The following is a 57,671-nucleotide window of genomic DNA, read 5'->3' as shown; positions in this document are numbered from 1 at the left end:
TAATAGTGAAACATTGGAACCGTTGTATAAATTAATGATTGGAACATCAGGAGAGAGTAATGCTCTATGGATTTCTAAGAAAATGAATATACGTGAAACAGTATTACAAAGAGCTAAAGGCTATATTGACAGTAAGGATTATCATTTAAAACGAGTAAGTGATAGTAAAATACGAAAGCCGAAGATTGAAAATGTGAGAACAACAGTAAAGTATGAATTTAAAAAGGGAGATCGAGTAAAGCTGTTAGATCATGATGACGCTGGAATCGTATATGAAGAAATGGATAATTTCTTTAATGTTGTTGTGTTCAATGAGGGAGAGTTCATAAAGGTAAATGTTAAACGCTTGGCATTAGAACTACCAGCAACAGAATTATACCCAGAAGGATATGATTTAGAGACATTGTTTGTGGACTATAAAGATCGAAAGCTTCAGCATGATATAGAGCGCGGTTCGAAAAAAGCCCTTCGCAAAATACAGAAGGAAATTAGAAATAATAAATTGAACTAAAATAAGGGATTGCACATATGTCAAAGTGCAATCCCTAAATATTCATTGAAGCGAATTTATTTGTGCTTTAATTGAATAATAAGTTTCTTCAATTTTTTGCTTATAAGGTAGATCGATTAAATCTTGAGAATCCGTATAGGCCATTTTTGCAATTTCGTAGGCAGTTGTTAACTCACCGAAATGTGCATAGCAAAGCGCTTTATAGGAAAAGCATTCATTTAAGCTTAATATGTCAAATGGGTGTAAGATGAATGGGGGAATGTTTGTAAAATGTTCAAATGCTTCCTTAGCTTCTTCATATTGACCCAGCAAATACAAGGATTTCCCTTTTTCTGAATAGTAAAAATTTTTATCTAATTTTATCGAGTCCTCATGCACAAGCGTTCCAAAACGTTCTATTTCCTCTAATGCCTGCTTATAATCGAGAGTGTAGCTGTTATAGTAATGCGCACGTAAGCCGAAGATAAAAGCGTCGACATCCACTTGTTCTACAAAAATCCGATACTGCTCAAGCTTCTTCAACATATGCTCTACTTGCTCGAAATCATAGTCAATCATGGCACAAAACGCCCCAATTCGATACATATCATCTATATAAGAGTAAAATTGATTTTTATGTGCATTGGTAATGGTTTCATTAATGAGCTGTCTACCTGCTTCAAGTTCGCCAATCGCTACTTGAAGAACACTAATATAATAAGCCATTTTCACAGTATCTCGCGAATCTAATTGGTAATTTTCCTGCTCAGCCTCTTCTTTCGCCTGCAAAATACAAGAATAAGCCTTTTTGTAGTTTCTTTCTTCCGATAATATGCCCAACTCTAAAATATAAGTTTCAAACCAATGACTTAGTAAATTAATTTCTTTAAACATAATGCGTGCCTGTTGAAGCGGTGACTCCCATGTCGTTAATCTCGCATGATGTTGTGCTGCTGCATATATATACAGTAAACGCCCTGCCTCATAACTAAGCGAAAGATCTTCTATATAAGGCTTAATCATCTCTACGATTTGCTGTACATGATCTGTATTACCGAGTTTTAATTCAGCAAATAAAATTTCTACTTGCTCTAAAAGCTGACGTATGGAAGAGGGGGTTACTTGTTCAAGCAATTCACTTGCTTTGACGCCTAAACGTTCCGCTATATAATCTAGACTTTCCATCGAAGGCTTGGCCTTATCATTTTCAATTTGGCTTAACATTCCTTTTGTTAGACGATCACCGGCAAGTGCCTCTAATGTTAACTTTTGTTCTTTCCTTAATTTACGAATTCGCGTGCCTAATGAGTTCACTGCCTCGCCTCCTTTTCATTAAAAGTGAATAATATCACTTTGTTTAATTATATTAAACTTTTTCTTGATTGAAAAGGGGGAGGTGTGTTATATTTTGTTTAATTACATTAAACTTTTTAAATTGATTAAAAATTTGGAGGGGTTTTTTTATGAATGAAGCGCAAAAATATAAGAAGGCGACATATCATTTATGGACATTTACAGCCAGTAAGATGATCTCGCAATTAGGGTCTCATGTTTTATCATTTGGGATAGGTTTATATATTTTGGCACTGACAGGGTCAGCGATGAGTTTTGCGACAACAATGATCTGTTCCATTTTACCTCGTGCATTGGTGGCGCCTCTTGCTGGTTATGTAGCTGATAATTATTCTAAGAAACGCATAATTTTAGTAGCGCAGGCAGGTACAATATTGACCGTTGTTGGGTTACTACTTTATACAGAAATGGTCGGCTTATCGGTGTATGCTATTTATATTGCAACAGTTTTAAATACAATATGCGCTGCCTTTTCGGGTGTAACATTTTCTTCCTCAATCGCAACACTAGTAGATCCAGAACGCCTACAAAAAGCAATGTCATTTAATCAAATGTCAGTGTCCATCGCAATGATTGGAGGACCAGTAATCGGTGGAATGATGTATGGATTTTTCTCCATGGAAGCATTTTTACTTGTACATATGGTGGCCTATGTGATTACGTTTTGCCTAGAAGCCACAATGAATTTTACTCTTTATAGTACAAGAGTAAAAATGGCAGATAAGGAAAAGATGTGGGCTGGACTTACTAGTGGCTTTCGTTATATTAAGCAACGAAGAGTAATAAAAACCATTATGTGGGTTTCGTTATGGATTAATTTGTTTTTCTCTGCCATCGTTGTAGGGGGGACTTACATTATTATTGAATTATTAAAAGTAAAAGCAATTCATTTTGGTTTTGTAGAGGCCTCAGGTGCAGTTGGTATGCTTGTTGCTTCCGTCTATTTCGCAACACGTGCAGAGGTAAAGGCGCCACTGCGTTTTGCTAAATTCAGCCTAATACTGTTGGCTAGCAGTTTAGGGTTGGCGATTGTTCCATTAATAACGAATTTATCGTATTTAACGATGGTTATCTTTTATATTGTCATCTACTTTATTTTCGCTATTTTTGAGATGGGAATAAACATGCCGATTATGGTTTATATGCAAAAGCTAATTTCGGAAGAATACCGCGGACGTGTATTAGGATTAATGGAAACAATGGCAATGTCAATGATGCCAATCGGTATGGTTGTTTACGGCATCTTATACGATACATTCCCAGCAACGGTTATTTTACTGGTCACAAGTATAATTATCGTAACGATATCATTAGTTATGCTACGAACATCTGTCTTAAAAGAAGCACATCCAGAGTTTTATGAACAAAAAGTAGTAACTAAAAGCGTAACAAATTAATGTATCGCTTTGCATATACCATTAGATAATAAAACCAGGCATCTCTTCAAAATGTGAAGTATGCCTGGTTTTCTTTATTCAACAAGATTTACTGATCCTCAATCACAATATAAGTAGCTTTCATGGGTCCATGTACACCAACAATAAGAATCATTTCGATATCTGCTGAATTACTTGGTCCTGTTATAAAGTTAATACAGGAGGCAATTTGCTCGCCAGTTCTGACTTTTTCACTAATTAGGCGGGCTGCTTGCGTCATCCGTGGAACAATCGTACTTTTCGGAATTAAAATAATAGAGTTCTCGGGTAAAAAGCTGACAGATCTACCTTTATCCTTACTACTAAAAAGTACAGCAGTCCCTGATTCTGCTAATGTTATTTCACTAATCGTAATGCCGATAGTAGCTTTTTCAGCCTGTCGAATATTTTCCTTTGGTTGCTCCGAATCCCATTCGTACAGCTGAATGTTTGCTTGAGGCCATTGCTCGGTCATTAGTGATGATAGGCCAAAGCTCTGAAAACGCGTGTCTTTCCATGTTATAACAGATTGACCTCCATAATTTTCAACTACTTTTTGTAAGTCTACTGGAAGATTTGCTGTATTTGTAAGGACAATATCCGTATGAATATTTTTGCATTGTTCAACTAAAACCTCAACTAACTCATCTTTTGTCGCTTCTTTTAGGACACGATCTTGAGGTTGATATTGCCATGTCGGTCGCTCCATTTCTATTTTTGGCACACGTCCAAGCTGGTTTGCAATTTTTGATACAAATACATCTCTATTTTCAATAGTACCTGCCATCATTCATCGCCTCCTTTTTGGCGGTGTTTAAACCAGTCACGGAAATTATCTTTATTTGGTGCTGGAAAATCCCTTGCTTCCGTCCATGCTTTTAGTGGGCCTGGACCATTTGAGATTTTTTGATCTTTAGTAAAAGGTGCCATTGCTGGTGAAGCCATTTTTGTCGCCATTTTATATAAGGTAGGGGAGGAAGCACCTAAACCAAAGGCCTTCATTAATAGCTTTTCTGATACAGGCGCTTTACCTTCGTTTTCAACAATTACTTGTCGATGTCTATGAATAAGCTGATGTAACGGTATTTTAACAGGACAAGCATCAGTGCAGGCCCCACATAATGTGGATGCATATGGTAACTCTTTAAAATCTTCATAGCCACCTAATAATGGCGAAAGAACGACACCTACTGGCCCAGAATAGATAGAACCATAAGAATGCCCACCAACATGACGATAAACAGGACAAGCATTCACACAGGCTGCACAGCGAATACATTGTAAAATAGGCTGGAACTCACTGCCTAAAATGTTAGAACGCCCATTATCAACGATGACTAAATGGAATTCCTCTGGTCCATCTGTATCACCTTCATCTTTGATCCCTGTTAATGTTGTAATATAGCTTGTTAACTTTTGCCCAACTGCACTTCTTGTTAATAAGCTTACTAGCACTTCCATCTCTTCAAACGTAGGAACAATTCTCTCCATCCCCATTACTGTAATTTGCGTTTTGGGCAAAGCTGTCACTAAATCTGCATTCCCTTCATTCGTCACGAGTGTAATCGATCCGCTCTCTGCAATAGCAAAGTTACAGCCTGTAATGCCTATATCTGCTGTTAAATATTCATTCCTTAATTTTTCACGTACATATAAAGCTATTTCCTCAGGCTTTTCACTTTTCGCATAGCCTTGTTTTTCTTTGAAAATATCACGGATTTGTTCCTTATTTTTATGCAAAGCTGGGGCAACGATGTGAGAGGGTGGCTCGTGATCATCTACTTGCAAAATGTATTCTCCAAGATCTGTCTCAATGACCTCACATCCGAGCTCTTCTAAAGCGGCGTTTAAATCAATTTCCTCCGTCACCATAGATTTTGATTTCACAATCTTAGCAGCTTTGTTCTTTTTAGCGATACTTTGAATATAGTTCGTCGCTTCTTTTGCTGTTTGCGCAAAGTAAACATGTCCACCTCTTTTTGAGACATTTTCACTTAGTTGATACAAGTAGTAATCCAAATTCGCAAGTACATGCTTTCGAATTTCTTCTCCGTGAGAGCGCCATTCCTCCCAATGTCCGAGCTCATCAGCTTGTTTTAGCCGACGTGTTTGAAAGCGTTCCTGTGCGCTTGACACTGCTCCACGCATAAAAGTATTTTCTAATTCTTTCGATACTCGATGATTAAAGCGATCATCACTTGTTTTCATGGACATTTCTTTTACCCCCTCCTAGCGGCAATTCAATACTTCCGCAATATGCATAACTTTAATGGGCTTACCTTGTCGATTAATTCGACCACCTATATTGATTAAACAACCAGCATCAGCACCGATTAAAATATCTGCCTCTGTTTCTTCAACATTCTGTACTTTCTCATTGACCATTGCTCCTGAAATATTGCCCATTTTTACTGAAAATGTACCGCCAAATCCACAGCATCGATCTTTACCTGGGAGTTCGACATACTGTAAACCTTTCACACGATTTAATAATTTAAACGGTGCTTCTGTAACACCGAGCAAACGTGTCATATGACAGGAAGTATGATAAGTAGCCTTGCCCTTTAATTGTGCGCCTACATCCTCGACCTTTAATACATCTACTATAAACTCTGTAAATTCATATGTTTTATTTGCCAATGCTTGCGCTTTTGGTTCCCAAACAGGATCCCCCTTAAACACTTCTGGGTATTCCTTAAACATATAAGCACAAGAACCAGAAGGGGAGACGACGTATTCGGCATGTTCAAATGCTGTGATCATTTTTCTCATAGCATTTTTAGATTCTTTTACATAGCCGCTATTATAGGCAGGCTGCCCACAGCAAATTTGATTTTCAGGGAAGTCTAGATCACAGCCAAGCCTTTCCAGAACTTCGACAACAGCTTTTCCTACTTCACCTTGAAACATATCAACTAAACAAGTCGCAAAAAGTGTAACTTTCATATTAATCGCTCCTTTATGTCTCTCTTACCCTTTGAACAACTAATCAGCAGGTCATCTGATGACTTAATGTGTTGTTTTTATAATACTACAACTTTTCAGATGAATGAAAGGTGTTTATTTTAAATTTTCGGAAAAATAAAGAACTGCCTATTATAAAAACTAGGCAGCTTCTGTTATTTTTTAGTTTCTGTTGTTTCAAAATATTGCAGTAAAACTTCTTCCACATTACTTAAATGTGAAGCCATAGCATGTTTTGCAAGTTCTTCATTTTGCTGTTTTATTGCGAGGAAAATTTGCATATGTTCATCATATAACTTTTCACTTGTTATTTTTTTTGAGTACAACCAAATTCGTCGTGTCTCTTTCATCGTTTCAATCATTAAACATGAAACTTGATCTAATAAAGTTGCAAGTAGGGGATTTTGGGATGCTGCAGAAATGGCCGCGTGAAATCGAAAATCTGCTTTTTCACCTAGCTCACCATTTCCTTGTCCATGTTTCATTTCATCTAAAATTTGCATCATTGACTGTAGGTCTTCCTCTGTTCGATGAATGGCTGCGCTAGCCGCTGTGCCTACTTCAATAATTTTGCGTACTTCTAACAAATGTGAGATATCTTTCTTATTTGTTAAAATGGCAGTTGATAAGGGGAAATCGAGTCGATTGGATTGATTACTTTTAACAAAAGTACCTGAGCCTTGTTTAATTTCAATAAGCCCCATTGCTTTTAAAGCGGAAAGAGCTTCTCGGATGGCAGATCTACTTACTTGTAATTGTTCTGCAAGTTGTTCTACTGAATCAAGTCGGTCACCAGGCTTTAGTTCGCCAGCTCTAATTTTTTCATAGAGGATTTCGGATACTTCCTCATATATTTTTTTCGGTTTAATTTTTCTTAATTCCAAGGACTACACCTCATTTATTTCTATCAATGGCTCTATTATTTTTATTATACATGAAGAAAAGAAATTTTCTCACTATGTAACAGTAAAGATATTGTACAGTCTGCAATAAAAGCTGTGCACCTGCATGAAAGCTCTGTACTAGTGCCTTTTGAATAGGCGTAGAATGCAATAACTTGGAATGCAGAAAAATGATAAATTTTGTTGACAGATAATATAAGGAGAGCGCATAATGCAAAAGTATATGAACTATATCACGTTGATGTAATAAAGTTCGAATAATAAATTTGTATACTAGTATAATAGAACTTCACCTTTTCAACACCTTTTTGCCATGAAACGTTCACAAACAGGAAGGGCGCAATTTACAGTGTTTTTTGGTACGATGGAGGCAGTAACTGTAAGGAGCGAGTGAGAAAATATGGAAACTGATATTAACTTATTTTTAGCTTTAGGTGCAGGTTTTTTAAGCTTTATTTCACCATGTACTCTACCGTTATATCCCGCATTTTTATCATACATAACGGGGATGACATTAGATGAGCTAAAAGCGGAACGAGGTATGATGCAAAAACGTGCTATTTTGCACACCCTCTTCTTTTTACTAGGATTTTCAATTATCTTTATTATAATTGGGCTAGGGACATCGTTAGCGGCGGAGTTCTTCCTTAATTATCAAACATTATTACGTCAGGTTGGTGCTATCTTAATCGTAGTATTTGGTTTAATGATTGTGGGATTACTACAAATTGACTTTTTAATGAAGGATCGAAAATTCCAATTTAAAAACCGCCCATCTGGCTATTTGGGATCAGTATTTATCGGAATAGCCTTTGCGGCTGGGTGGACGCCGTGTACTGGCCCAATTTTAGCATCGATTATTGCATTAGCTGGTGCAAATCCAAGCTCAGGTTTTAGCTATATGTTAGCTTATTTCTTAGGCTTTGCGATTCCATTCTTCTTGTTATCTTTCTTTATAGCGCGGATGACTTGGATTCGTACACACAGCCAAAAAATTGTGAAAATCGGTGGCTATATTATGATTGCCGTTGGTATCGTGTTATTCTTTGATGGATTAACGTATATAACACGCATTTTAGAGCCTATTTTCGGTGGATTTACAGGCTTCTAATCTGCTAAACTAAAGTGGCATACCATACCTTAACGTGGAGGGAGATGAACATGTGCCTACAGTTTTAGTAGTGGATGATACGCTCTTTATGCGTGTTGCAATAAGTAATATGTTTACTGAATGGGGTTATGAGGTAGTCGGTAAGGCGGCAAATGGCAAGGAAGCTGTGGCTATGTATCGTGAGTTACAACCAGATCTTGTAACGATGGATGTAACAATGCCCGTTATGACAGGTATTGCAGCGGTAAAAGAAATCATCCCTGAATTTCCAGATGCAAAAATAATTATGATTACAGCTTTAGGGCAACAAAAGTTAATTGTGGAAGCAATTGAAAGTGGAGCAAAGGATTTTATGACAAAGCCTTTCGAGCCAGAAAGATTAAAAGCTGTAGTTGATCAATTACTTGGACAAAATTGTTAATGTCATTAGAGGAGGATTTTTTATGTTTAGCAATATCCCTTCTCACTATTATGTAATAGGTTCGACCATAATGGCCATTTTTATGGGTACCTTTGTCATGGTTATACGTATGCGAGCGTCTAAGAAACCGACAAATGAGAAGAAAATTATCATTCCACCTATAGCGATGTCTACAGGTGCGTTAATGTTTTTATTCGAACAATTTCGAGTGCCACCCATGCAAATTCTTGAAGCGGTAGCAGTCGGCATGGTATTCTCGACAATCTTAATTGCCACTTCTAAATTTGAAGTAAAAGGCCAAGATATATATTTAAAACGTTCAAAGGCATTCGTTTTTATACTAATCGGGCTGTTAGTGTTCCGTATAGTTGCAAAAGTAATATTAAGTAACTCCATTGACGTTGGTGAATTAGCAGGAATGTTTTGGATTCTAGCGTTCGCGATGTTACTCCCTTGGCGAATCGCAATGCTTATCCAGTTTATAAAAATCAAAAAAACAATTCCGCTGAAGAATTATTAATGAAAGAACTACACTAGAGATTTTATCTAGTGTAGTTTTTTTTATGCATTTTGGCTGATGGATAAGAAGGATAGAGTAGTTCGAGCGACGAATCGAATTGCCGGAGTGACGGAAAGAAAGGCAAAAGCGACGGATAGAATCTTCAAGTGATGGAGAAAGGCGAAAGCTATGGATAGAATCGTCAAAGTGATGGAAAGAGTCGTCCGAGCGATGGAAAGAAAGGCGAGAGTGGCGGATAAAAGAGCTAAGGTGACGAATAGAAAACAGAACGACGGAAAGAAATGCCGAAGTGACGGAAAGAGTCGTCAGAGCGACGGAAAGAAAGGCAAAAGCGACGGAAGAAAGAGTCAAAGTGAAGGATAGAAAGCAGAGCGACGGATTGAATTGCCGAACCGACGGAAAGAGTCGTCCAAATGACGGAAAGAAAGGAAGTAAAAACGCTGCACAACAATTCTGTGCAGCGTAACATCAATCAAATAGATGTTCATATGGAGAAATGTCAATTTGCATTTCATCTAATTTCTTACGTAAAAATTTATGGTCGCGCTTAGGCGTTGCTTGAATATAGCCACGTATAATTAAATCATGGTTAATAGCAGATGCCTTCTCTTCAATTGCAAGTTCTCCAATTTTTCCTGCGATTTTTTCCTTTGCTACTTGTCTAAATAGCTCAGGTACAGGGCTTACAAGTTCATATAAAAGCTCTTTTTCAGGTTGTCCCCATAAATGAATGGTTTTATCTAAATAATACTCTTGCCAATCTAAATCAGATTTACCGTCCTGCTTCGGTAATGCTTTTAAAAATTTGCGGAACATGAAAAATCCGCCAATCGCCATAAAGGAAATAAGTACAACTACCCAAAATAAGATAAACCATAAAAACCAACCACTTAACAAATCGTTCACCTCTTTGCCTTCTCTCACTCTATTATAAAAGCTTACATGAAAAAATTCATCCTAAATGTCCCTTTTTTAGCAATAAGCCTGTATATATTGTGAAAGAAAGGAGGTGACCTCCATGGTAAAAGTCAATTTCGTAGGTGCTACACTGCGTTTAAAGTATGTCGATGGACACGATGCCCAAAACGAGCCTATGTTCACAACAAAAACGTACCGCAATTTGAACAGTTCGCATACGGCAGACGATTTAGTAGCTGTTGCAAAAGCCATTGCAAGTCTATCTTCTCACGCACTAGACAGCATTGTAAAACAAGAAACAACAGATTTATCCTAAGGAGGGAACGCTATGACACAAGTTTTAGAGTTGCAATTTGAAACAGCAGCAGGGAAAACGGCAACATTTGCGATTGATGCACCGAAGCCAAAGGTTACAGCGGAAGAAATTCAAAAGGTTATGCAAACGATCATCGCTAAAAATGTTTTTGAAGGACAAGCCGGCGCTCTGGTTACAATGACTGGGGCTCGCATCGTTGATCGTCAAGTAACAGAATTTGATTTAGAAATCGAATAACTAAGAAATGGTCTTTGCAGCATGTACTGCAAGGACCATTTTCAGCAATATTAGTCTTATTCATCTAGGAGCGAAGGAGGGACTAACATGGAACAATGGTTAAACATGATATCGGATATCGGTTTTCCTATTTTAGTGTCGTTTTATTTACTGCGCCGAGTAGAAGTGAAATTAGATGCCATTCATGATGCGCTTGTTTCGTTAAAGTGAAATCGATTTCACAAAGATGTACGAAAGCTGTCACTTGAGTGTCCTTGTCAATAGTTACATCGTACGATAGGATGAGGATAGTGTAAGTGGGGAGCGTGTTAAAGATGAGAAATAAAATCATTCGGCTTGTTTTGCTTTTTGCATTAGCAACTGTGCTGAGTGCTTGTGGAAATTCAAAGTTTAAAGCAGATTATAGTTTGGAATTACCAGATTTTGAACATGTCAATCAACGCGGAGAAAAAGTTTCTTTAGAGAGTTTAAAAGGGAAACCTTGGATAGGTATGTATATTTTCACGAATTGTACTTCAATTTGTCCACCAATGTCTTTTAATATGACGCAAGTTCAAGAGAAGCTGAAGAAAAAAGGTGTGGAAGATTATAATATTGTTGCGTTTTCAGTTGACCCTGACGTTGATAAACCAGAAGTATTAGCTGATTATTTGAAAAAATATAATGTTCCAGATCAATCAAAATGGAATCTCCTTACTGGTTATTCACAAAAGTATATCGAGCAGTTCGCTGTAAAATCAACAAAAATAATCGTCAGAAATGATCCTAACAGCGACCAAGTCGTCCATGGGAATCAATTTTTCTTAGTTGATAAAGATGGCGTAATCGTAAAAATGTTTTCAGGGTTTGCAGAGAATCCAGAGGATGTCCCTATTGACACGATTGCATCAGATATAGAAACATATATTGATGAAAATTTATAATGGATCGAAGGAAACCGTCTCATTTAATGAAGAGACGGTTTTTTTCGGTTTAAATTTAATCTTTTATACCTGTAGCCTCGTTTATAGTGTAGAAGGAGGGGAAGATTTTGACTGATACAGAATATTTAGAGCAACTAATGGAACTACATACAGCGCATTTATTTCGTATCGCATACTACTATACGAAAGATCTACAAATAGCAGAGGATATCATTCAAGATGTGTTTATTAAATTTTATCATCATCAAAAATATTATGAAGAAAGAGGAGAGATGAGGGCGTACTTAGCACGCATGACCATTAATAAATGTAAGGATTATTTAAAGAGTTGGGCATATCGGAAAATTTCAGTTCAACATAAGCTTTTCTCAAAGCAAAAATCCGTTTTACAAGATACGCTTATTCAACAGGATGAACAAACAATTTTAGATGAAGCCATTTTGAAATTACCATTAAAGCTACGGGAACCTATTGTATATTTTTATTTAGAGGATATGACGATAAAAGAAATTGCTAAGCTACTTGAAATCCCTGAAGGTACAGTTAAATCACGTTTGAAAAAAGGGAAGGAATTATTAAAAATTGATCTTCATGATATTGAATGGGAGGTGCTTCTCCATGGATAAGCATACAATGCATGTATTGAAGGATGTCTCAGCACATAAAGAAGCAATCATTCAAAAGGTTCAACAACAAATTCAGCAAGATTCGTACCCAACAAAACAACTTTGGCCGTATCGTGCACTGGCCGTCATGATGACATGCTCTATCTTACTATTTATTGCATGGCAAGCTTCAAAACCGATCGACCATTTAACGACAGAAATACTTCATGAAGAAGAAAAACAATCATTCACCGATTTATTTCAAACAGAAGTAGAAGGAACAGAGACGACGTTTAGTCAGTATTTTCAAATAGCAGATCAATTACATCACCGCGAAAATATCAAATTTTATGCACCGCTTCAAGGTTTCGAGGCTATGCAAGCAGTAGCGGCTACTATGGGGGATGCTGTCCATCTAATAGACCCTGATAATCTTCCATTTAAATCAAATATAGAGGAGGTCTATGCGGTAACATCCGAGATGCAAGACGGTAGCTTGCAAAAGCAATTTCAATTTAGTTATAAAGAAAAGTCTCACACTGGAGTGGATCGTCAATATATTAATTTTACGGTATCCAATGTGGATCATAATCCTTTAGTATACTATAAATTTACGGATAATCAGGACTTTTCAGAAGAAATCACGAATATAGGTTTGAATTTCATGAATCCTTTATATTTTCGTGCGATGACACCAGATAAAGGTTTCGCGTATATATACTATAATTATGATGCGGCAGGCAAGCGCATTTATCAAATGAGTACAAGAGCCAATGAGTTTTTTACGTATTATAATGGTTATATATATCAAATAGGCTATCAATTAAATGGTGATCAACAGGAAGCACAAGAAAAAATGGTTGCTCTTGCAAGGGAATTTATCCCCCACGTAAATTCAGCGAATGCAAAGAAGTAAGGTGGAAGAAAAACTGCCTGTAAAAGCTCGATTGGTGAAGGCTAGCAATCAGTGGTAATGAAGACCCCCAGAGTAAGTATTGCTTTATTCTTGGCAACAACTTGGCATATCTCATTCAGTCTATATTAAAATAATAGAAATGAGGATGGAGGTTTCAACAATGACGGTAGCGCAAACGTATTTAACTGTTGTCCAAAAAAGATTTAGAAGTGTCAAAGAGCAAGGTGATCAAACACTCTCACAATTAGATAACGAACAACTGCATTGGGCTTTTAACTAAGAATCCAATAGCATTGCCGTTATAGTAAAACACGTTAGCGGAAATATGATATCGAGATGGACTGACTTTCTAACGACAGATGGTGAGAAAGCAACGAGAAATCGTGATGATGAATTTACGGATAGCCTTCAGACAAAAGAAGAGGTTATGAGCGTATGGGAAAAGGGCTGGCGAGTATTTTTAGATGTTTTACAAGGATTAACGGAAGCTGATTTACAAGGGTTTGTAACGATAAGGGGAGAACGGCATTCCGTGATAGATGCGATTGAAAGACAAATGGTCCATTATTCACAGCATGTCGGTCAAATCGTTTACATTGCTAAGCAAGTAAAGGGTTCTGAGTGGCAAACATTAAGTATTCCAAAGGGACAATCTCAGGCTTTTACAGAATCAATGTTAAAAAATCATCAACAATAATAAAAAATCGTAGCATAAGCTACGATTTTTTGCTTCCTTGCCTATATGCAAAATAAAGCTGATACATCGAAGTCTCATCGTCAATAGATTTTGCGATTTCAAAGGCTTCTTGCTGTGTGCACTCATTAGCAATGATTTCATACATAAATCTTATGAGAAACATTAAATTGGCACTACCATCTATGTAATCATCCGGGGCCAAATAGGAGTGGCAACCGCTTTTAAAAAATGCAGTAGCTAGCTGCTTTTCACCTAAAGTACAGCCAGAGGCAATAACTTTCACATCTTTTAATGTACAGTAATTTAAGATCTCTTGTGGACCGAAAAATTTACCCCTTGGTTCATTAAACTCATAAATATCCTCACCTAGCTCTGGCATGCAAAAACGTCCCTCTTCCCCATGGAAGTTTAAAATTAAATAATCTATTCGATCGTCTAAATCTTCCCCTGACAAAACATCAATGAAATCATTTGGTCTTCCAATTAAATGAAGAGTTACTCGTACACCAAATGACTCAAGTACTGAGCGTAATGCAAGCGATTCGATATCACACTCAGAGCCTACTACTAAACTAACGTATAAATCTGGTTTACTCATTTTCTACTATCCCCCTTTATTTTAGTTGTTAACATTTTAATCTAAATATGGTAATGATTCCAACGAACAACGAGAACCCGCAATGTGAAAGCCCGTTCGTAGTATAATTGCTACCGCTATGTTTGCACTACGCTATATTAAATTTACAGAAGTCAAGACATTTGGAGATGTGTTTAAATTTTGTAAAAATTTAGAGTTGGTTTATGAGAAAAGACGCACTTCTTATGGGATAAAAGATATGATTAGGCTATACTCAAGGGAATTAATGTTAATAGTAGAATTGAGGGAGTCGAATGAAATCAACGGTAGAACGAAAACTGCAATTTGCTTTTGGTATAGTGTTAGTATTTCTATTACTTATTACTAGTATTGCCATATACTTTTTAAATGATAATAAACAAACACTTACGGAAATCGAAAAAAATACGGAACTAATGAATTTGTATAATGATATTTCCTTTCAAACAGTTCGTGCAAATGCTGCCATTCGCGGTTATATGTTATATGGTAAAGAAGATATGCTCAACAATCATCAGGAAATACGAAGAACATTACATAAATCTATTCAACGTATTGAAGAACTCGAACATAAAAATACAGACTTTGAACAGTTTTTAAAGCAATTAGAAGCATGGGAAAAGCCTATAGATGAACAAATTGTACCGCTTTTTCAAAGTGGTGAAAAACAGCAAGCTCAGCAGTTGGCATTACCGGTTTTAGGGAAAGGCTCGCTAAAGCTTGTTGAGTTTGGGAAAATGATGGCAACTACTCAGCAGAACGAAATGCAGGCACGTATAGAGGCTACTAAGCAAAAGGGCGACAGAAGTGGCAAAGAGATTGCTATACTAGCAATAGTCTCCTTACTTATAAGCATTATTATTGCGACGATTTTTGGGCGAAGAGTAGCAAAAAATATTCAGCAAACAGTAGTAGAAATGGACAAATTCTCAACTGGCAATCTACAAACCCATCTGCAATTTAAAACAAAAGATGAGTTTGCCCAACTGGCAGCTTCATTCAATTCGATGTCAGAAAAGCTTCAACATACGATGAAGCAAGTTGGTAATTCGGCTGAACAGGTAGCAGCAACATCCGAACAGCTCACAGCGAGTAGTATGGAAGTGACACAGGCAACAGAAGTTGTCTCAGAATCGATTCAAGATATTGCACACGGTATTGAAGAACAGGATACATTGACAGGTGATGTACGAAACTTATCCTCGCATATTTTGAAAAAGATGGATGATATATCAACAAATATTGATCATGTAAACAATGCAACAGTAGAAACTAAAAATATGGCTAGCATAGGTCGTTCCTCTGTTCGTAATGTCATTGAGCAAATGAATGATATTGCGAATAATACAGAAGAGCTAAGTACACGTGTTAAAGACTTAGATGAAAATACAGCAGCAATCGTCTCGGCAGTCAATGTTATTAAAAATATTGCTACCCAAACAAATCTATTGGCGATTAACGCCTCTATAGAAGCGGCGCGCAGTGGTGAGCATGGTAAGGGCTTTGCTGTAGTGGCAGAAGAGGTACGAAAGCTAGCAGATGAATCGAATCTAGCAGCAGTAGATATTGAAAAGGTTGTTTTGCAAATTACTGAAGATACAAGAATTATCGAGGAAGATATGATCAGTAGTAATGATTCAGTAAAGGTTGGTCGTGAAAAAGTAAATGTGGCAAGAGATAATTTCATTCAAATTGACGATGCCATTAATGATGTACAAGCTCAGACCGAATCCGTTACAGCGGCTATTCGAATAATCCATCAAGATATTGAAAAACTTGTAAAAGAAATTGACTACATTAGCGAAGTATCCATGAAATCGAGCAGCAATGTTCAAAGTGTTGCAGCATCCTCTGAGGAACAAAATGCGGCGATGGAAGAAGTAGCGGCTGCCTCTACACATTTGTCAAAAATGGCGATTGACTTACAAGAATCCATTCAGGCATTTAAATACTAACAAATAACCCCTATGAATCATACAGAAAGAATGATTCATAGGGTTCTTTGTTTAGTGGATAAAGGCGTGGAGAGCTCGAATTATGTCGAGAAAATCAAAAAAATGAAAAAATGTTTGAATTTAAGTGTATTTCGTCCGATAAAAACATAAGAAGAAAATTTATTCGGTATGAGAAAGGGAGGCTGTGTGCTGGGGGCATTCTTTGAATCTAAGGAGAACCTCAAAATTGACAATAGACTTTTTAAGAACTCGCAAAGTTAAAAGGAGAGCTGTGCATGAAACGATTATTTGGAAGCTTTAAGGGTAAGCTCTACACGTTATTTGCTCTTATCTTACTAATCCCAGTTATTTCTGTAGGAAGCTTATCGTATCTTTCAGCAAAAAATTCGATAAAAGAAGAAATACTTTTTAGTGCAGATGAAAGTGTTGAAATTTTGAATACGTTAATTGATAGTGCAATTAGCACAAAAATGAATGAAGTCGCTACTTTTAGCGAAGAAATAAATTCTTCTAAGTACGAACAGAAAGAAACTAAAATACTACCAAATTTTCAGGAATATATGAAGTTGAGTCCGGATGTTTTAAGCATTTATGTAGGAACAAATGACGGAACATTTATTCAAGAACCAAAAATAAATGGTGCGGATTATAACCCTTTGGAAAGGGATTGGTATAAAAAGGCTAAGGAATTAAAAGGGGAGACTTTAATTACGGATCCTTACATAGATGCAGGGACTGGAGATATGGTCGTAACAGTTGCTCGTCAGGTGAAAGATCAATCTGGGGTAGTTGCTATCGATTTGAAATTGACAGGCATTCAAAAAGTCGCAGATTCTATAAGTATCGGAAAAGATGGATATCCTTCTATTTTTGGTGATAAAAATTTGGTCATTTCACATCCTACATTAGAAGCCGGTAAGGAATTAAACGAGAGCTTCCTTAATCAAATGTACGACAGCAAATCTGGCACGTATGATTATGTCTTTGACGGTGATGACCGTATTATGTTCTTTACAACGAATGATCTGACAAACTGGAAAATCACAGGAACAATTTTTGTAAAGGAAATTGACGAATCTGCATCACCCATTTTGAAAAAAACGTTTCTCGTATTAATTGCTGCGATTGTCATCAGCTCGATTGTATTCTTTTTTGTCATGAAGGCAATTATAAAACCGATTAGATTACTAAAGGATAGTGCAGTAACCATAAGTAAAGGTGATTTAACAGAGAAAGTGACAATCACTTCTCATGACGAGATTGGACAGCTAGGACAAGCTTTTAACGATATGCAAGACAGTTTAAGAACTCTTATTCAAAAAATTGAACAAAATGCCGAAGAGGTAGCTTCGTCGGCAGAAGAGCTAACAGCCAATGCTACTCAAACGAGTACAGCGACAGAAAAAGTGGCCATTTCAATTCAAGATGTTGCGTCGAGCGCAGACACGCAAACGACGAGTGCCAATAAGAATGCAGAATCGTTACAGGAACTTTCTAAGGCAATTCTTCATATTGCGGAAATCTCTTCTACTGTGACAGATCTTTCACAGCATGCAACGCTACAAGCAGACGAAGGTGGAAAGGCAGTCCGAGATACGAAAGATCAAATGCAATCTATTCATGGATCAGTAACCGATTCAAACACGAAAATTCTATCGCTACATGAACGTTCTCAGCAAATTACGTCCATTTTAGATGTAATTACAAGCATTGCAGACCAAACGAACTTACTTGCTCTAAATGCAGCGATTGAAGCAGCAAGAGCAGGAGAGCACGGAAAAGGCTTTGCAGTTGTTGCTGATGAAGTAAGAAAGCTGGCGGAGCAATCGCAAGAATCTGCCAAGCAAATTTTCGAGCTAATCAATGGTATTCAGTTAGAAACAGAACAATCGGTAAACATCATGGCAAAGGTTACAGAGGATGTTCAAAATGGACTACAAGTATCGGATGAAGCCATCACTAAATTCCAAATGATTAAAACGAGCATGGATAAAATTACTCCTAAAATGGAAGAGGTATCTTCTGCTTCTGAACAGATGTCAGCAAGTGTACAAGAGGTGACTGCTGTTACGGAAGATTTGGCATTTTCAGCAAAAGGAAATGCGGCTGCTTCAGAGGACGTTGCAGCGTCTACTGAGGAACAATTAGCTTCGATGGAAGAAATTAATGCTTCTGCACAAGCGCTTGCGCATATGGCAGATGAGTTAAAACAGCTCATTAGCCAATTTAAATATTAATAGACATACGAAAAATGCCATTTCTCTTTGAGGGGTGGCATTTTTTGTTTATTACTATTGTGTCAATGAGATTAAGGTTCCATTTTAAATAATGTATGGCTTTTCGGTAACACGAATTTGGCGCTTTCTTTACCTGATTTAATAATGGAAGTGTATTTACAGCAACACAGTTTTATTTGTGCGAAAGCGAAGCGACAGCAACAATTATGCCAGGGTAAATCAAAAAAATGAAAAAAGGGGTTTGAAATTAAGTATTTCGTCCGATAAAAGCCTTAGGTGATATTCCATCGTTAAAAGAAGGGAAGCGGCATTCTTTCCAGGCCTAAATCATCGAGAATAGTGTCAGTAAAAGAAACACAAAAATTTACAAAAATACATATCGCAATAATTTTGAAGACTAAAGGAGAACTGTTGCATGAAAAAATTATTTAGCAGCTTTAAGGGTAAGCTCTACACATTATTTGCTCTTATCTTACTAATACCAGTTATTTCTGTAGGAAGCTTATCGTATCTTTCAGCAAAAAATTCGATAAAAGAAGAAATACTTTTTAGTGCAGATGAAAGTGTTAAAATTTTGAATACGTTAATTGATAGTGCTATTAGTACAAAAATAAATGAAGTCGAAACCTTTAGTAAGGAAATAAATTCTTCTAAGTACGAACAGAAGGACACTAAAATACTACCGAATTTTCAAGAATATATGAGGCTGAGCCCGGATGTTTTAAGCATTTACGTTGGAACAAATGACGGAAAAGTATTTGTTGAACCAAAGTCGAATAGCGCTGATTACAATCCTTTGGAAAGAGATTGGTATAAAGATGCTATGGCTTTGAAGGGAGAAACTTTAATAACGAATCCTTATAAAGATGTAGCGACTGGAGAAATGGTCGTAACAATAGCTCGTCAGGTAAAAGATCAATCTGGGGTTGTGGCAATTGATTTAAAATTGACAGACCTTCAAAAAGTTTCGGACTCAATAAAAATAGGAAAAAAAGGATACCCTTCTATTTTTGGTGACAATAACTTGGTCATTTCACATCCTACATTTGAAGCAGGTAAGGAAATAAACGAGAGCTTCCTTAATCAAATGTATGACAGCAAATCTGGCACATATGATTATGTCTTTGACGGTGATGACCGTATTATGTTCTTTACAACGAATGAACTGACAAACTGGAAAGTCACAGGGACAATTTTTGCAAAGGAAATTGACGAATCAGCATCACCTATTTTGGATAAAACGTTTCTCGTATTAATTGCTGCGATTGTAATCAGTTCGATTGTATTCTTTTTTGTTATGAAGGCAATTATCAAACCGATTAAATTACTAAAGGATAGTGCAGTAACCATTAGTAAAGGTGATTTAACAGAGAAAGTGACAGTCACTTCTCATGACGAGATTGGACAGCTAGGACAAGCCTTTAACGATATGCAAGATAGTTTAAGAACTCTTATTCAAAAAATTGAACAAAATGCTGAAGAGGTAGCATCGTCAGCAGAAGAGCTAACAGCCAATGCTAATCAAACGAGCATTGCTACAGAAAAAGTGGCCATTTCGATTCAAGATGTTGCGTCGAGTGCAGACACACAAACGACGAGTGCCTCTAAGAATGCAGAATCGTTACAGGAACTTTCTAAGGCCATTCTTCATATTGCGGAAATCTCTTCAACAGTGACGGATCTTTCACAGCATGCAACGTTACAGGCAGATGAAGGTGGAAAGGCAGTTCGAGATACAAAAGATCAAATGCAATCAATTCATGTATCGGTGACCGATTCCAACACGAAAATTCAATCACTACATGAACGCTCTCAGCAAATTACGTCCATTTTAGATGTAATTACAAGCATTGCGGATCAAACGAACTTACTTGCTCTCAATGCAGCGATTGAGGCAGCAAGAGCAGGGGAGCATGGAAAAGGCTTTGCAGTTGTTGCTGATGAAGTTAAAAAGCTGGCGGAGCAATCTCAGAAATCTGCACAACAAATTTTCGAGCTAATCCATAGCATCCAGTTAGAAACAGAACAATCCGTAAACATCATGGCAAAGGTTACAGAGGATGTTCAAAATGGACTACATGTATCGGATGAAGCCATCTCGAAGTTCCAAGTGATTATGTCAAGTATGGATGCGATTGCTCCTAAAATGGAAGAGGTATCTTCTGCCTCTGAACAGATGTCAGCAAGTGTACAAGAGGTGACTGCAGTTACGGAAGATTTGGCATTCTCAGCAAAAGGAAATGCAGCTGCTTCAGAGGACGTTGCAGCGTCTACTGAGGAACAATTAGCTTCGATGGAAGAGATTAATGCTTCTGCACAAGCGCTTGCGCATATGGCAGACGAGCTAAAACAGCTCATTAGTCAATTTAAATATTAATAGTAAACCTAACAAAAAACGCCATTCCGTTTGAGGAATGGCGTTTTTGTATAGATTACCGATCTTCTTCCCAGCAATCAGTATTTTTCAATTTTGGGATTGATTTTGCATAAAATACAGGGTTTTTGCCTGCATTACGTTGCATTGTAAAGTCGTCTAACACTTGGAAGGCAATTTTACCAAGTAACAAGATGACCGTAATATTGATGATAGCCATTAGTCCCATGAATAGGTCTGCTAAGTTCCAAACAAGCTCTACTTGCGCAAGAGAACCAAACATAACCATAGCAAGAACTAAAATACGGTAGCCAAACATCCAACCTTTATGTGCATTCATAAACTCAATATTAGATTCACCGTAATAGTAATTTCCAACGATCGAACTAAAGGCAAAGAAAATAATAGAAATTGCAATAAAGTAAGGAGCCCATCCACCAACATGTACAGCTAAGGAATTTTGTGTAAGAATAATTCCATTACTTTCACCAGTATTATATAGACCCGCTAAAATAATGATAAACGCTGTTGCAGAACAAATCATAATTGTATCAAAAAATACACCTAAACTTTGCACTAATCCTTGCTTCGCAGGATGTGAGGTATTTGCTGTAGCTGCAGCATTTGGGACACTACCCATACCGGCTTCATTAGAAAATAAGCCACGGCGTACACCTTGCATAATAGCAGCACCAATCGCACCACCAGCAGCTTCCTGAAGACCAAATGCTTCTGTGAAAATCAGTTTGAAAACGGCAGGTATTTCAGTCAGATTCGTTACAATAACAAATAGGGCTACTGCTAAATAGAAAACTGCCATCACGGGTACAAGTACTTGCGTAACTTTTACGATTCTATGTACGCCACCAAAAATAATCATGGCCGTTAACACAACTAGAATAATACCAATGATAGTAGGATTAATATTAAATGCCTCACCTACAGAAGTCGCAATCGTATTCGATTGAACCGCATTAAATATAAAGCCAAAGCTTAACGTTAAAAGAATACCAAAAATAACCCCTAATTTACGTTGACCTAACGCTTTTTCCATATAATAGGCTGGTCCACCACGGAACGTATCGCCATCCTTTACTTTGTACACCTGTGCAAGCGTACTTTCAATAAAGGCAGTCGCCATTCCTAAGATGGCAATAATCCACATCCAAAATACTGCTCCAGGTCCACCTACACCGATTGCTAATGCAACACCTGTAATATTCCCAGTACCTACACGTGAGGCTGCGCTAATCGTAAAGGCTTGGAACGGAGAAACACCTGAATCTCCCTCTCTTTTCTCCACTATTAAACGAAACATTTCAGGGAAAAGTCGAATTTGGACAAATTTTGTGCCAAATGAAAAATACAATCCAGCAGCTATTAACAATGTAATAATGCAATATGTCCATAAAATATTATTAGTATCACCTACAATATTCGTTAACCATTCCATTTGCTTTCCTCCAATCTCAATAAGCTTTAGTCTACACTGTTTTTTTTCAATATATCCACTTTTTGAAAATACAGAATTATATTAATTTTTTGTGCGAAGTAATGTTTTTACAATATTTAATTTATATATTCCTATATGTTGGTTATTGTGGATCATTTTGTCGGAATTTTAACGGGTAACTAGAATGAGATGAAAGAAAAATGCAATTTGTATTACTATCTTTTGTAATGGCTCTTTTTAGTTATGGTTATGTAATTAATCATATTTGAAGGAAGTATTACTTTTTTTGTTTGTTTCCCAGGTTTCCATCTATTGTGTTATTGATGTTGAGTCGTTTAATGGTTTTGTATATTCTCAAATGATTGAGTTTATAGACGCTTGCTACTTATTTAAAAGAAAAGCGGAAGGAATGGAGGTGGAGGATTACTGGTGAAGTTTTTGAAAATTCCTTTAATCTCAGTAGCTTTTTAGTATAATAATAAAATCATTGGTTAATTAACCAGAGTTTGGTATGTCATTTATTGAAACCAAGTCGATTAGAATGAAGACTGACGCCCACGAAAATGGCGCTAGTCGAGCGGAAATCAACATGATTTTATGTGTAATCAGTTATTAAAGGGGGCATTTATATGAAAACTATTGGCATGATTGGTGGTATGAGCTGGGAGTCTTCTGCTGAGTATTATCGTCTAATGAATCAAGAGGTAAAGACACAATTAGGAGGCTTACATTCAGCCAAATGTATTTTGTATAGTGTAGATTTTCAAGAAATTGAGCATTACCAAGCTGAGGGAGATTGGGAGAAGGCTGGACAAGTGCTGGGGGAAGCAGCGCAATCTTTAGAGAGTGCAGGGGCAGATTTTATTATCATTTGTACAAATACAATGCACAAAGTTATAGATGTCGTTGCCGCAAAGATCCAAATACCGATTTTACATATAGCTGATGCGACAGCAAATCAAATAGAAAAAGCTAGTTTACAGAGAGTTGCCCTTCTTGGGACAAAGTACACGATGGAACAAGATTTCTATAAAGCTAGAGTAGAGGGATTTGGCATTGAAGTGATTGTTCCACTTGCTGACGAGCGTGCTGAGGTCAATCGTATCATTTATGAAGAATTATGTTTGGGCCAAATTGAACAAACATCGAAGGAATATTATTTACAGGTGATTGAAAACCTTGTGCAGTCGGGAGCACAAGGAATTATATTAGGCTGTACAGAGATTGGATTACTTATTAAACAGGAAGATCTGGAAGTGCCTGTTTTTGATACAACAATTCTCCATGCAAAGGCTGCTGTAAGTTTGGCGATTCATAAGGAGGAGTAAAATGAAAGTACGAGAAAGGGGAATCGTTATTGGAACAATACCCACTGGTAAGAAAAATTGTATTACCGATGTAGCTGGCGTGCATGTAGGTCATGTAACGCTCGATGAGAAATTGAATCAAGACGGCGCTTATGCCTGTACAGGAGTAACAGCGATTTTACCGCATGGTGGCAATTTATTTCAGCAGAAAGTTACTGCTGCAAGCTATGTAATAAATGGTTTTGGGAAAACGACAGGGCTCGTTCAAGTGAATGAACTAGGGGTTATTGAATCACCAATTATGCTCACGAATACATTTGGCGTTCCGGCTGTAACACAAGGAACGTTACAATTTATGCTAGATTCGAATAATGAAATAGGTCATTCAACAGGAACAATTAATATCGTAGTTGGGGAATGTAACGATAGCTATTTAAACTCAATTCGAGAATGTCCTATCACACCGGAACATGCTGTGGAAGCAATCCGCAACGCATCGAATGAAATAGCAGAGGAAGGGGCAGTTGGTGCAGGAAAAGGAATGATGTGCTTTGGCTATAAAGGTGGGATTGGCTCATCTTCCCGAATTGTGACACATGAGTCAACGAACTATACGGTAGGATGTATGGTCCTTAGTAATTTCGGGCAAAGCTCAGAGTTTCAAGCACATCGATATATTGCTTCGAACGGTCAAAGTGAATCGACATTATCTCCGACAGATGGCTCCATTATCATCGTACTTGCCACGGATGCTCCGCTTAGTAGTCGTCAACTGACACGTGTCATTAAACGCTGTGGTATCGGATTAGGGCGTACAGGGAGTCATTTTTCACATGGTAGCGGAGATATAGTTATTGGCTTTACAACAGCCTATCATATCGCTCATCTATCAGATCAGCTAGTCGAAACACGTACACAACTACGTGAGGATCATCCTATCATGAATCAATTATTTGCAGCTGCTGCAGAAGCAACAGAAGAAGCCATTTTAAATTCATTATCTCAGTCACAGACTACAATTGGTCGAGATGGACATAAAGTTGAAGCCTATCGATTTTAGCTCTATAAATAGGCATGAAACCTCTTTAATTTTAGTGCTCGAAGTAGTAATAAAAATACTATTTACTTGGTCATTAGACCGTTTAGTAATTTCGAAATAATTAGAAGAGTTTACCTCCGTTTTGATTAATATCAAAATGGAGGTTTTTTATAACCAATTACTAAGGCTCATCACAGGTGGATGTCATTTCATATTTATATAAGTTGATCTTCGTTACGACTTGACGCCCCCAGGAAAGAGCCCAGTTGGAACGGAAATCAACCTCAAGATATGGTTGAGAAATCCTTGAAGAGGCATAAATCGGTCATTTTTTATTATTTTTCGGTAATCTTCTACCCTATCCTCGAATAAAATTCCTAAATAGGTGAAACAACATCACCTTTCGACTGCTTGCATCAATGATTTGGCGCATCTTGTTAAAAAAGAAGAGAATAGCTATAACTCTGTAAGATTTCTTTTTTTATCTAGTCAATAAATTTAAGGTATGATACATTCGATTAAACTGAATTATCTAAAAAATTTATCGAAACCTGAAATTGGAGGTGTGAACTATACATGACCCCATCTTTCAACCCATTGAGGTAAATAAAACTTCAATGAGGGAATCGACACCAGCAGTTTGTGAAAATGGTGAGCCAATCATTCAAATTGGAGAAGAACATTCAAGAATTTTTATTAAGCCAATTTACTATCACCAAAAAACACCAAATAGTTTACAAGTTATTTATTTACGTCAAGGTGTATATGACCGATTAATAGAAGCGCTGTTATTATTTCCTGAAAATTTTAGTCTTATCTTATATGACGGCTATCGTCCGTTCCAAGTGCAGCAATTATTGTTTTCGAATTTTTCAAAGCAAATAGCACAGCGTTTTCCCCATTTTACTGAGCAAGAGGTTGTAAAAGAAACGCGAAAGTATGTTGCGTTTCCTAGCATGGAGCATGCTCATAATGTCCCCCATTAACTTCTTTCAGCGGGTTTCAAACCACCCGCTGAAAGAGGTTAAAGCCTCCGGCGGATGTCACAGAATCGGCTTTGTGCAAGCACAAAGCCGATTCCGGACACAATTATGCCAAGCCATAATTGATTAATGGAGCGATTGATCTGACACTAGGAGATTTAGAGGGGAATGCTTTAAATTTAGGCTCTGCATTTGATGAAATCAGTAAGAAGTCTGTAACACGCTATTTTGATCAACATCCAAAGGAAGATTGGGAAGCATGTGTTCATCGACGTCTTCTGTATAACTGTATGACAATGGTTTGGTTTACGAATTATTCAGAGGAATGGTGGCACTACGATCTTAACAATGCATCATGGGCAAGGCGTGTAGGTGCACAAGAAGCTAGTTATGGAGCTGTGGAAGCAATGATCCAAGACAATAAAGTAAAGGAGTTTCGATTTCTATGAAGGTCTATATTAGTGCAGATATTGAAGGGATTACTGGCACAACAGCTTGGAGTGAGACGGAGCTAAACGCGCCAGATTATCAGTTTTTCCAAAAGCAAATGACAAAGGAAGTAGAAGCGGCTATAGAGGGGGCTATTCGTGGTGGAGCAACCGAAATTTTACTAAAGGATGCCCATGATTCAGCACGTAATCTTGATATTTCTAATTTACCAGTAAACTGCAAGGTTATTCGAGGGTGGACGTATGACCCGATGTGTATGGTCGCGGGACTTGATAAGAGTTTTGATCGCGCGATTTTTATTGGTTATCACAGTAAAGGGGGAAGTGCGCGTAATCCTTTGGCACATACGCTTTGTGTTTTTGCGGATGTGAAGATTAATGGGGAGTATGCGAGTGAATTTTTAATTAATACGTACGCGGCTGCTTTACATGGTGTTCCTGTTGCATTTGTTAGTGGAGATGTGGGGTTAACAGAGGAAATTCAATCAATCAATGATCATATCCTCACATTTGCTACAAAAGAAGGGATTGGAAATGCGACGATTAGTGTCAGCCCACAGCTGACGATTAATGAAACGAAACGACTTGTTGAAGACTCAATGAAAGTTCCTCGGGAAGATTTGCATGTTCCATTACCGGAGCGCTTTGTAGTGGAAATCATTTACCGTGATCATACGCGTGCATATCGAAACTCGTTCTATCCGAATGCTACGTTTAAACCACATAATACAGTAGAATTCGTAACGGATAATTTTTATGAGGTGCTTCGAATATTACAATTCTTAACATAAGCAACGTAAAGGTAGGTGAATGGATGAAAATAAAAAATATTATCGTAGGGAAAGTAGAAGCACCGCTTATAACACCGTTTAAAACAGCTTTAAGAACAGTGCATAGCATTCACAATATTGCTGTCTATGTTCACACTGATGATGGGCAAATAGGTATCGGAGAGGCGGCACCGACCGCAGCTATTACTGGTGAAACACTAGGGTCCATTTCGCACGCTATAGAAGAGTATATCAAGCCAGCCATTATCGGGATGGATATTGAAGAATTGACAGCAATCATGGAGCGAATCGACAGCAGTATTTATCAAAACAACAGTGCGAAAGCCGCCGTAGATATGGCGGTTTATGATTTATTGGCGAAACACTATCAAGCACCTCTGTATAAATTACTAGGGGGCTATCGGAAAGAATTAATTACAGACATTACGATAAGTGTAAATGATTCTGAAGAAATGGTGAAGGATAGCATGGCCGCTGTTCAGCGAGGTTTTCAAATTTTAAAAATCAAGGTAGGGAAAGATCCAGCAGGTGATGTAGAGCGAGTTATTGCTATTCGTGATGCAGTTGGACACGCCATCACATTACGGGTGGATGCGAATCAGGGCTGGACACCGAAGCAGGCTGTACAAATTATTGGCGCACTTGAAGATGCAGGGACGAATGTTGAATTGGTTGAGCAGCCTGTTCATTGCCATGATCTAGTAGGAATGCAATTCGTGACGGCTAATACAATGACAAATATTTTGGCGGATGAAAGTGTTTTTTCTGCAAAAGATGCCTATACAATTATTGAAAAGCGGGCTGCGGACTTGATTAATATTAAGCTCATGAAAACAGGAGGCATTTATCAAGCACAGAAAATTTGCCACATTGCGGAGGCAAACGACATACAATGCATGATTGGCTGTATGTTAGAGACAAAAATTAGCGTAAGTGCTGCTGCACATTTTGCCGCATCACAGAAAAATATCACGATGGTAGATTTAGATGGACCGAGTTTGTGTGTGAAAGATCCTATTGCTGGGGGTCCAAAATTTGAAAATGATAGAATTAAGATGACAGATGCGGTTGGGGTAGGATTTTCAGTGTAGCTTCATCGGTTGGAGTGTTTCATCCTCCACTGATGAACAAAACGGGCTTTTACGGGTAGTTAACCTCCCCGCTTATAAATCTTGAAGTGGGAGTCTTGTACTTGACGCTTTCGCTGAAGGTCCATATTAATCTCTACTCTACCCGTTTATGCGAGATAAATAGATTACTAGGGGGATGCTTATGATGAAAAGGTATTGGTTGCTTCTTGCGAGTCTTGTCGTTATGCTTTGTGCAGCCTGTAGTGACGATTCTTCAAGTGAAAAAAAATCAGAGTATCGGGTTGTTTATTCGGGGGAAATAAAAACGCTAAATTACTTAAAGACTTCTGAAACGAATGAGTTTGCTGTAGCAGCGAACTTAGTGGATGGATTAATTGAGTATGATAAGTATGGTGTTGTGCAACCGGGCTTAGCGAAAGAATGGTCATCAAATGAAGATGCTACTGTTTGGACGTTCAAGCTTCGTGACGATGCAAAATGGGTTACACATGACGGTAAAGAGTATGCGGATGTTGTGGCTCAAGATTTCGTTGATGGCTTACATTATGTACTTGATGCAAAAAATGAATCATCGACAGCTTGGATTGCGACGGTCGTAAAAAATGGGGAAGCCTTCTATAACGGTGATATGACTGACTTTACGAAGGTAGGCATTAAGGCGGTAGATAAACAGACAGTGGAATATACTTTAGAAACGCCTACACCTTATTTCCTATCTATGTTGAACTACGTCTGCTTCTTCCCAGTTAACGGGAAGTTTATAGAAGAAAAAGGTGATAGTTTTGGTACAACTCGTGAAAATTTCCTTTATAACGGATCGTTTATTTTAGATAAATTTGAACCTCAAAATGAGCGAGTACTTGTGAAAAATGATAAGTATTGGGATAAAGACAATGTACTGATTGATCGTATTCGCTATAAATACAATAAAGAAGCGGCTACAGTGGCACCAGAATTATTTTTACGAGGAGAAATCGATTCAGCGAGTATTCCAACTTCTATCATTGATGAGTGGTTTAAAGACGAAAAGAAAAAATCACAAATCCGTCAAACACAAAACAACTTCTATACGTACTTCTTTGCATTAAACTTTAATCCGCAGTTTGATGCAGAATACGAGCCTGAAAATTGGAAGAAAGCGGTCAATTATAAAGATTTCCGAAAATCATTGTTCCATGCGCTTGACCGTGAATCTGCGATGCTTACGTTAGAACCTTATAATCCAAGAGATTTACTGAGCAACACAATTACGCCTAAAAACTTTGTCAACGTAGAGGGAGTTGACTATACACAATTAAAACCATTAGCTAATCTAACGAATACAGACTCCTTTAATAAGGAAAAAGCAATAGAGTACAAGGAAAAAGCGATAAAAGCGCTAGAAGGGAAAGTAACTTTCCCAGTAAAAGTGTTAATGCCTTATAACTCCGGTAGTCCAGATTGGGCAAATCGTTCACAAGTCGTTGAGCAGCAAATTGAAAAATTATTAGGTACTGATTATGTAGACGTTATTGTAGAGGCCGGTCCATCAACAGGCTTTTTAGCAGAGGTTCGTAAACCTGGTAAATTTGCATTCCTTGAAGCAAACTGGGGTCCAGACTATGCTGATCCATCAACGTATACGGATCCATTCACTGCAGACGGTACTTATAATAAACCAGAGCTAGCTGAAGGCTATACAGAAGCAAACGGAAAAACAAAATATCAAAACTTAGTAGACGAAGCAAAAGCGACGATCGATCCAGCAAAACGTTACGAGCTGTTTGCGAAAGCGGAAGCGTTCTTAATTGATGAGGCATTTGTCATTCCTTATTCAGTAGGAGGCAGTGGCTATGTTGCTTCTAAATTAAATCCATTTGAGGCTCAATACTCCCCATTTGGTGTGACTGCCGAGAAATTTAAAGGTCAGCGAGTTTTAGAAAAACCAATGAGTAACGAGGAGTTTAAAGAAGCTTTAGCGAAGTGGGAACAAGAACGTGCGGAAGCGTTAGCTAATGTAGTGAAATAATTGAAAATTCGTTCAATTAAACCGTATCCCGATAATTGTTAGTTGAATCAATCGATCATTAGGGTAGTTAAGGTTGAAAAAACATGATGGCTCCATTCAAGATAAATATTCAAAAGTTGTGAGTATTAATGAAGGAGATACCGAAATAGAAAAGTCGGGATCTCCTTTAGTCTTTCTGAAAAAGGAGGATGAAGTGATGCTGGGGTATATAGGTAAACGTTTATTACAATCAGTTTTAACACTGTTTATTATTATTACGATTGTTTTTTCATTACTACGTTTAATGCCTGAAGAAGGTTATTTAGGTGCAGCAGCGGATAAAATGTCACCTGCTCAACAAGAGATCTATTTAACGAATTTAGGTTTACGGGATCCATTACTTGTACAATTGGGGAACTTTTACACGAATCTGTTTCAAGGTGATTTAGGTAAATCCGTTACATATCGAACAGATGTACCGGTCGTCAAGATTATTGCAGATAAGATTATGTATTCTTTGCTATTCGGTTTAGGTGCGGTTGCACTATCTCTATTAGTAGGGGTTCCGCTCGGAATATTGATGGCCCAGATGAAGGGACGCTGGCTGGACCGTTTGGGAACTGGCTATATTGTCATTGTTGTAGCGGTGCCGGCAGCCGTTTATTATTTAGTCATTCAAATGTATATTACAGAAATTTTACATTTGCCAATGCTTTTTGATGAGTATCAGCCCATTACTTGGATATTACCACTTACTTCAATGGCACTAGCGCCGACTGCTTCCTATGCGATGTGGATGCGACGTTATATGGTGGATGAACTAAACAAGGATTATATCAAGCTAGCAAAGGCAAAAGGTGTTAAAGAACGTACATTAATGTTTAAACATGTACTACGAAATGCCTTTATTCCGATGGCACAATATTTACCTGCAACCATCCTCTTTACGATTACAGGCTCTATCTATATTGAATCCTTATATTCCATTCCTGGGATGGGGGGCTTACTCGTAGATGCTATACAACGACAAGATAATACGGTTGTACAAGGCTTAGTGCTCGTGTTCTCGTCACTTGGAATTATCGGACTCATTTTAGGGGATATTGCAATGGCCCTTGTTGATCCGCGGATTAAATTAGGGAAAGGGGAGAGTGTACGTTAATGGGGATGTATTCAGAAGAAATAAACAATATTTCAAACAAATCACGTGAAACATTGTTCGAATTTGCGGAAGTAGATGAGCGTCAAGCTGAAGAAACAGCCTACTCTAATTATTCCTATTGGCGTTCAACTTGGAAATCCTTTTTGAAAAATCGCATCGCTGTTTTTTTATTAGTTGGCGTGCTTATTATCGTAACCTTTACTATTTTACAGCCGTATTTACCAGCGCAAAAATCACCGACTGAAATATATCTTGATGAGCAAACAGGTCTCCAAGCACGTAATATTGCGCCAGGCGCTGAATTTTGGTTTGGCACAAACTCCATTGGGCAGGATTTATGGTCACGTATTTGGGCAGGGACAAGGACCTCGCTATTTATTGGCTGTGTCGTTGCATTAGTAGAAGCTATCGTAGGCATTACGATCGGTACGCTTTGGGGCTTTTCGCGTAAATTAGAGCTACCTATCACGCAGCTTTACAACGTCGTTGATAATATACCGACGACGATCGTACTTATTTTAATGTCCTATATTTTGCGACCGAGTATTTCAACCATTATTATTGCTATGTGTATTACTGGCTGGGTAGAAATGGCGAGGTTTATACGCAATCAAATTGTTATTTTACGAGATCGTGAATATAATTTAGCCTCAAAATGTTTAGGAACACCTGATTACAGAATTATAGTAAAAAATCTATTACCCTATCTCATTTCTGTCATTATGCTACGAATGAGTTTAGCTATACCATTTGCAATAGGCTCGGAAGTTTTTTTAACATACATCGGATTAGGGCTACCGATTAGCGAGCCGTCTTTAGGAAACTTAATCAATGAAGGCCGAGTGCTCATGATGTCTCCAGAATTAAGATATCAGCTCATTTTCCCAAGTATTGTATTAAGTATCATTACGATAGCATTTTATATTATAGGGAATTCATTTGCTGATGCAGCAGATCCGAAAAATCACGTATAAAGGGGCTGATGGAAGTGACACAAACGAAATCACCTATTTTAACCATTCAAAACCTTGTCATTAAATTTACACTTCGTGGTAGAGTGCTAACGGCTATTCGCAATATTTCCCTTGATTTATACAAAGGTGAAAGCCTTGCAATCGTAGGCGAATCAGGTTCTGGAAAATCCGTTCTCATGAAATCAATTATGGGCTTGCTCGATAAAAATGGTCACATTGATCAGGGGCAAATCCTCTACAATGATCAGGATTTAGCACAGTTTAGAACCGAGCGAGAGTGGCTTAGCATTCGTGGAAAAGAAGTGGCAATGGTGACACAAGATCCAATGACATCATTAAATCCGCTGAAAACAATTGGCAAGCAAATCGAGGAATGTGTTCATTTACATCAAAGCTTAAAGGGGAAAGCCGCATATGAAGAAACTTTAAAATTGTTAAAAGATGTAGGCATTCACGATGTGGAAAAGCGCTATAAGCAATTTCCTCACGAATTTTCCGGTGGAATGCGTCAACGAATTGTGATAGCGATTGCTCTAGCATGTAAACCCAAAATATTAATTTGTGATGAACCAACAACTGCATTAGATGTAACAATCCAAGCACAAATTTTACAGCTGCTAAAAAATCTCCAACAAAAATATGGACTAACAACCGTTTATATAACCCATGATTTAGGCGTTGTCGCGAAGGTTGCCGACCGTATTGCAGTGATGTACGCGGGCGATATTATCGAGGTGGGCAAGACACGTGAAATTTTCTTTAATGGCAAGCATCCTTATACTTGGGCGCTTATTTCTTCATTGCCGCAACTAGGCTCAAAAGGGCATCAGCTTTATTCCATCAAAGGTACTCCACCGAATCTTTTTCAAGAAATTAAAGGAGATGCCTTTGCACCTCGCAATCAATATGCGTTAAAGATTGATTTTGTGGAACGTCCTCCATTTTTTCAGGTGAGTGACACACATTTTGCACGTACATGGCTATTGGATCCACTTGCTCCGAAAGTAGAGCCACCTGAAGCATTACAAGCCTTTTTCGCAGAAGGGAGACGATACGCCCATGAGTCATAAAGAAGTGTTAGTTGAGGTGAAAAATTTAAAAGTCGTTTTCGGTAAAGGTAAACATAAATTTAAAGCTATTGATGATGTCAGCTTTGATATTTTTAAAGGTGAAACGTTCGGTTTAGTAGGTGAATCGGGCTCTGGAAAAACAACAATCGGCCGAGCTATTATGCGCATCAATGAAGTCACTGAAGGACAAATACTGTATCACGGTAAGAAACTAAATGGCAAAATATCAAAAGCGTGGGATCGAGAAATTACACAGAAAATCCAAATGATTTTTCAAGATCCTATGGCATCGCTAAATGAACGAGCAAAAGTAGACTATATTATTTCCGAGGGACTTATTAATACAAAAAATGTCAAAAATGAAGCCGATCGTCAACAGAAGGTACGCAATGCATTATTAAATGTTGGATTATTACCGGAGTTTTCTAGTCGTTTCCCACATGAATTTTCAGGAGGGCAGCGTCAGCGTATCGGGATTGCACGTGCACTAGTAATGGAGCCAGAGTTTATTATAGCAGACGAACCAATTTCAGCATTAGATGTATCTATTCGTGCACAAGTATTAAATTTACTAGCAAACTTGCAACAGCAAAATGATTTAACTTATTTATTCATTGCCCATGACTTGTCGGTAGTCCGTTTTATTACAGATCGAACGGCTGTAATTTATAAAGGGAAAGTTGTTGAGCTAACTGAGACAGAAAAGCTGTTTTCTAATCCAATTCATCCGTATACAAGGGCGTTATTATCGGCAGTACCTGAGCCAAATCCTTATAAGGAACGTGATAAAGTCGTAGAAATCTATGATCCGTCACAGCACAACTATAACATTCAGCCGCCGACATTTTTCGAAATAGAGGAAGGTCATTTTGTATTGGCCAATGAAGAAGAATTGGAAAGATACCGAACTTCACTAACAATGGAGGTAAGCAAATGATTTGTCCAAAGGCATTGAAAAAAGGTGACACTATTGGGTTGATAAGTGCTTCAGGTGCAACCCTACCAGAAAAATTTCTCCCGGCAGTTAAAAGTATTGAAAAACTAGGTTTTAAGGTAATTGCTGGGGAAACGTGTCGAGCTAGACATGGCTACTTAGCAGGCTCTAATGAACTAAGAGCCTCTGAAGTTAATCAAATGTTTAGAGACCCTAATATTGACGGCATCTTCTGCATACGTGGAGGTTACGGGGCGACGAAAATTTTACCGCTACTGGATTTCGATATGATCAAGGCAAATCCAAAAGTATTTGCTGGCTATAGCGATGTGACAGCATTACATATCGCTTTTAATCAAATATGTGGCTTTGTCACGTATCATACACCAATGCCCTCTACAGAATTTATTCGGCCAGAGATGGATCCATATACATGGAATTCCTTTATCGAAAGTGTGACAGCAACAGAACGAACGGACTACTGTCTTGAAAATCCACCTGGATGTACAATGACAACGCTTGTAGCTGGAAAAGCGACAGGACAGCTTATTGGTGGGAACTTAACATTAGTTACCGCATCTCTTGGAACACCTTATGAAATTGATACAAAGGGCAAAATCTTATTTTTAGAGGATGTAGACGAGAGTCAGCAACGTGTTGATCGGATGCTTACGCAGCTAAAATTAGCAGGCAAACTAGATGAGGTGGCAGGTATCTTACTAGGAGCTTGGACAAATTGTGGTCCTGAAAATCCAAAACATCCTGAGCATAGCCTATCCCTACAAACAATTTTTCAAGAAATTTTAGGTCCGTTCCATAAACCTATCATTAAGGATATCACTTGTGGTCACATCTTACCGACGATGTCGCTGCCACTAGGTCGTACGATCACGATGGATACGGAGAATCAGATGATAAAAGTGATAGAGTAGGTGAAATATGAAGCAAGCGATAATAGAGATTCTCAAAAATGCTCCCTATAAAGTGCATATGTTTGTGAAAGATTGTAAGACTGAGCAATTTCTCATTAGTGAAAAGCTAGAAGACACGTTTTCTAGTGCTAGCTTAATAAAGGTGCCTATACTGCTTGCTGTTCTGTACTATTTAGAAAGCAACAACCAACCCTTAGAGCAAGAGATTAAGATAGCACCAGAAGAGTGGGTTGATTTTAGTGTTATTAGTGAGCAGCGTCTAGAGCAAAGTACCATCTATGAGCTTTTAGTATGGATGATTATTACGAGTGATAATACAGCAACAAATGTATTAATCGATTTTCTAGGGATGGATGCACTCAATCATTATTTTCATCAAATAGGGCTTCAGCAAACAACGATTCAACGGAAGATGATGGACTTTGAAAAGCTTGTAAAAGGCTTTGATAATACAACGTCGGCAAGTGATATGGCCCTACTATTTTCACGAATTTATCGTAGAGACTTGTTATCATCAGCATTTAGTGAGCTAACAATCGATATTTTAAGTCGCCAACGAATGCACGAATCATTAAGTCGTTATTTAGTAGATGATGTGAAACTTGCTCATAAAACAGGTGGTCTTGAAACAGTAGATCATGATGCTGGGATTGTGTACAGCAGCTCTGGAGATTATCTCATTGGCGCTTTCGTAACAGAGGTTACGAATAATGACCATGCGAGGCAGCTAATCGGTCGTATTTCCAAAGTTGTTTACGAATACTTGGTGAAGCGAAAGGAGCGGATAGAATGAATGCCATTGTGAAGTCCATGATCGCAAATTTACACGCAAAGCCAGATGAAGCCTCAGAATTAGTGGATGAGGTACTATATGGAATGTCGGTAAACATTTTAGAAGACATAGATGAGAACTGGGCACGCATACAAACCGCTTATCGCTATGAAGGTTATTGCCAAAAGGCTAACTTAATAGTTGATAAAACAAAAACAGATACTTGGCGACAAGAAGTAAATCATTTTATTAACCAAAGCTTCGCCGATGTTTTGCAGCAGCCTCGAATTCAGAGTGTGAAAATGATAACCCTCGTTAAAGGTTCAATTATCTGTTCGATTACTAATGACGAGTTAGATCCTGAATGGGCAGAAGTGCAATTAGTGTCGGGGGAGACTGGTTATATACGTAGACAATGGCTACAAGAACAAATTCCAGAAAACAGCTTATCTGAGCAACAAATACGAGAAAATGTAGTCCAAACAGCGCTTAGCTATTTAGCAGCACCTTATCGTTGGGGAGGTAAATCGCCTCTCGGTATTGATTGCTCAGGTTTATGTTCAATGGCGTATATGCTAAACGGGATATATATTTATCGCGATGCCAAAATCGTTGAAGGTTTTCCTATCAAGGAAATACCTTTAGGAAACATTCAAAAGGGAGACTTATTATACTTCCCTGAACATATTGCTTTATATATAGGGGATCATCTTTATGTACATTCTTCGCTTGACGGGAATGAAGTTACTATTAATAGTCTGGACGACCAGCATCAGCATTATCGAAAAGATTTGGAAACATCTATTACCGCTGTTGGCAGTTTATTTGAATAAAAATTTGAGAGAAGCTTGACTGGGCTTCTCTTTTTCAATTTTTGTGATAAATCGGGAAATTATTGATAGAGTTAATCGATTGTCATTATGCTATAATGAAATCAAAATTTAGAGGATTGGGGGGGATAAATTGAATCAAGAGTTACAAGAATTGTTACGTTCCGTTTTTAAGGAAGAATTGGAACCAGTTCATAAGCGACTGGACGGAATAGACCAACATTTTGAGTCTATTGACCAACAACTAGATGTAATGGACAAACGCTTTGACGGAATAGACCAACGATTTGAGTCTATTGATCAAAGATTTGACGGTATGGATCAAAGGTTTGACGGTATGGATCAAAGGTTTGACGGTATGGATCAACGTTTTGAGTCTATTGATCAAAGATTTGACGGTATTGATCAACATTTTGAGTCTATTGACCAACAACTAGATGTAATGGACAAACGCTTTGACGGGATAGACCAACGATTTGAGTCTATTGATCAAAGGTTTGACGGTATGGATCAACGATTTGAGTCTATTGATCAACAACTAGATGTAATGGACAAACGTTTTGACGACATTGACCAACGCTTAGATAAAATTGAAAATGATGTGTGTGAACTTAAGAGTGATGTGCATGAGCTTAAAATTGGACAAGCTGAACTTCAGAAAAATATTGTCGAACATTTAGGTGAGTTTACTGAAAAAATTGCTCAGCAAGTAGAAGATAGAACTTACGCTTTAAACAAGCGTGTTTTTGACATAGAAACTGTGATTTACAGATTAATAAGTTAATAATAATAGACTTAAAAGAAAAAAATCTCCATGACAAAAAAATTTACATGGAGATTTTTTATTAATATTTATATATATTTAATTGCTGACCAGCTTCAAGTGTATCAGATCGAAGCTGATTCCATTGTTTGAGGGACGTCACTTTAACATTATGAGCTTCTGCAATATGCATAAGCGAGTCACCGTCAGCTACGGTAATTGTCTTTTTATCTTTGACAGGGCTGTCATACTGTTGTAAATCATACTTTGCTATTAGTGCATTCAGTTTTTCATTGTATTTTGAATCTGTTGCGTAGGAGCCTGTTAAAAACTTCGTAGCATCTGTATAGGACTTCGTATTGCTTTTATAAATGCCTGCATAGAAATTTTTGTCCCAAGAAACCCCATTACGCATTAATTTTACATAATCTTGTAAAGATGCCTCATAGGAAGGATATTTACGGAATTGAGCCATCACCGTAGTCATATTACCTTTCCCGTCATCCTCATATGTTTCAAATGTCACGGAGTTATTTTGATAACTACCTTTCATACCAAATAAATTATTATTTGGAGCAGATCCAAGTCCACTTTGTCCATGCTCACTTTCTAAAACGGCTTGCGCAATGATAATCGATGCATACAAGTCATTCTCAGCACCGAGTTTCCGAGCAATTTCAGCAATTGAACCAATAAACTCTTCTACACTAGGACGATTATCTACAACTATAGGCTCTTCAGTTTTATGCGTATTGAATAGCTGTGTCACCATAAAAAAAGAAATACAAATAACAATAATAGTAATTATAAGTCCTTTGAAAAAATTAATTACGTATTTCATTGCTCATTGATGTTGATAGATTACAACATCTGCCTTCCTCCTTTCTTTTCAATAACGAAGTTCATATATTTCTAATTATTCCAGAGTCATTGATAGAAATAAAGTCATATTTTTTTATTGAGTACATCATTCATAGAACGATAAAACCCTTCATTTAGTTCCTTAATTTCCAGCTCCTTTTAGAAATGAAAGGAGAGTGAATAGTAGTTATACGTACTCAAAAACAGTATACGATTTTCTATGAAAATTATGAGACAAATAGAGTAAAGCGTCAAGATGACTAACGTTTTGATATAAAACAAAAAATTAAGTTTGAAATGACTTTAGATAGTGAAATATATATAGGAACACTTTGTATCTTAAAAAAGTATTAGTTCTAGACCTATTATGCTTAACGTATATGAAATGAAGAAGACTATAATAGTAGTTTAATTCTATATTAAAACATTAAGTAAATAGACAAAGTGTGTACTCAAAAGATCAAGGAATTCTTGCAAAGTGGATTAGCTGATTGGAGTGAAGGTTGGGCCCTAGAAAAGCGCCGAGTCGGAACGGAAATCACCCCCCATCGTTTTAACAAAATATATATTTAATATAGTGGGTCGACGTAGCAATTTTTTAACTGGGATTAAAATTGATGTAACAGGGTATTTGTTTAACAGCTAGTGACGCAGAAAGGAGCTTATACAATGATAGCATTTGAAAATGTCACAAAAAAATATGCAAATGACCAAGTCGCAGTGAAAGCTATTCATTTAGAGATCAAAAAGGGAGAATTTTTTGTTCTTATTGGACCTAGTGGCTGTGGAAAAACAACATTATTAAAAATGATAAATCGATTAATTCATTTAACGGAAGGGACTATTCGAATTAACGGTAAAAGAATTAGTGATTACAACATTCATGAATTGCGATGGAATATCGGCTATGTCCTTCAACAAATTGCGCTTTTTCCTCATATGACGATTGAAGAAAATATAGCTGTTGTGCCTGAATTGAAAAAATGGAATAAACAGCAAATTCAGCAACGAGTTCGTGAGTTATTAGATATGGTTGGACTTGAACCAGCTAAATATAGTCAGCGCAAACCAACAGAGCTTTCTGGTGGTGAGCAGCAAAGGGTCGGTGTTGTTCGTGCATTAGCAGCAGATCCCGAAATCATTTTAATGGACGAGCCTTTTAGTGCTTTAGATCCGATTAGCCGCACAAAATTACAAGATGATCTTCTTGAGCTTCAGCAAACGATACAAAAAACGATTGTCTTTGTTTCGCATGATATGCAAGAAGCCTTAAAACTTGGAGATCGAATATGCGTAATGAAGGACGGGGAGATTGTGCAGATTGGTACTCCACAAGAAATCATACAAAATCCTGTTAGTGATTTTGTTCGAGAGTTTATTGGGGTAAAAGAGTATGGGGAGAATACTTTCAATATCCAAGATGTAATTGAACCTATTACAGTTGAGAATATTCAAAGAAATCAAGAGAACACCATTTTCTTCAATGATTCTTTACAGACCATTCTTCAAAAATTAGCTCATTATGAATGTTTGGGTGTGGAAGAAAAAGGGGACATAATTGGTGTTGTCACAAGAGCATCCTTGCTGCAGTATTTAGCACAGGATTCCTTAGAAAGAGGTACTTTAAATGGCTAATTTTTTTGAGGTGTTGAGCGAACGAAATAGTCAGCTATTGGCATCTTTATTAGAGCATATTCAAATCTCCTTCATTGCGCTATTCTTTGCAGTGGTGATTGCTATTCCTCTAGGGATTTATTTAACGAATAAAAAGAAAATAGCGGAGAGTATTATTGGTATTAGTGCAGTTTTACAAACGATTCCTTCATTAGCGTTATTAGGATTATTGATTCCGTTGTTTGGCATCGGAAAAGTACCGGCAATTATTGCCTTAGTTGTTTATGCACTTCTTCCGATTTTACGAAATACGTTTACGGGGATAAACGAAGTAGAGCCATCTTTAAAAGAGGCAGCGATGGCTATGGGGATGAATACGCGAAAGCGATTAGTGAAAGTAGAGTTACCCCTTGCTATGCCGGTTATCATGGCGGGGATTAGAACAGCTATGGTATTAATCGTTGGAACAGCAACATTAGCAGCATTAATCGGAGCTGGGGGATTAGGAGATATCATTTTGCTTGGTATTGACAGAAACAATACAGCTCTAATTATTTTAGGGGCTGTTCCTGCCGCGATTTTAGCATTAGTGTTTGACTTCTTACTGAAAAAGCTAGAATCACTGTCGTTTAAAAAAACAATTTCAGCATTGAGTATGATTAGTGCTGTGGCATTAGTAATGATTGTCTTCCCACTACTAAATTTCAAAGGGAAAGATGAGATTATCATTGCAGGGAAGCTTGGCGCTGAGCCAGAGATTCTAATTAATATGTATAAAATGTTAATCGAAAATGAAACAGATTTAAAGGTTCAATTAAAACCTGGACTTGGTAAGACTTCCTTTGTATTTAATGCTCTTAAATCTGGTAGCATTGATATCTATCCAGAATTTACTGGAACGGCAATTTCAGAGTTTTTAAAAGAGGAAGCCATCAATAATAATGAAGAGGATGTTTATCATCAGGCGCAAGAAGGAATGGTGAATAAGTTTGATATGGTGATGCTTAGTCCGATGAAATATAACAACACGTATGCATTGGCAGTATCAAAGCAAATGGCTAAAACCTATCATTTGCAAACAATATCAGACATTAAACCTTTTCAAGAAAAGATAAAAGCCGGTTTCACATTGGAATTTAATGATCGAGAAGATGGTTATTTGGGCATTAAAAAAAATTATGGTATTTCACTTTCAAACATAACGACTATGGAGCCAAAGCTTAGATATCAGGCAATCGAATCAGGTAATATAGACTTATTAGACGCTTATTCAACGGATAGTGAAATACGTCAATATCATTTGCAAGTTTTGGAAGACGATCAGCAACTATTTCCACCATATCAAGGAGCTCCATTACTAAGGAAAGAAACGCTAGAGAAGTATCCTGAAATTGAAGCAGCTTTAAATAAGCTGGCAAATCAAATAACAGATGATGAGATGCGCGAAATGAATTACCGAGTAAATGTAGATGGTCAAAACATAGAAGACGTGGCACGCGAATATTTAATAAAAGCAGGACTGTTGTAAGACGAAAACAAAAGTAGCTAGAAAAGAGATATTAATCTTTTTTCTAGCTACTTTTTATTAGTTTTAGGCTGCTTTCGTAAAGATAGTTGCCAACCAAAATTACTGCCATAAGGTTTTGTTGTATTTTGGATTATTGGAAAGGTCGAATGAAATAGTAAATTAAGCGTAATATAACTTGTTTCGTAATAGGAGCCAAGTTTGTTTAAAAAATTATGCTTGGTCATTTAGAAGATACTGTCCTGTCCGAATAATGATCGAATATATAGAGAAAAGAGAATTGAAAGAATGCGTATGATTTTTTGGACCATTGTAACAAGCGGACTAACTTTGGCAACGGTCGGGTATATGATCCATTTATTGAAAACAAGAAAAGAAAATTTAGATTTTCCTAATCACATTTTTGTAGTGAGTTCAGTATTAGTCATTAGTTTAAGTTTAACGATTGTGCAATTATATGATTGGACATTCAAATGGTCCGGCAATGCACTAATAATAGAGGAACCGTGTACTGTTGAACATGGGGGAGGAAGAACTCCACAAACAGAGATTGTTTTTGAAGAAAAGACACTTTCAGCAAGTTTGTGGAATCGAGATGCAACTATTGGAGAATATGCACATTCCATAGCAACATATATGCCGATTACTGAGGAATTAATAGAAATCCATCTTGATCCTAAAGAAAAAAACTGATGCTGTTTCTAAAAGATTGTTGTTATTCAACTAGCGGAACAGTTTAGTTGAAGAAGTGATTATAAACTTATTGGTCTGAGTTTAACTTTAAAGCAAAAAAAGATTGTTTAATGATGGGTGTATTATCCTTTAATTACAGGGGTTATTTGTATAGTTATTATGTTTTATATTTACTTACCGTAGATAATGAAAGCCGATACTGTAAAGGAAAAGTGGATGGAGTTTTTTGATTTTGTTTCAAACCCTTTAACAGGATCCAGTTCGTTTTATTTATGTCTGCTACTAATGCTATATGGTTAAGTATTTAAAATACAATTTGAATATTTTTTAACAGAGTTAATTCTATATATTTTGTAGATTAATCCTGTTTTTTTACGTTTTTATAACAATAATCTAACGTTAGTAGCCTCTTTTTATTACTAATTTCGAAAAGGGTAATGAGACTATAATCTTGGGTCTATTATACTTATTTTCTGATGACAATGAGCAATACAGCTTTTTTAGTACATTGATAATTATTAGTCAAAGAAAATAACTTAAAAAAGATAGAATTATGTAAATAATGGTAATTAAAAAATTAGATTGAATTATTCAATAAACAATATTTGGATGTTCATTACTTCGATAGTATAATTTCTTCCAGTTCAAGTTGTTTCTGGGTTAAATGTGGATTAAAATGGGTATCAGCTCAAAAAAATAGCTTTTATTATTCGTTTTTACAGTTGAGCCAAAAAATTAATAAAGAAACAACTTGGAGGAAGAAATGAAAAAGAGTTTATTTTTAATGTCTTCGCTAATTTTATCGACTTCAATCATTCTTAGTGGTTGTGGGAAAGACGGGGACGAAACAAAGAAAGACGATGAACCAAAGAAAGTACAGGAGGAAAAAGGACAAGATAAAGAAAAAGATAAAGTCCAAAAGGAAGAACCTAAAAAAGATCAAGAATCAACAAAAGGTTCAGCTGACTTCGCTTCCTTAATTTCTTATATGGAGAAGGAAACACAAGGGAAAACTAACGTTCTTTTTGAAAATAATGAATCACAAGTACATAAAATGGAGAATGTTTCAATTTCACTTGATGCATATTCAGTAGTAGAGTTAAAGGATTTCCACACAGATTTTAATATTCCATTTAACGAAGAAACTAACGGTGGTGTCATTTTAGCTAAATATACAGTGAAGAATGATATGGATAAAGATGTTTATTACATGCCTAGTTTAGACGTTACATTTACGGGTGCTAGTAAGTATTATACGAATGATAAGTATTTGATTCCGGAAGAAGATCAATTACCAAGAAAACTAAGCTTCGAAACGGATTATTTGATAAAAGCGGGTGATGCGGTAACTGGGTATATCGCTTATCCATTCGGTGAAACAGATTTAGCAAAAATCAATGAATTGGGCTCAGTATCAGTAATGATTCCAGTACCGCTTGCCGAAAAAGAAAAATATGATACTACTATTGGTACAGAAGGAAGATTTAATCTTGCTTTAAATACAGATGGCACGAAAAAAGTATCAAGTAATTCAACATTTTATCAAGATAAAGTAACAATGGACAATATGGGTGAAAAGAAGATTCTAAAGGAAAAAAGCGATATCAATGAAAGTAAAAAAATAGGTGACGTAAATGCTACTTTAGAAGGGTATCAGTTTACAAAATTTACACCTAATGAGGTGGAGGCTTCTCGTTTCTCGAATTTCACAAACGGTGTCACTTTATTAACAGTGAAATTTAAACTTGAAAATAAAGCTACTAGTGAAATTGGCTTATCTTCTATGTCTTCGAAACTAACAGTTAATGATGGCATGCAATATTTATTAAGCGAAGGTATGTTATTAAATTATAAGCCTAATGACATAATTAAAGCTGGTGAAAATGGCGAGCTATTACAAGTATTCGTATTAGATCAAGAGCAATATGAAAAAATTTGGAAAGATAAAGCTTTTGACATTGAGTTGGGTCCGATCCGAAATAAAGGAGCAGAGGATACTTCTAAAGGTAAAAAAGAAACATTTACATTACCAAAATAAAATGCAGGAGCCCTCTCACAATTTGAGAGGGCTTGCTGGTTCTATCCACGAAATTGGCCGTTCTATCCATCACTTTGCCGGTTCTTTATGCCACTTTGGCTCTTTCATCCGTCGTTTTTCCAAAGCAAAATTTGGACGCAATTATGTCGAGGCATAATTGAATTTTACCATCCTTGTAGGCCTAACCCTTTGCGATGAGACGATTCAAGCATCACTAGTTTTTTCTCCCATTCATCACACTTCTTTTCCCAATAATGAGAAGAAAGTATAGACGGATCAATCTTTCGTAATGTAGTCCTTAATTGATGAGGGATGGCTAGTATTTCATCACTAAACTTCATTTGGTCTTTATCTCGAAAATTATTATAGTATTTCACAATTTTATTGACGCATCGTTTATATGCCGCTAAAGAATGACAAAAAGTCTCTATTGATGAATTTACATAGATGTGTTCTATGTTTTCAAAATTGCTGTAGTCGATTAAGAGAATTTCGCCACTAACTTTATTGAGGACAAAATATTCATAATTGGCATGTTCTTTAATCAAATAGAAATCCTCGAACATTAAGTAATTCGGTAGTTTAGTAATAATATTTGCATAGTACCAGTCACCTTCAAGTTTCTTTAAAGGTTCCTGCTCACCAGATTGTTCTAATTTTGACGCTTCCACTTTTAATTCCGCCTCTTTAAGTGAGTAATAACTTCTCAAAAATCCTTTCGCAATCGATAAAAATTTATATTTTCTGCGGAACTTTTCAAAGTCGTCTTCAATATTCTCAACTAGAAAGTTAATTGTAGTTTGAGAGATACCTTTTTGATCCATTTGCAAGATCGTTCTGTATGTAGGTAAAGATTCCAATTTCTATTTCAGCCCTTTCAAGTTGTAACTATTGCCTTTTATCACAGTATACCTAATTCAGTAGGCATGATGGTATTAAAATTAAACAATAATTTTTTAATGATAAACATTAATTAATTATTGAAAAGGGTATAGTGAGATGTATAATTAACAATAAGAGAGGGGATGCTTGGAATGGAACAAATAATCCAAAGTAAAGAATTTCGATTTTTAACAAAAGGGTTACGTTTAATTTTTACAATCATGATGGTTTTAATGATAATTGGACTTATTTTGATAGGCGTATTATGTGCAGGGGTAATTTTTGTGCCAGAGAATAGTGTAAATAATTTTCTGGAACAGGGTAATATAACAGCTTTCGTTCAATTAGAAGGGATTCAAATAGAATTAGCAGATAAGGTAACGGAAAATATTCAGTATACGAAAATGAGTGTCGTGAAATTACTATTGACTGCTACAATCTACATAGGATTATTATTATTCATCATTGTTCAAGTAAGAAATCTGTTGAGTAATTTAAGTAAAGGAATAATTTTTTCAAAAAAGAATAGTAGAAAAATAGAATGGATAGCTTATACTGTAGTTGTATTAAGCTTGACAGTAGATACATTTCGCACGTACATTGCTTATACAGTTGCTGAACAAATTCAATTAGGTGAGTTGTTAGTAGGCACAGGTTTGATAAAAGAGATAAGCTTTCAATTTGCCGGAATTAATTGGACATTATTATTATGTGGATTCGTCATTTGGACGATAGCACGTGTATTCCGATATGGTGCGTTTTTACAGGATGAATATGATGCAACAGCTTAGGAAGTGAAAAAATGACGATAATTATTCGATTAGATCGAATGCTCGCTGATCGAAAAATGCAGCTAAGTGAGCTAGCAGAAAAAGTAGATGTGTCAATTGTCAATCTATCCAACTTAAAAACTGGAAAGGTTAGAGCAGTGCGGTTTTCTACGTTGAATGCGATATGTAAGGCATTGAACTGCCAGCCAGGAGATATTTTGGAGTATATAGACGATGAAGAATAACAGAGGCCCGAATATTCGGGTCTCGATTTTTTTGCACGGTAATTGACGATGTAAAAAAAGAACTATAAAATAAAAAAGACCGTCCAGACGGTTTTTTATCTTCAGTCAGAAGAAGACTCCTACCTGTGAAGGTGGTGAGATGAATGCTGACGAGGTTTCTATTCAGTGGGTGGTTTCTAACCCCTACTGAATGAAGATAAAGCCTCCGGACGCAATTACGCCAAGGCGAAATTGATAGAGGGGGGATTGTATGTCATCAAAAGCAGATTTAAAACGTTCACATATTATTCAAACGGCGATTCAATATTTAAAGGTTAATGATTTAAGCACTTTAACTTTAGAAAAGGTAGCCGAAAGGGCGAACATTAGTAAAGGTGGTTTACTGTATCATTTTAATACGAAGGATGCCCTTCAAACAGCAATTGCAGAAATGATTTTAAACGAGGTTATACAATCCTTTGAACATCTAGCAAGTTTTGAGCAAGGGACTGGCAGACTGTCGAGAGCATTTATTTTAACTTCTCAAAAAGATCTTGCGAATGGGGCATCTTTAAATATTGCGGTCCAAATATTGCAAAATGACCATTCTTCCATCTCAGCCGTTTATGAATGTTTATTAGAAGAGTTGTTTCAGGATGGCTTAGATGCCTCCGTTGTTCATTTGATTCGGTTAACGATTGATGGATTGTATTATTCAAAACTATTAAATATCGCACCGTTATCCGATAAGGCAACAGAAAGTGTCTTTGAACAATTAATGCACATGACAAGGAAGGACTAACATACATGAGTGCTTTAGGATTTTTATTTATTTCAATTATCGCAGAAGTTTTTGCAAGCTCGATGCTGAAATTTACAAATGGCTTTAAACGATTATTCCCGTCAATTGGTGTAGTGGTTGGCTATGGAACAGCTTTTTATTTCTTTTCTCTAACATTACAATCTTTAGCGATTGGCACTGCCTATGCGATATGGGCAGGAATAGGTACGGCGCTAACGGCATTAATTGGTGTAATCTTTTATAAGGAATTATTTAATAAAAAAAAGCTAATGGGTATTCTATTTATTATTGTCGGTGTAGTTATCCTTAACCTTGCTGGTAGCGGACATTGAGGAGGAATTTGTAAGTGAAGGGTTATCTTTTTTTAGCGTTATCTATTGTCAGTGAGGTATTTGCAACAACAATGCTTAAGTTTTCGGAGGCATTTACAATTCTAGGTCCATCCATAGCTGTCGCATTAGGATATGGGATTTCGTTTTATTCTTTGTCCCTATGTTTAAAAACGCTGCCATTAAGCCTTGCATATGCCATTTGGTCAGGTATAGGTACAGCCTTAACAGTAATTGTCGGAATCGTTGTATGGGGAGATATGTTAAATTTATATTCAGCAATCGGAATTACACTAATTATTGGCGGTGTTATTCTTCTAAATCAGGGGGACCAACAAAGTGTTCAATAAAGTGAAACGTAGCGTTCACTATTAATAATTAGTCATCATCAAACGAGCATAAACGGGCAGTTAAACTCCCACCTAACTTCTTTGCTGTCGTTTAGGGAGTCTTACTGCTCGTTTATTCTTGCTTCAAAACCTTCTGCAATGATCTTCAAAATTTCATTTCTCCAAATAAAAGGTTTACATAATCCAAATTCGGTAAACTATTTTCCTTTAACTTTCAAGATAAAGAACTAATTTTATAGGTGAATCGAAAAAAGTCGTCATATTTATTGTTTTTACATATGATAAAGAGAAGATGTTGAATAAAGTGAAATGGGAGATTCTCATCCCCGCTGATTGTTCATAAACCAATCGGGCTTTTACGGGCAGTGGAGCTCCCACCTATTATTTTTGTTTTACACTAAAACCTAGAATGGGGAGTCTTACTGTCCTGGACGAATGGCTCATGAAGACTTGGGAGGGGCTGGGGGAAATGAATAATGAACATAAAAGAAACCATTTTATATGTGAAGCACTCTACGACATAAAAGCACTCCAAGATGTGATAAAGGATTTTCATTCTAAATACTTTGGTCAACTGCTTGTGAAAATAGTGGGAAGCGATACAATTCCCTTTTTTTTAATTACACAAAACGGTACTCATTTAAGGTTAATGGATACTGTAAAGCAGTTTGAAACAGAGTTTTTTCGTATAGAGGCAATTGATAAAGAACTTTGTCAAGGAACTGTTTCACTTTTGCGTGCTTTTGATTATGAAGGGCATGATACGAATTTAATTGCAGAGGTTGTCAGGTTAGAGCGAACGTCTACAGTAAAATCCATTGAATTAAGTAGTATTTCTGCGATTCAGTTATTGAAGCCAGATATGTTAAAAGGGAAATTTATCATTGAGCCCAAATGGTGACATAAAAGTTAGAGCAGCTGTCTATATGCACGTTGGATTGATTGAATTTATTAAAGAGAAAATCGATGAAAGGAAGAGAATAACGAATGACAATTATTGGAATGCTGCATCATCGTCTAGATCCTCAAACCGTAATTAAGTCATATGCATTTGCGGCCGTTGCAAAAGCAGAAGGGGCTCAATTTTTTTATTTTACACCAAAAAGTGTCAACTTCGATAATCGTTCCATTAGAGGAAAGGTTTATGAAAATGGCGCTTGGCATGAAAGGATGATGCCCTTTCCAGATGTGATATACAATGCAGGAAGTCCGGAAAAATTATCAGTATCAAAGGACATTATTGAGAAATTGAAAAAGGAAATCCCTTTTACAACTTATTCTATAGGGAATAAATGGAACGTGATGAAGCGACTGAAAGAAGCTAAGGAATTCGATAAATATTTAATTCCATCTGAAATTGTGGAGAATGTTGATTTATTCCACAAATTTATATCATTTTATAAAAAAGTGGTATTTAAACCGATAGATGGCCGGAAGGGAAAAAGGATTTATTTTATTTCGAAAGTAGGAAGGGCTAACTTTGAGGTAAAGAAAGATACGGAAATTACTATTTATTCAAAGGCACAGCTAGATGATTTAATAAGAGGGCAACTCTCTACAGGCACCTTTATCGTGCAACCTTATATTCAATCTAGAACAAAATCAGGTCAAATTTATGATTTTCGGCTTCATGTTCAAAAAAACGGTGAAGGTAAATGGGTTATAACGACGATATATCCGCGAATAGCACCAAATGGCTCAATCATACCTAATATTAACAATGGTGGATTTACGAACTATTTAGATCCTTTTCTAGAGCAGGAATTTAAAGAAGAGGCTTATGATATTCGGCGTATGTTAGAGCATTTTTCCTTGTCACTAGCTCAACATTTAGATGAAATTCAGATGGCACAATTTGGAGAAGTTATAGATGAAATTGGCATTGATATAGGCTTAGATGAACACCAAAAAATTTGGATGTATGAAGTAAACTGGCGACCAGGTTGCCCTCCTGCGTTCTATTTAGAATTAGATGTGGTCATCAATACGATAAAGTATGCCATGTACCTTGCTAGCAACCATACACAAATTAAGAGGGAAATTAAGCAACGGCAAAAAAGTAACGATATAAGCGAAGTTAAAAGTGAAACTACACAGCAGACGACAAATAAGGATAAAGGCGAAGTAAAAAGTGAAATAACACAACAGATGACAAATAAGGCTGTAGACAAAGAAAAGGGTTTACCGATTATTGCGATTACCGGCAGTGCTGGAAAAACGACATCAAAAGCATTCCTTGCCTCAATTTTGTCGCAAAAATGGAATGTTTTTGAGTCAAAAGATTATTGGAATACAACAGAGCATACGAAAAAACATAAAGAAGAAATTAATGCTTCGCACGAGGCTGTAGTGCTAGAATACGGGATGGCCTACCCAGGTATCATAACAAATCACTGTAGCATTATCCAACCGAATATTAGTATTATCACAAATATCGGTTTAGCTCATGTAGGCAACTTTGATGGAGATATTAAAGGCGTGGCCAAGGCAAAATCGGAGTTAATACATGGCATGGATCAAAATGGTTTATTAATATTGAATAAGGATGATGACAACTCAAAATATTTAGAGACAAAGCAGTTTAAAGGAAAAATATTAACGGTTGGCATTCATGGCACAACGGACTATAATGCTTATGATATTCGATATAAAGACATCGGTATGACCTTTAAAATAAAGCTACAAGGACAGGAAATGGCTATGTATATCCCCATTTTAGGAGAGCATCATGTTTATAATGCGCTGAATGCGGTTGCGGTTGCAGATTATTTAGGATTCAGTCCAGCAGATATTCAAGCGGGGCTTAATTTCAAAAAACCTCCTAGAAGATTAACTATTTATAACTGTCGTGATGACATTACGCTTATTGATGATACCGTTCACTCTCATCCACAGGGCGTACGTGCAGCTATTAATGTTCTTACGAATATAGCGAAGAAACGTAAAATTGCTATTATTGGACAAATGCGAGAATTAGGGGATTTGAGAGAAGAGGAATATCGTAAATTAGGCGAATTCATTTATGAGCAAGACATAGATTTATTCATTACTTATGGCTTTAGAACGGAGGAAATGGGAGCGGCAGCAAAGGCTAAAGGGATGGATCCTTCTAAAATTCATCATTTCATTAATAAGGAAAACTTGCATGCTCTCTTAGAGAAAGTCATAGAGCCTCACGACACCATTTTAGTAAAGGGTGCTAGTAAAACGAATATGTTTGAAACGGTTCAATTTTTAGATCAAACATTTAAAGAATAAATAAAAAGACCCGAGTAATTGACCTTTTGAAAGGGGACAATTATTCGGGCTATTTTTGTAGCTAAATAATGAGAGCAATTTTGGTGAGTTACTAAACAAAGCTGATTCAAGATGCAATGATGCCGAGGAATAATTATATTTAAGATACTTTTAGAATGAACTTTATTTCTTTCGCGGCATCAATTGCTTTATTTTTAGCTTCAGCTAATGTCGCACCTTCTGCAATTACATACGCATAACGATGTCCCATCGATAAAGGAGGGCTCAGTAATGTTCCCCTTTTCGGCTTCACATATACATCCACGACTCCCGGTGAATTCGTTGCTTTATTTCTTCCGATAACTTTTTCTAAAATACCTTTACTTTCAACAATGACGTATTTTGTATAGACGAACTTTTTATGTTTTGGTCTGATATTGGGGCGTTCACCTAAAAATAATTTAAGTGTTTCTTCCACTAAATTAAATCCAAAAGCGGCGTGAAGCATAGTATTCATTGCTCCCCCTGAGATTCGTGGATTAATCTCAATAAGCTTCCAGCCATTCTTTGTTAAACGAAGTTCTAAATGCAACGCGCCATTTTCGATGTTAAACGCTTTAACAATAGATTGGAGAACTTCCTCAAGACCAGTTTGAATTTCTTTAGGAGCTTTAACAAGCACACCATAACCGGTAATAATAAAACGTTTACCTTGAGTAATTTCTTGTTCAATAATACCGATTACATGAGCATGCTTTTTATAGACAAGTGCTTCTACTAAATATTGCGGGCCCTCGATATATTCTTCAATCATAATTGTTTCTCGTGGATTTTTGCTTCGTAGATAGCTCAGGTGTTTCTTCAGTTCGCTCGAGTTGTTTGCTAACAAAACATCTTTGGAGCCTGTAGATTTCGGAGATTTTATAATTAATGGGAATTCTAAGTCATTAGTGACGGACTCATTGGGCTTGAGAAGAAAAAACTTTGGAGAATAGGACTGGCTCTCTAAAAACATTCTAGTTTTTTCTTTATCCTCCATCATTTCAATAGCTGCTGATGATGTATAGTTAACACAAAACTCATCACATAAAATAGAGGCAATATGGACAAAAGGATCGACAAAACTAACAATAGATTTTATTTCTAACCCGGTTTTAATTAAGTTATTAATTTCATCTTTCATTTCTTCTATATTCGAAGTATCAATAAGAATCATTTTATGAATATCTGGGTAGGCTTTTCTCTGCTGTAATTGTTTTTCAGTGTTTGTAAAAAGTACAGTAAAATAACCCAGTTTTTCTGCTGCTCTTGTTGCTTCACGACTTGACCCGGATTTGTTTGTGCCGATAAATATAATCGTTTTCAGGTATATCACTCCTTCTATTGGTACTTAGATACTTAATCACCTATATATATATGCGAACAAATAGATTTCCTCTAGTTATGTATCTTGTCTACATCCAAGCAACTTTTAAAAAGTTACATATACTAGAAAGGAAAGGAGGGGAGATTGATATGAAGCCTCTTACAGTGCAGAACTTAAAAGCGATAACTGCAGGCGATTTAGTGCAAGGGTCGGAGGAAGTGTTGATTCAACATGGTGCATATCGACTAAAGCAAGTTAAAAGACCAAATACAGTTCTTTTTACGAGTAAGCCTATTGTCAACTGGGAAAAACTTAAGCCATTTTATCCTTTAGTACTTGTAACCGATAGATTATATAGAAAAAATGAAGTACCTAAGCAAATAATCATCATTAAAGTAATAAATACAGACGAGGCCTATTGGAAATTTGTTAACTTTTATCGAAGTCAATTTAAACTTCCGATTGTAGCCATTACTGGTACATCTGGTAAATCAACAACAAAAGAAATGATTAAACATATACTTTCTGCCAAAAAAAATGTAACAGCTACGACACTAAGCAGTAATTCTAGAACGGCTTCTTTGCAATATTTACTGAATATTGATGATCGTACCGAAGCAGCCGTTTTTGAAACTGCTGTTGGGTCACCGGGAGACATCCGGATTGCAGGAGAATATTTTAAGCCAACTATTGGGATTATTACAAATATAGGGGCGCATCATTTAAATTATTGTAAAACGTTGGAGGGATATATCCAAGCAAAGGCTGAAATGTTGGACATTATTAGTCCTACAGGCGCATTAATCCTAAATGCTGAGGATATCAACACAAGTAAAATAGATTTATCGAAGTTTCACGGCCGCATCATTAAAATAGGCAAGCATGCATCCTGTGATTTTCGAGCAAGTAATATTCGTTACCACAAAAATGGTATGCTTTTCAACGTTCATCACAAGAAGAAGCTCTATGAAATCTTTGTCCCAGGTTTTGGCGAGCACCAAGTATATAATGCGCTTGCTGCGATTGCAGCTATTTATGAAATGGGTCTGCCGATTTCTTTAGCAGCTGAACAACTGCAATCATACCAAAAATTGAATAAGCAGCTTCAAGTGTTTAAAGGCATTAATAATTCCATATTAATAGATGATACATGGAATATTACAACTACTTCTTTGGAGGCAGGCTTAAAGGTTTTAAATGCGCTCGGAGAAGGGAAAAAAAAGATTGCCATTATTGGGACGATTACAGATTTAGGATCTTGGGGATATATCATTCACGAGCAAGCGGGAGAATTAATTAGTCAAATAGGGGTAGATGTACTCATTACTATAGGGGAACATGCAAGCATTATGGCGCATCATGCCGTTGATTTAGGATTAAGTTCACCTGTTTACACTTTTAGAAATAGTACGCGTGTTTATCAATTGTTAGAAGAAATTGTTGATGAAAATACTATCCTTCTTATTAAAGGAGATATGTATAGCAAGGAAGTTTCGAAGTTGGCAGATGATCTAAAAATAAAGAAATCATCCGCTTCCGAATAGATTTCACCTAAATAAATGTTATTTTTCTCATTTACTAGAATGTGCATATCTATAGCTGATAGATAAAAAGCAGAAGGCTAGTTATATATTGCTCATTTATTAAGAAATGACTTTATAGAAAGGAGGCGAAGTTAACTTGCAACATATCAGTGTGCATGAGATAAGAAAACTATTGCAAGGAGAATTATTAAGCGGTTCTGAACGCTGGTCTGTTAAACATGCAATTTATTATAATCGACATGAGCTTACACATAATCATACACTTATGTTTGTTAGTAAAAGGGATACCATCAACTGGCAAGAGATAGATCGAAAGGGGCCAACTCTAGTCATCTCGGATAAATCATCAGAAGAATTGAATAATGCGCTGGAGAATACAACTGTTATACGCGTCAGGAGTATTGTGCAGTCCTATTGGAAATTCATTGAATATTACAGAAATCTATTCGAAATACCAGTCGTTGCTTTAACCGGAACTTGTGGGAAAACTACTACGAAAGAAATGATTAAACACATAACTAGTAAGGAATGGGATGTTCAAGCATCTGTAAGTAGTAAAAATGAGCCTCGGCAATCCTTGCCATACTTGACTGGAATCAATCAGAAGACAAAAGCAGCTATATTTGAATTAGGTTTGGGCAATATCGGAAATATTAAACACCAGTGTATGATCTATCAGCCTACGATTGGTATTATTACGAATATCGGTGTCCATCATTTGGACGGATGTATAAATCTTGATGGGTATATAAAAGCAAAAGCAGAAATTTTAGAAGGAATAAAAAAAGATGGCACACTAATCATTAATAGTGATGATGAAAACACTAAAAAGATCCCCTTGCACAAATTTAAAGGGAAGTTGATTACTTTTGGCGTTCACGAAAAATCAGATTATCAAGCTACGAATATACAATTCACAGAGGGCGGCATGCAATTTGTACTAAAAGTGTCAAATAACCAATATGAAGTGTCTGTTCCAGGATACGGTGAACACCAAGTATATAATGCGTTAGCGGCTATAGCTGCTGTAAAGGAAATGGGACTTTCCATTGAAATCGCAATTTCGCATTTAAAAACGTTTAAAGCGATGGCAAGACACTTAGAGTTTTCAACAGGGGTTGGTGAAAGTACGATCGTAGATGATACTTGGACAAATAACCCAACTTCTGTTGAAGCGGCACTAAAGGTGTTAGACACGATAGGAGTAGGGAAAAAAGTAATTCTTATTTTAGGTGACATTAAGAGATTAGGTAACTTCGAAGAAAAATATCATCGACAGATTGGCACAATGGTCGCAAAACGTAATGTAGATACGCTTATTACTATTGGCAAAAGAGCAGAAAATATCGCGAATCAAGCGTTGAAGGAAGGTACGAAGGCAGACGTTCATATGTTTAAAGATGTTTCAGGAGTATTAGATGTACTAAAGACTAAGCTCGATAGTGAAACCATCGTACTTATTAAAGGTCCAATGTCTAGCAAATCTATGATTGAATTTGCGAATCAGTTAAAAAATAGATAAAAGAAAAAGAAGCTTCCTTAAGGAATGCTTCTTTTTTCTACATACAATTTAGAGCGGACTTAAAAAACACGTTTTGCAGTAATATAATGCTGTTTGTAATAATCAACCATTAGTACTCTTGTAGTGATACCACTAGAACTTGGAATGATAATACGGTGATCACCTGCATAGATAGCTACTAGTGAAGGGGTTTTAGAGCCTACAACACTATTAAAGAACACTAAATCACCCTTCTTTAAATTAGCACGTGAAACCGTTGTGCCAGCATTCATCAAATCCTTTAAATTAGTTGTACCAAGTTTAACTCCACTCTTACGATAAACAAAGTCTACAAACCCTGGCGCTGTAAAGCGAAGACTTGCTTCATTATTCGTAGAGCTGATTTTTGCTTTATTTTTATAAGTAAAGGCGTTTTCAACAATTTTATCGCCTTTCGTTGCAGGGTTAGCTGAAAGTAGTGTAGGTAATACTCTACGAGCAGTTACATAATTATCTGTATAATATGGTTTACTATTTAAATCAGAGATAACGATATTTTGTTTAGAATCAGCCATGTGAATCATTTTATTGTTGCCGATATACATTCCTACATGATCAGGATCTGTTCCTGTTTTTTTACTCTTAAAGAAAAGTAAATCGCCTTTTTGTAATTGACTTTTTGCTACGTATGTCCCTTGCTGCATCATATAATCTTCATTGTAAGTTCCAATATCGACACCATTTTTCTCGAAAATGTACATGATAAAAGAAGCACAAGAAAATTTATATGGATACGTAGGCTTGTATGTTGAATTACTGTATGTCGCCTGTCCAATTAAGCTTTTTCCAGTTTGAATTAATTGCTCCGCTTTCGCAGCAACAGCCTGAGCGTTATTTGTTGTTGCAGCCTCTACTTCTATTGGGTGAACAGTTGGTTGCACTATTCCCAATGAACTAAAGCCTATCGTCAATGCTAATGTTGTTGTTAAAAATCGTTTATTCATGATGTTAAGTTCCTCCTGAAAGCTATTTGTTAAGTTTAATCCTGTTTTGGCTTTTCTCTGGAATTAATCGTAGCATGAAAAAGTAAGGCTTCTTTGAGGTAATTGTTACCACGGTGAATGGGAATTCGCTGTAAACACCTGATACAAAGGGCTTCATCGCCTTAATTTACAGTTATATTACAAATGTTTCAGTTGGGTGAAGTAATTGTAGAAACGAAAGGTCATAGGGGCAGTAAAAGCCTATCAAACAGGCACTGAAAGACAGTTATCGCTGTCGAAATATTTTTATGATGAAAAGAAGATATAAATTAGAACATACACTTAATTTAGAGTAAATAAGCCCGTAAATCAGTTTTATCACATCTTGGGGTTATAATGAGGAAAAACAGTTGAAAATAATATGGTCAATTTAACTTTTGTTGTGCTGCCACCCTATCTTATTATAATAAAATATTGGAGATGCCAGGTGAAGTGGTTGATTTTCGTTCAGACTGGGCGACTCCTTAGGGATCAGCGATATAGAGGAACGAAGGCTAAAACCATCACATCCTTTGATAACGCCTTCGTGACCAACATCGTGCTGCTGCCGCTACGTTGCACTCTCGCTTTCGCGCAAAAGACATCTGTTGGCCCGAGACCCTGCAACGAAGCGAAGCGGCTCATCGGACGCCCCTAGGAAAGCGTCCCAGTCGGAACGGAAATCAACGCCTCGCTTTGCCGAAGAGACATACTTTATTTCACCTCTTGATTGCGTTACTTTGTCACAAAATTAAGAAGAGTCTTATCTTCAGGTAATACAAGAGAAGAGCTTTAAATTTCCTGAATCATCTCTACTCTATTACCGAATGGATCTCTAAATTCAAAGCGCTCAAAATGAGGAATAGGAACTGAGTCGAATATTTCTATATGATGTTCGATTAATGTCTTTTTCCACTCTTCTATATTTTCAACTTGATAGGCGATATGAGCCTTAGTCGTTAATCTATCAAAGCCATCTTCTGTCCCTATATGTACCTCTTTATTGCCGACTTGTAACCAAAACCCACCTCGTCCTTTAAGCGAATCCGGCTTTTCAAGTTCTTTTAGTCCTAAAACTTGACAGTAAAAATGTTTCCCTTTTTCTTCTTCACCTTTTGGAATTGTAATTTGAACGTGATGTAGGCCTATAACCATTTGTTCTCCTCCTTTAATTCTAATCAATACTTATTTCTAGGTTAATAATGGAAAACCCTTTAACTTCTTTCAGCTGGTGTCTAAACACTCGCTGAAATAGAAGAACTCAGTCTAAGAACGCCACGTCCTGTGGCAACGACTGAGTGACCAACATCATGCTGTTGTTGCTGCCGCTACGTTAGCACTGCGCTTTCGCACAGAAAAACATGTTGCTGCCGCTACGTTAGCACTGCGCTTTCGCACAGAAAAAC

At 36.8% G+C, this 57,671-nt stretch carries 55 protein-coding genes and 1 pseudogene (1 of these 56 running past the window's edge); 43 read left to right on the top strand and 13 right to left on the bottom strand.

Annotated elements, in window-relative coordinates:
* Positions 1 to 511, top strand: the 3' portion of a protein-coding gene (locus ABE34_RS19275) for an endonuclease MutS2 (protein ID WP_197144168.1). Its footprint begins 1,394 nt before the window's first position; the window shows 511 of its 1,905 coding nt (coding positions 1,395-1,905); its start codon lies beyond the left edge, outside the window; its stop codon occupies positions 509 to 511.
* Positions 512 to 553: 42 nt separating this feature from the next.
* Here ABE34_RS19275 and ABE34_RS19270 read toward each other — a convergent pair whose 3' ends face one another.
* Positions 554 to 1,804: a helix-turn-helix domain-containing protein gene (locus tag ABE34_RS19270; RefSeq protein ID WP_197144066.1), complete on the bottom strand. Its 1,251-nt coding sequence runs from the start codon at positions 1,802 to 1,804 to the stop codon at positions 554 to 556.
* A gap of 149 nt (positions 1,805 to 1,953) precedes the next feature.
* Between ABE34_RS19270 and ABE34_RS19265 the strand changes: the two genes are divergently transcribed.
* A complete protein-coding gene (locus ABE34_RS19265) occupies positions 1,954 to 3,240 on the top strand; it encodes an MFS transporter (protein WP_197144065.1) in 1,287 nt (428 codons plus the stop codon).
* Positions 3,241 to 3,328: 88 nt separating this feature from the next.
* On the opposite strand, the gene ABE34_RS19260 is transcribed toward ABE34_RS19265, so the two are convergent.
* From ABE34_RS19260 to ABE34_RS19245, 4 genes are all read right to left on the bottom strand, one after another.
* Positions 3,329 to 4,045: a LutC/YkgG family protein gene (locus ABE34_RS19260; RefSeq protein ID WP_197144167.1), complete on the bottom strand. Its 717-nt coding sequence runs from the start codon at positions 4,043 to 4,045 to the stop codon at positions 3,329 to 3,331.
* Positions 4,045 to 5,472 carry a LutB/LldF family L-lactate oxidation iron-sulfur protein gene (locus ABE34_RS19255; protein ID WP_197144064.1) on the bottom strand — a complete coding sequence of 476 codons (1,428 nt, stop codon included), beginning with the start codon at positions 5,470 to 5,472 and terminating at the stop codon, positions 4,045 to 4,047. Before ABE34_RS19255 ends, ABE34_RS19260 begins: the two co-directional genes overlap by 1 nt.
* Before the next feature lie 15 nt (positions 5,473 to 5,487).
* A complete protein-coding gene (locus ABE34_RS19250; protein ID WP_197144063.1) occupies positions 5,488 to 6,204 on the bottom strand; it encodes a (Fe-S)-binding protein in 717 nt (238 codons plus the stop codon).
* A 173-nt stretch (positions 6,205 to 6,377) separates the two neighbouring features.
* Positions 6,378 to 7,106, bottom strand: coding sequence for a FadR/GntR family transcriptional regulator (locus ABE34_RS19245; RefSeq protein ID WP_197144062.1), 729 nt, complete (start codon positions 7,104 to 7,106; stop codon positions 6,378 to 6,380).
* Positions 7,107 to 7,524: 418 nt separating this feature from the next.
* On the opposite strand from ABE34_RS19245, the gene ABE34_RS19240 reads away from it, so the two are divergent.
* Genes ABE34_RS19240 through ABE34_RS19230 form a run of 3 tightly spaced genes read left to right on the top strand, consistent with a single transcriptional unit; the run spans position 7,525 to position 9,176 of the window.
* Positions 7,525 to 8,235, top strand: coding sequence for a cytochrome c biogenesis CcdA family protein (locus ABE34_RS19240; protein WP_197144061.1), 711 nt, complete (start codon positions 7,525 to 7,527; stop codon positions 8,233 to 8,235).
* A gap of 34 nt (positions 8,236 to 8,269) precedes the next feature.
* A complete protein-coding gene (locus ABE34_RS19235; RefSeq protein ID WP_079560127.1) occupies positions 8,270 to 8,656 on the top strand; it encodes a response regulator in 387 nt (128 codons plus the stop codon).
* Between the two features lie 22 nt (positions 8,657 to 8,678).
* Positions 8,679 to 9,176: a CcdC family protein gene (locus tag ABE34_RS19230; protein WP_197144060.1), complete on the top strand. Its 498-nt coding sequence runs from the start codon at positions 8,679 to 8,681 to the stop codon at positions 9,174 to 9,176.
* Positions 9,177 to 9,644: 468 nt separating this feature from the next.
* Here ABE34_RS19230 and ABE34_RS19225 read toward each other — a convergent pair whose 3' ends face one another.
* Positions 9,645 to 10,073, bottom strand: a complete 429-nt coding sequence (locus ABE34_RS19225) for a DUF2621 domain-containing protein (protein WP_197144166.1) — start codon at positions 10,071 to 10,073, stop codon at positions 9,645 to 9,647.
* 121 nt (positions 10,074 to 10,194) lie between these two features.
* On the opposite strand from ABE34_RS19225, the gene ABE34_RS19220 reads away from it, so the two are divergent.
* The 7 genes and pseudogenes from ABE34_RS19220 to ABE34_RS19190 all read left to right on the top strand — a co-directional run bounded on the left by ABE34_RS19220 (position 10,195) and on the right by ABE34_RS19190 (position 13,788).
* A complete protein-coding gene (locus ABE34_RS19220; RefSeq protein WP_197144059.1) occupies positions 10,195 to 10,410 on the top strand; it encodes a DUF1659 domain-containing protein in 216 nt (71 codons plus the stop codon).
* Between the two features lie 12 nt (positions 10,411 to 10,422).
* Complete coding sequence (locus ABE34_RS19215) at positions 10,423 to 10,647, top strand: DUF2922 domain-containing protein (protein WP_197144058.1); 225 nt, start codon at positions 10,423 to 10,425, stop codon at positions 10,645 to 10,647.
* A gap of 87 nt (positions 10,648 to 10,734) precedes the next feature.
* A complete protein-coding gene (locus ABE34_RS19210) occupies positions 10,735 to 10,857 on the top strand; it encodes a YvrJ family protein (RefSeq protein ID WP_197144057.1) in 123 nt (40 codons plus the stop codon).
* A 104-nt stretch (positions 10,858 to 10,961) separates the two neighbouring features.
* Entirely contained in the window at positions 10,962 to 11,570 is a 609-nt protein-coding gene (locus ABE34_RS19205; protein ID WP_197144056.1) for an SCO family protein, read from the top strand.
* 107 nt (positions 11,571 to 11,677) lie between these two features.
* Complete coding sequence (locus tag ABE34_RS19200) at positions 11,678 to 12,196, top strand: RNA polymerase sigma factor (RefSeq protein ID WP_241747098.1); 519 nt, start codon at positions 11,678 to 11,680, stop codon at positions 12,194 to 12,196.
* A complete protein-coding gene (locus ABE34_RS19195; RefSeq protein WP_197144055.1) occupies positions 12,189 to 13,091 on the top strand; it encodes a hypothetical protein in 903 nt (300 codons plus the stop codon). Before ABE34_RS19200 ends, ABE34_RS19195 begins: the two co-directional genes overlap by 8 nt.
* Positions 13,092 to 13,251: 160 nt before the next feature.
* A pseudogene (locus tag ABE34_RS19190) lies at positions 13,252 to 13,788 on the top strand (DUF1572 family protein).
* Positions 13,789 to 13,807: 19 nt separating this feature from the next.
* On the opposite strand, the gene ABE34_RS19185 reads toward ABE34_RS19190, so the two are convergent.
* The gene (locus tag ABE34_RS19185) at positions 13,808 to 14,386 is read right to left on the bottom strand and encodes a delta-aminolevulinic acid dehydratase (protein WP_197144054.1); all 579 of its coding nucleotides are present in this window, start codon (positions 14,384 to 14,386) and stop codon (positions 13,808 to 13,810) included.
* Positions 14,387 to 14,679: 293 nt separating this feature from the next.
* Between ABE34_RS19185 and ABE34_RS19180 the strand changes: the two genes are divergently transcribed.
* The 3 genes from ABE34_RS19180 (at position 14,680) to ABE34_RS19170 (ending at position 20,973) form a co-directional block, all read left to right on the top strand.
* Positions 14,680 to 16,359, top strand: a complete 1,680-nt coding sequence (locus ABE34_RS19180) for a methyl-accepting chemotaxis protein (protein WP_197144053.1) — start codon at positions 14,680 to 14,682, stop codon at positions 16,357 to 16,359.
* Between the two features lie 275 nt (positions 16,360 to 16,634).
* Positions 16,635 to 18,596: a methyl-accepting chemotaxis protein gene (locus ABE34_RS19175; protein WP_197144052.1), complete on the top strand. Its 1,962-nt coding sequence runs from the start codon at positions 16,635 to 16,637 to the stop codon at positions 18,594 to 18,596.
* 415 nt (positions 18,597 to 19,011) lie between these two features.
* Positions 19,012 to 20,973, top strand: coding sequence for a methyl-accepting chemotaxis protein (locus ABE34_RS19170; protein ID WP_197144051.1), 1,962 nt, complete (start codon positions 19,012 to 19,014; stop codon positions 20,971 to 20,973).
* A 55-nt stretch (positions 20,974 to 21,028) separates the two neighbouring features.
* Here ABE34_RS19170 and ABE34_RS19165 read toward each other — a convergent pair whose 3' ends face one another.
* The gene (locus ABE34_RS19165; protein WP_197144050.1) at positions 21,029 to 22,423 is read right to left on the bottom strand and encodes an alanine/glycine:cation symporter family protein; all 1,395 of its coding nucleotides are present in this window, start codon (positions 22,421 to 22,423) and stop codon (positions 21,029 to 21,031) included.
* Positions 22,424 to 23,052: 629 nt separating this feature from the next.
* Between ABE34_RS19165 and ABE34_RS19160 the strand changes: the two genes are divergently transcribed.
* The 15 genes from ABE34_RS19160 to ABE34_RS19090 all read left to right on the top strand — a co-directional run bounded on the left by ABE34_RS19160 (position 23,053) and on the right by ABE34_RS19090 (position 37,528).
* Positions 23,053 to 23,751: an aspartate/glutamate racemase family protein gene (locus tag ABE34_RS19160; protein WP_197144049.1), complete on the top strand. Its 699-nt coding sequence runs from the start codon at positions 23,053 to 23,055 to the stop codon at positions 23,749 to 23,751.
* Position 23,752: 1 nt separating this feature from the next.
* Positions 23,753 to 24,790 (top strand): P1 family peptidase, encoded by a 1,038-nt coding sequence (locus ABE34_RS19155; protein WP_197144048.1) that lies wholly within the window; start codon positions 23,753 to 23,755, stop codon positions 24,788 to 24,790.
* Between the two features lie 596 nt (positions 24,791 to 25,386).
* The gene (locus tag ABE34_RS19150; protein ID WP_197144047.1) at positions 25,387 to 25,755 is read left to right on the top strand and encodes a hypothetical protein; all 369 of its coding nucleotides are present in this window, start codon (positions 25,387 to 25,389) and stop codon (positions 25,753 to 25,755) included.
* 119 nt (positions 25,756 to 25,874) lie between these two features.
* Positions 25,875 to 26,201, top strand: coding sequence for a M15 family metallopeptidase (locus ABE34_RS19145; protein WP_197144046.1), 327 nt, complete (start codon positions 25,875 to 25,877; stop codon positions 26,199 to 26,201).
* Complete coding sequence (locus ABE34_RS19140) at positions 26,198 to 26,992, top strand: M55 family metallopeptidase (RefSeq protein ID WP_197144045.1); 795 nt, start codon at positions 26,198 to 26,200, stop codon at positions 26,990 to 26,992. The genes ABE34_RS19145 and ABE34_RS19140 overlap by 4 nt, the downstream gene beginning before the upstream one ends.
* 23 nt (positions 26,993 to 27,015) lie before the next feature.
* On the top strand, positions 27,016 to 28,083 hold the full coding sequence (locus ABE34_RS19135) for a dipeptide epimerase (protein ID WP_197144044.1): 1,068 nt from the start codon (positions 27,016 to 27,018) through the stop codon (positions 28,081 to 28,083).
* A 184-nt stretch (positions 28,084 to 28,267) separates the two neighbouring features.
* Positions 28,268 to 30,091 carry an ABC transporter substrate-binding protein gene (locus ABE34_RS19130; protein WP_197144164.1) on the top strand — a complete coding sequence of 608 codons (1,824 nt, stop codon included), beginning with the start codon at positions 28,268 to 28,270 and terminating at the stop codon, positions 30,089 to 30,091.
* A 73-nt stretch (positions 30,092 to 30,164) separates the two neighbouring features.
* Entirely contained in the window at positions 30,165 to 31,232 is a 1,068-nt protein-coding gene (locus tag ABE34_RS19125) for an ABC transporter permease (protein WP_346655591.1), read from the top strand.
* Positions 31,232 to 32,206 (top strand): ABC transporter permease, encoded by a 975-nt coding sequence (locus tag ABE34_RS19120; RefSeq protein WP_197144043.1) that lies wholly within the window; start codon positions 31,232 to 31,234, stop codon positions 32,204 to 32,206. The genes ABE34_RS19125 and ABE34_RS19120 overlap by 1 nt, the downstream gene beginning before the upstream one ends.
* A 14-nt stretch (positions 32,207 to 32,220) precedes the next feature.
* A complete protein-coding gene (locus tag ABE34_RS19115; RefSeq protein WP_346655590.1) occupies positions 32,221 to 33,276 on the top strand; it encodes an ABC transporter ATP-binding protein in 1,056 nt (351 codons plus the stop codon).
* Positions 33,266 to 34,213 (top strand): ATP-binding cassette domain-containing protein, encoded by a 948-nt coding sequence (locus tag ABE34_RS19110; protein ID WP_197144042.1) that lies wholly within the window; start codon positions 33,266 to 33,268, stop codon positions 34,211 to 34,213. Before ABE34_RS19115 ends, ABE34_RS19110 begins: the two co-directional genes overlap by 11 nt.
* A complete protein-coding gene (locus ABE34_RS19105) occupies positions 34,210 to 35,142 on the top strand; it encodes a S66 peptidase family protein (RefSeq protein ID WP_197144041.1) in 933 nt (310 codons plus the stop codon). The genes ABE34_RS19110 and ABE34_RS19105 overlap by 4 nt, the downstream gene beginning before the upstream one ends.
* A gap of 7 nt (positions 35,143 to 35,149) precedes the next feature.
* Positions 35,150 to 35,935, top strand: coding sequence for a serine hydrolase (locus ABE34_RS19100; protein ID WP_197144040.1), 786 nt, complete (start codon positions 35,150 to 35,152; stop codon positions 35,933 to 35,935).
* Positions 35,932 to 36,747: an SH3 domain-containing C40 family peptidase gene (locus ABE34_RS19095; protein ID WP_197144039.1), complete on the top strand. Its 816-nt coding sequence runs from the start codon at positions 35,932 to 35,934 to the stop codon at positions 36,745 to 36,747. Before ABE34_RS19100 ends, ABE34_RS19095 begins: the two co-directional genes overlap by 4 nt.
* A 130-nt stretch (positions 36,748 to 36,877) precedes the next feature.
* Complete coding sequence (locus ABE34_RS19090) at positions 36,878 to 37,528, top strand: hypothetical protein (RefSeq protein WP_197144038.1); 651 nt, start codon at positions 36,878 to 36,880, stop codon at positions 37,526 to 37,528.
* Positions 37,529 to 37,589: 61 nt separating this feature from the next.
* On the opposite strand, the gene ABE34_RS19085 is transcribed toward ABE34_RS19090, so the two are convergent.
* Complete coding sequence (locus ABE34_RS19085) at positions 37,590 to 38,348, bottom strand: glucosaminidase domain-containing protein (protein WP_197144037.1); 759 nt, start codon at positions 38,346 to 38,348, stop codon at positions 37,590 to 37,592.
* A gap of 689 nt (positions 38,349 to 39,037) precedes the next feature.
* Between ABE34_RS19085 and ABE34_RS19080 the strand changes: the two genes are divergently transcribed.
* From ABE34_RS19080 to ABE34_RS19065, 4 genes are all read left to right on the top strand, one after another.
* Positions 39,038 to 40,003 carry an ABC transporter ATP-binding protein gene (locus ABE34_RS19080; protein WP_197144036.1) on the top strand — a complete coding sequence of 322 codons (966 nt, stop codon included), beginning with the start codon at positions 39,038 to 39,040 and terminating at the stop codon, positions 40,001 to 40,003.
* Positions 39,996 to 41,510: an osmoprotectant update ABC transporter permease/substrate-binding subunit OpuFB gene (opuFB, locus tag ABE34_RS19075; protein WP_197144035.1), complete on the top strand. Its 1,515-nt coding sequence runs from the start codon at positions 39,996 to 39,998 to the stop codon at positions 41,508 to 41,510. Before ABE34_RS19080 ends, opuFB begins: the two co-directional genes overlap by 8 nt.
* Positions 41,511 to 41,795: 285 nt before the next feature.
* Positions 41,796 to 42,200, top strand: a complete 405-nt coding sequence (locus ABE34_RS19070) for a hypothetical protein (protein WP_197229837.1) — start codon at positions 41,796 to 41,798, stop codon at positions 42,198 to 42,200.
* Positions 42,201 to 42,963: 763 nt separating this feature from the next.
* Complete coding sequence (locus ABE34_RS19065; protein WP_197144033.1) at positions 42,964 to 44,238, top strand: DUF5068 domain-containing protein; 1,275 nt, start codon at positions 42,964 to 42,966, stop codon at positions 44,236 to 44,238.
* Positions 44,239 to 44,402: 164 nt separating this feature from the next.
* On the opposite strand, the gene ABE34_RS19060 is transcribed toward ABE34_RS19065, so the two are convergent.
* Positions 44,403 to 45,062, bottom strand: a complete 660-nt coding sequence (locus ABE34_RS19060; RefSeq protein WP_197229838.1) for an SUKH-4 family immunity protein — start codon at positions 45,060 to 45,062, stop codon at positions 44,403 to 44,405.
* 210 nt (positions 45,063 to 45,272) lie between these two features.
* Between ABE34_RS19060 and ABE34_RS19055 the strand changes: the two genes are divergently transcribed.
* The 7 genes from ABE34_RS19055 to ABE34_RS19025 all read left to right on the top strand — a co-directional run bounded on the left by ABE34_RS19055 (position 45,273) and on the right by ABE34_RS19025 (position 50,853).
* Positions 45,273 to 45,911, top strand: coding sequence for a DUF2975 domain-containing protein (locus ABE34_RS19055; RefSeq protein WP_197144031.1), 639 nt, complete (start codon positions 45,273 to 45,275; stop codon positions 45,909 to 45,911).
* Positions 45,912 to 45,922: 11 nt separating this feature from the next.
* Positions 45,923 to 46,135: a helix-turn-helix domain-containing protein gene (locus ABE34_RS19050; RefSeq protein WP_079560164.1), complete on the top strand. Its 213-nt coding sequence runs from the start codon at positions 45,923 to 45,925 to the stop codon at positions 46,133 to 46,135.
* 250 nt (positions 46,136 to 46,385) lie between these two features.
* Positions 46,386 to 46,916, top strand: a complete 531-nt coding sequence (locus tag ABE34_RS19045; RefSeq protein WP_197144030.1) for a TetR/AcrR family transcriptional regulator — start codon at positions 46,386 to 46,388, stop codon at positions 46,914 to 46,916.
* A gap of 5 nt (positions 46,917 to 46,921) precedes the next feature.
* A complete protein-coding gene (locus ABE34_RS19040) occupies positions 46,922 to 47,248 on the top strand; it encodes a DMT family transporter (protein ID WP_197144029.1) in 327 nt (108 codons plus the stop codon).
* Between the two features lie 14 nt (positions 47,249 to 47,262).
* On the top strand, positions 47,263 to 47,595 hold the full coding sequence (locus ABE34_RS19035; RefSeq protein WP_197144028.1) for an SMR family transporter: 333 nt from the start codon (positions 47,263 to 47,265) through the stop codon (positions 47,593 to 47,595).
* 469 nt (positions 47,596 to 48,064) lie between these two features.
* Positions 48,065 to 48,496, top strand: a complete 432-nt coding sequence (locus ABE34_RS19030) for a CotY/CotZ family spore coat protein (RefSeq protein ID WP_197144027.1) — start codon at positions 48,065 to 48,067, stop codon at positions 48,494 to 48,496.
* Positions 48,497 to 48,582: 86 nt separating this feature from the next.
* Positions 48,583 to 50,853, top strand: coding sequence for a YheC/YheD family protein (locus ABE34_RS19025; protein WP_197144026.1), 2,271 nt, complete (start codon positions 48,583 to 48,585; stop codon positions 50,851 to 50,853).
* Positions 50,854 to 50,992: 139 nt separating this feature from the next.
* On the opposite strand, the gene ABE34_RS19020 is transcribed toward ABE34_RS19025, so the two are convergent.
* The gene (locus tag ABE34_RS19020; RefSeq protein ID WP_197144161.1) at positions 50,993 to 52,198 is read right to left on the bottom strand and encodes an ATP-grasp domain-containing protein; all 1,206 of its coding nucleotides are present in this window, start codon (positions 52,196 to 52,198) and stop codon (positions 50,993 to 50,995) included.
* Between the two features lie 149 nt (positions 52,199 to 52,347).
* Between ABE34_RS19020 and ABE34_RS19015 the strand changes: the two genes are divergently transcribed.
* The gene (locus ABE34_RS19015) at positions 52,348 to 53,742 is read left to right on the top strand and encodes a UDP-N-acetylmuramoyl-tripeptide--D-alanyl-D-alanine ligase (protein WP_197144025.1); all 1,395 of its coding nucleotides are present in this window, start codon (positions 52,348 to 52,350) and stop codon (positions 53,740 to 53,742) included.
* A 136-nt stretch (positions 53,743 to 53,878) separates the two neighbouring features.
* A complete protein-coding gene (locus ABE34_RS19010) occupies positions 53,879 to 55,264 on the top strand; it encodes a UDP-N-acetylmuramoyl-tripeptide--D-alanyl-D-alanine ligase (RefSeq protein WP_197144024.1) in 1,386 nt (461 codons plus the stop codon).
* 59 nt (positions 55,265 to 55,323) lie between these two features.
* Here the strand turns inward: ABE34_RS19010 and ABE34_RS19005 are convergent, their stop codons facing one another.
* Positions 55,324 to 56,247, bottom strand: coding sequence for a C40 family peptidase (locus ABE34_RS19005; RefSeq protein ID WP_197144023.1), 924 nt, complete (start codon positions 56,245 to 56,247; stop codon positions 55,324 to 55,326).
* A gap of 810 nt (positions 56,248 to 57,057) precedes the next feature.
* A complete protein-coding gene (locus tag ABE34_RS19000; RefSeq protein ID WP_197144022.1) occupies positions 57,058 to 57,420 on the bottom strand; it encodes a VOC family protein in 363 nt (120 codons plus the stop codon).
* Between the last annotated feature and the right edge of the window lie 251 nt (positions 57,421 to 57,671).

Source organism: Lysinibacillus sphaericus (assembly GCF_015844675.1).
Classification (GTDB): domain Bacteria; phylum Bacillota; class Bacilli; order Bacillales_A; family Planococcaceae; genus Lysinibacillus; species Lysinibacillus sphaericus_E.
Note: the sequence above shows the minus strand (reverse complement) of the source record. Positions and strands in the feature narration are given on the sequence as shown.

Excerpts from the sequence above, each read along its gene's own strand:
- ABE34_RS19110 (WP_197144042.1), top strand. The coding sequence starts at position 33,266 with ATGAGTCATAAAGAAGTGTTAGTTGAGGTGAAAAATTTAAAAGTCGTT.
- ABE34_RS19055 (WP_197144031.1), top strand. The coding sequence starts at position 45,273 with ATGGAACAAATAATCCAAAGTAAAGAATTTCGATTTTTAACAAAAGGG.
- opuFB (WP_197144035.1), top strand. The coding sequence starts at position 39,996 with ATGGCTAATTTTTTTGAGGTGTTGAGCGAACGAAATAGTCAGCTATTG.
- ABE34_RS19045 (WP_197144030.1), top strand. The coding sequence starts at position 46,386 with ATGTCATCAAAAGCAGATTTAAAACGTTCACATATTATTCAAACGGCG.
- ABE34_RS19050 (WP_079560164.1), top strand. The coding sequence starts at position 45,923 with ATGACGATAATTATTCGATTAGATCGAATGCTCGCTGATCGAAAAATG.
- ABE34_RS19175 (WP_197144052.1), top strand. The coding sequence starts at position 16,635 with ATGAAACGATTATTTGGAAGCTTTAAGGGTAAGCTCTACACGTTATTT.
- ABE34_RS19100 (WP_197144040.1), top strand. The coding sequence starts at position 35,150 with ATGAAGCAAGCGATAATAGAGATTCTCAAAAATGCTCCCTATAAAGTG.
- ABE34_RS19185 (WP_197144054.1), bottom strand. The coding sequence starts at position 14,386 with ATGAGTAAACCAGATTTATACGTTAGTTTAGTAGTAGGCTCTGAGTGT.
- ABE34_RS19265 (WP_197144065.1), top strand. The coding sequence starts at position 1,954 with ATGAATGAAGCGCAAAAATATAAGAAGGCGACATATCATTTATGGACA.
- ABE34_RS19160 (WP_197144049.1), top strand. The coding sequence starts at position 23,053 with ATGAAAACTATTGGCATGATTGGTGGTATGAGCTGGGAGTCTTCTGCT.
- ABE34_RS19080 (WP_197144036.1), top strand. The coding sequence starts at position 39,038 with ATGATAGCATTTGAAAATGTCACAAAAAAATATGCAAATGACCAAGTC.
- ABE34_RS19170 (WP_197144051.1), top strand. The coding sequence starts at position 19,012 with ATGAAAAAATTATTTAGCAGCTTTAAGGGTAAGCTCTACACATTATTT.
- ABE34_RS19220 (WP_197144059.1), top strand. The coding sequence starts at position 10,195 with ATGGTAAAAGTCAATTTCGTAGGTGCTACACTGCGTTTAAAGTATGTC.
- ABE34_RS19150 (WP_197144047.1), top strand. The coding sequence starts at position 25,387 with ATGAGGGAATCGACACCAGCAGTTTGTGAAAATGGTGAGCCAATCATT.
- ABE34_RS19215 (WP_197144058.1), top strand. The coding sequence starts at position 10,423 with ATGACACAAGTTTTAGAGTTGCAATTTGAAACAGCAGCAGGGAAAACG.
- ABE34_RS19250 (WP_197144063.1), bottom strand. The coding sequence starts at position 6,204 with ATGAAAGTTACACTTTTTGCGACTTGTTTAGTTGATATGTTTCAAGGT.
- ABE34_RS19070 (WP_197229837.1), top strand. The coding sequence starts at position 41,796 with ATGCGTATGATTTTTTGGACCATTGTAACAAGCGGACTAACTTTGGCA.
- ABE34_RS19085 (WP_197144037.1), bottom strand. The coding sequence starts at position 38,348 with ATGAAATACGTAATTAATTTTTTCAAAGGACTTATAATTACTATTATT.
- ABE34_RS19205 (WP_197144056.1), top strand. The coding sequence starts at position 10,962 with ATGAGAAATAAAATCATTCGGCTTGTTTTGCTTTTTGCATTAGCAACT.
- ABE34_RS19005 (WP_197144023.1), bottom strand. The coding sequence starts at position 56,247 with ATGAATAAACGATTTTTAACAACAACATTAGCATTGACGATAGGCTTT.
- ABE34_RS19135 (WP_197144044.1), top strand. The coding sequence starts at position 27,016 with ATGAAAATAAAAAATATTATCGTAGGGAAAGTAGAAGCACCGCTTATA.
- ABE34_RS19155 (WP_197144048.1), top strand. The coding sequence starts at position 23,753 with ATGAAAGTACGAGAAAGGGGAATCGTTATTGGAACAATACCCACTGGT.
- ABE34_RS19210 (WP_197144057.1), top strand. The coding sequence starts at position 10,735 with ATGGAACAATGGTTAAACATGATATCGGATATCGGTTTTCCTATTTTA.
- ABE34_RS19040 (WP_197144029.1), top strand. The coding sequence starts at position 46,922 with ATGAGTGCTTTAGGATTTTTATTTATTTCAATTATCGCAGAAGTTTTT.
- ABE34_RS19230 (WP_197144060.1), top strand. The coding sequence starts at position 8,679 with ATGTTTAGCAATATCCCTTCTCACTATTATGTAATAGGTTCGACCATA.
- ABE34_RS19260 (WP_197144167.1), bottom strand. The coding sequence starts at position 4,045 with ATGGCAGGTACTATTGAAAATAGAGATGTATTTGTATCAAAAATTGCA.
- ABE34_RS19025 (WP_197144026.1), top strand. The coding sequence starts at position 48,583 with ATGACAATTATTGGAATGCTGCATCATCGTCTAGATCCTCAAACCGTA.
- ABE34_RS19140 (WP_197144045.1), top strand. The coding sequence starts at position 26,198 with ATGAAGGTCTATATTAGTGCAGATATTGAAGGGATTACTGGCACAACA.
- ABE34_RS19030 (WP_197144027.1), top strand. The coding sequence starts at position 48,065 with ATGAATAATGAACATAAAAGAAACCATTTTATATGTGAAGCACTCTAC.
- ABE34_RS19130 (WP_197144164.1), top strand. The coding sequence starts at position 28,268 with ATGAAAAGGTATTGGTTGCTTCTTGCGAGTCTTGTCGTTATGCTTTGT.
- ABE34_RS19255 (WP_197144064.1), bottom strand. The coding sequence starts at position 5,472 with ATGTCCATGAAAACAAGTGATGATCGCTTTAATCATCGAGTATCGAAA.
- ABE34_RS19015 (WP_197144025.1), top strand. The coding sequence starts at position 52,348 with ATGAAGCCTCTTACAGTGCAGAACTTAAAAGCGATAACTGCAGGCGAT.
- ABE34_RS19095 (WP_197144039.1), top strand. The coding sequence starts at position 35,932 with ATGAATGCCATTGTGAAGTCCATGATCGCAAATTTACACGCAAAGCCA.
- ABE34_RS19065 (WP_197144033.1), top strand. The coding sequence starts at position 42,964 with ATGAAAAAGAGTTTATTTTTAATGTCTTCGCTAATTTTATCGACTTCA.
- ABE34_RS19180 (WP_197144053.1), top strand. The coding sequence starts at position 14,680 with ATGAAATCAACGGTAGAACGAAAACTGCAATTTGCTTTTGGTATAGTG.
- ABE34_RS19000 (WP_197144022.1), bottom strand. The coding sequence starts at position 57,420 with ATGGTTATAGGCCTACATCACGTTCAAATTACAATTCCAAAAGGTGAA.
- ABE34_RS19240 (WP_197144061.1), top strand. The coding sequence starts at position 7,525 with ATGGAAACTGATATTAACTTATTTTTAGCTTTAGGTGCAGGTTTTTTA.
- ABE34_RS19165 (WP_197144050.1), bottom strand. The coding sequence starts at position 22,423 with ATGGAATGGTTAACGAATATTGTAGGTGATACTAATAATATTTTATGG.
- ABE34_RS19060 (WP_197229838.1), bottom strand. The coding sequence starts at position 45,062 with ATGGATCAAAAAGGTATCTCTCAAACTACAATTAACTTTCTAGTTGAG.
- ABE34_RS19105 (WP_197144041.1), top strand. The coding sequence starts at position 34,210 with ATGATTTGTCCAAAGGCATTGAAAAAAGGTGACACTATTGGGTTGATA.
- ABE34_RS19120 (WP_197144043.1), top strand. The coding sequence starts at position 31,232 with ATGGGGATGTATTCAGAAGAAATAAACAATATTTCAAACAAATCACGT.
- ABE34_RS19195 (WP_197144055.1), top strand. The coding sequence starts at position 12,189 with ATGGATAAGCATACAATGCATGTATTGAAGGATGTCTCAGCACATAAA.